57 protein-coding genes and 1 pseudogene (1 of these 58 only partly in view) are annotated in these 55,599 nt (G+C 60.4%); 29 read left to right on the top strand and 29 right to left on the bottom strand.

What is annotated here, in order from left to right; all coding sequences use genetic code 11:
- The 7 genes from N7333_RS03530 to N7333_RS03500 all read right to left on the bottom strand — a co-directional run.
- Positions 1-1,304 carry the 5' portion of a UvrD-helicase domain-containing protein gene (locus tag N7333_RS03530; protein ID WP_033725463.1) on the bottom strand. Its footprint begins 124 nt before the window's first position, so only the first 1,304 of its 1,428 coding nucleotides appear in the window; it begins with the start codon at positions 1,302-1,304; its stop codon lies beyond the left edge, outside the window.
- Positions 1,294-3,021 carry an ATP-binding protein gene (locus N7333_RS03525; RefSeq protein WP_279858487.1) on the bottom strand — a complete coding sequence of 576 codons (1,728 nt, stop codon included), beginning with the start codon at positions 3,019-3,021 and terminating at the stop codon, positions 1,294-1,296. Before N7333_RS03525 ends, N7333_RS03530 begins: the two co-directional genes overlap by 11 nt.
- Positions 3,022-3,207: 186 nt before the next feature.
- The gene (locus N7333_RS03520) at positions 3,208-5,577 is read right to left on the bottom strand and encodes a heavy metal translocating P-type ATPase (protein ID WP_279858486.1); all 2,370 of its coding nucleotides are present in this window, start codon (positions 5,575-5,577) and stop codon (positions 3,208-3,210) included.
- Between the two features lie 5 nt (positions 5,578-5,582).
- Positions 5,583-5,831 (bottom strand): DUF2933 domain-containing protein, encoded by a 249-nt coding sequence (locus tag N7333_RS03515; protein ID WP_009686142.1) that lies wholly within the window; start codon positions 5,829-5,831, stop codon positions 5,583-5,585.
- 79 nt (positions 5,832-5,910) lie between these two features.
- Positions 5,911-6,444, bottom strand: coding sequence for a cupredoxin family protein (locus tag N7333_RS03510; protein ID WP_092375364.1), 534 nt, complete (start codon positions 6,442-6,444; stop codon positions 5,911-5,913).
- A gap of 147 nt (positions 6,445-6,591) precedes the next feature.
- Positions 6,592-7,149 carry a plastocyanin/azurin family copper-binding protein gene (locus N7333_RS03505; RefSeq protein ID WP_003139550.1) on the bottom strand — a complete coding sequence of 186 codons (558 nt, stop codon included), beginning with the start codon at positions 7,147-7,149 and terminating at the stop codon, positions 6,592-6,594.
- 166 nt (positions 7,150-7,315) lie between these two features.
- Positions 7,316-7,675, bottom strand: a complete 360-nt coding sequence (locus N7333_RS03500) for a co-regulatory protein PtrA N-terminal domain-containing protein (protein WP_003246763.1) — start codon at positions 7,673-7,675, stop codon at positions 7,316-7,318.
- A gap of 206 nt (positions 7,676-7,881) precedes the next feature.
- Here N7333_RS03500 and N7333_RS03495 point away from each other — a divergent pair, with 206 nt between their 5' ends.
- Positions 7,882-8,559, top strand: a complete 678-nt coding sequence (locus N7333_RS03495; protein ID WP_004374688.1) for a heavy metal response regulator transcription factor — start codon at positions 7,882-7,884, stop codon at positions 8,557-8,559.
- A gap of 2 nt (positions 8,560-8,561) precedes the next feature.
- The gene (locus N7333_RS03490; protein WP_012018612.1) at positions 8,562-9,938 is read left to right on the top strand and encodes a heavy metal sensor histidine kinase; all 1,377 of its coding nucleotides are present in this window, start codon (positions 8,562-8,564) and stop codon (positions 9,936-9,938) included.
- A 35-nt stretch (positions 9,939-9,973) separates the two neighbouring features.
- Here the strand turns inward: N7333_RS03490 and N7333_RS03485 are convergent, their stop codons facing one another.
- Positions 9,974-10,594, bottom strand: a complete 621-nt coding sequence (locus tag N7333_RS03485) for a DUF6088 family protein (protein WP_279858485.1) — start codon at positions 10,592-10,594, stop codon at positions 9,974-9,976.
- A gap of 16 nt (positions 10,595-10,610) precedes the next feature.
- Between N7333_RS03485 and N7333_RS03480 the strand changes: the two are divergent.
- Positions 10,611-10,841, top strand: a pseudogene (locus N7333_RS03480) (AbrB/MazE/SpoVT family DNA-binding domain-containing protein).
- 141 nt (positions 10,842-10,982) lie between these two features.
- Here N7333_RS03480 and N7333_RS03475 read toward each other — a convergent pair.
- The 4 genes from N7333_RS03475 to N7333_RS03460 all read right to left on the bottom strand — a co-directional run bounded on the left by N7333_RS03475 (position 10,983) and on the right by N7333_RS03460 (position 13,773).
- Positions 10,983-11,207, bottom strand: a complete 225-nt coding sequence (locus tag N7333_RS03475) for a BPSL0761 family protein (RefSeq protein ID WP_306303623.1) — start codon at positions 11,205-11,207, stop codon at positions 10,983-10,985.
- A gap of 136 nt (positions 11,208-11,343) precedes the next feature.
- Positions 11,344-11,733: an antitoxin Xre/MbcA/ParS toxin-binding domain-containing protein gene (locus tag N7333_RS03470; protein ID WP_279858484.1), complete on the bottom strand. Its 390-nt coding sequence runs from the start codon at positions 11,731-11,733 to the stop codon at positions 11,344-11,346.
- A 612-nt stretch (positions 11,734-12,345) separates the two neighbouring features.
- Entirely contained in the window at positions 12,346-13,023 is a 678-nt protein-coding gene (locus tag N7333_RS03465) for a hypothetical protein (protein WP_033985546.1), read from the bottom strand.
- Between the two features lie 12 nt (positions 13,024-13,035).
- On the bottom strand, positions 13,036-13,773 hold the full coding sequence (locus tag N7333_RS03460; RefSeq protein ID WP_279858483.1) for a HupE/UreJ family protein: 738 nt from the start codon (positions 13,771-13,773) through the stop codon (positions 13,036-13,038).
- Positions 13,774-14,268: 495 nt separating this feature from the next.
- On the opposite strand from N7333_RS03460, the gene N7333_RS03455 reads away from it, so the two are divergent.
- The 5 genes from N7333_RS03455 to N7333_RS03435 all read left to right on the top strand — a co-directional run bounded on the left by N7333_RS03455 (position 14,269) and on the right by N7333_RS03435 (position 17,068).
- Positions 14,269-14,562, top strand: a complete 294-nt coding sequence (locus tag N7333_RS03455; protein WP_279858482.1) for a metal-sensing transcriptional repressor — start codon at positions 14,269-14,271, stop codon at positions 14,560-14,562.
- An 8-nt stretch (positions 14,563-14,570) separates the two neighbouring features.
- Positions 14,571-15,692: a nickel/cobalt efflux protein RcnA gene (locus N7333_RS03450; RefSeq protein ID WP_033985550.1), complete on the top strand. Its 1,122-nt coding sequence runs from the start codon at positions 14,571-14,573 to the stop codon at positions 15,690-15,692.
- Complete coding sequence (locus tag N7333_RS03445) at positions 15,693-16,133, top strand: DedA family protein (RefSeq protein WP_279858481.1); 441 nt, start codon at positions 15,693-15,695, stop codon at positions 16,131-16,133.
- Positions 16,133-16,834, top strand: coding sequence for a conjugal transfer protein TraX (locus N7333_RS03440; RefSeq protein WP_279858480.1), 702 nt, complete (start codon positions 16,133-16,135; stop codon positions 16,832-16,834). The genes N7333_RS03445 and N7333_RS03440 overlap by 1 nt, the downstream gene beginning before the upstream one ends.
- Before the next feature lie 99 nt (positions 16,835-16,933).
- Complete coding sequence (locus tag N7333_RS03435) at positions 16,934-17,068, top strand: YHYH domain-containing protein (protein ID WP_021489078.1); 135 nt, start codon at positions 16,934-16,936, stop codon at positions 17,066-17,068.
- 47 nt (positions 17,069-17,115) lie between these two features.
- Here the strand turns inward: N7333_RS03435 and N7333_RS03430 are convergent, their stop codons facing one another.
- From N7333_RS03430 to N7333_RS03415, 4 genes are all read right to left on the bottom strand, one after another.
- The gene (locus N7333_RS03430; protein ID WP_033985556.1) at positions 17,116-17,439 is read right to left on the bottom strand and encodes a rhodanese-like domain-containing protein; all 324 of its coding nucleotides are present in this window, start codon (positions 17,437-17,439) and stop codon (positions 17,116-17,118) included.
- Positions 17,440-17,448: 9 nt separating this feature from the next.
- Positions 17,449-18,810 carry a chromate efflux transporter gene (chrA, locus tag N7333_RS03425; RefSeq protein ID WP_033985559.1) on the bottom strand — a complete coding sequence of 454 codons (1,362 nt, stop codon included), beginning with the start codon at positions 18,808-18,810 and terminating at the stop codon, positions 17,449-17,451.
- A complete protein-coding gene (locus N7333_RS03420) occupies positions 18,803-19,747 on the bottom strand; it encodes a chromate resistance protein ChrB domain-containing protein (RefSeq protein ID WP_279858479.1) in 945 nt (314 codons plus the stop codon). Before N7333_RS03420 ends, chrA begins: the two co-directional genes overlap by 8 nt.
- A 277-nt stretch (positions 19,748-20,024) precedes the next feature.
- A complete protein-coding gene (locus tag N7333_RS03415; RefSeq protein WP_003246779.1) occupies positions 20,025-20,984 on the bottom strand; it encodes a site-specific integrase in 960 nt (319 codons plus the stop codon).
- Between the two features lie 182 nt (positions 20,985-21,166).
- On the opposite strand from N7333_RS03415, the gene N7333_RS03410 reads away from it, so the two are divergent.
- Both N7333_RS03410 and N7333_RS03405 read left to right on the top strand, forming a co-directional pair.
- Positions 21,167-22,204 (top strand): DNA-binding protein, encoded by a 1,038-nt coding sequence (locus N7333_RS03410; protein WP_013715602.1) that lies wholly within the window; start codon positions 21,167-21,169, stop codon positions 22,202-22,204.
- Between the two features lie 441 nt (positions 22,205-22,645).
- The gene (locus N7333_RS03405) at positions 22,646-23,749 is read left to right on the top strand and encodes a hypothetical protein (protein WP_052716982.1); all 1,104 of its coding nucleotides are present in this window, start codon (positions 22,646-22,648) and stop codon (positions 23,747-23,749) included.
- On the opposite strand, the gene N7333_RS03400 is transcribed toward N7333_RS03405, so the two are convergent.
- Genes N7333_RS03400 through N7333_RS03385 form a run of 4 tightly spaced genes read right to left on the bottom strand, consistent with a single transcriptional unit; the run spans position 23,735 to position 28,704 of the window.
- On the bottom strand, positions 23,735-25,192 hold the full coding sequence (locus N7333_RS03400; protein WP_279858478.1) for a TniQ family protein: 1,458 nt from the start codon (positions 25,190-25,192) through the stop codon (positions 23,735-23,737). The two genes, N7333_RS03405 and N7333_RS03400, sit on opposite strands and share 15 nt — an antisense overlap.
- 2 nt (positions 25,193-25,194) lie before the next feature.
- On the bottom strand, positions 25,195-26,181 hold the full coding sequence (locus N7333_RS03395; RefSeq protein ID WP_041769449.1) for an ATP-binding protein: 987 nt from the start codon (positions 26,179-26,181) through the stop codon (positions 25,195-25,197).
- An 11-nt stretch (positions 26,182-26,192) separates the two neighbouring features.
- A complete protein-coding gene (locus N7333_RS03390; protein WP_279858477.1) occupies positions 26,193-28,079 on the bottom strand; it encodes an integrase in 1,887 nt (628 codons plus the stop codon).
- Positions 28,072-28,704, bottom strand: a complete 633-nt coding sequence (locus N7333_RS03385) for a hypothetical protein (protein WP_045736087.1) — start codon at positions 28,702-28,704, stop codon at positions 28,072-28,074. The genes N7333_RS03390 and N7333_RS03385 overlap by 8 nt, the downstream gene beginning before the upstream one ends.
- Before the next feature lie 416 nt (positions 28,705-29,120).
- On the opposite strand from N7333_RS03385, the gene N7333_RS03380 reads away from it, so the two are divergent.
- Both N7333_RS03380 and N7333_RS03375 read left to right on the top strand, forming a co-directional pair.
- Positions 29,121-30,293, top strand: coding sequence for a hypothetical protein (locus N7333_RS03380; RefSeq protein ID WP_003246783.1), 1,173 nt, complete (start codon positions 29,121-29,123; stop codon positions 30,291-30,293).
- A 10-nt stretch (positions 30,294-30,303) separates the two neighbouring features.
- The gene (locus N7333_RS03375; RefSeq protein ID WP_129482680.1) at positions 30,304-31,023 is read left to right on the top strand and encodes a ferritin-like domain-containing protein; all 720 of its coding nucleotides are present in this window, start codon (positions 30,304-30,306) and stop codon (positions 31,021-31,023) included.
- Positions 31,024-31,113: 90 nt separating this feature from the next.
- Here the strand turns inward: N7333_RS03375 and N7333_RS03370 are convergent, their stop codons facing one another.
- The 3 genes from N7333_RS03370 to N7333_RS03360 form a co-directional block, all read right to left on the bottom strand.
- Positions 31,114-31,374 (bottom strand): DUF2061 domain-containing protein, encoded by a 261-nt coding sequence (locus N7333_RS03370; protein WP_003246788.1) that lies wholly within the window; start codon positions 31,372-31,374, stop codon positions 31,114-31,116.
- 39 nt (positions 31,375-31,413) lie between these two features.
- The gene (locus N7333_RS03365) at positions 31,414-31,923 is read right to left on the bottom strand and encodes a DUF892 family protein (protein WP_003246790.1); all 510 of its coding nucleotides are present in this window, start codon (positions 31,921-31,923) and stop codon (positions 31,414-31,416) included.
- Between the two features lie 166 nt (positions 31,924-32,089).
- Positions 32,090-32,350 carry a general stress protein gene (locus N7333_RS03360; RefSeq protein ID WP_279858504.1) on the bottom strand — a complete coding sequence of 87 codons (261 nt, stop codon included), beginning with the start codon at positions 32,348-32,350 and terminating at the stop codon, positions 32,090-32,092.
- 239 nt (positions 32,351-32,589) lie between these two features.
- Here N7333_RS03360 and N7333_RS03355 point away from each other — a divergent pair, with 239 nt between their 5' ends.
- Positions 32,590-34,071 carry an FAD-dependent oxidoreductase gene (locus tag N7333_RS03355; RefSeq protein WP_129482678.1) on the top strand — a complete coding sequence of 494 codons (1,482 nt, stop codon included), beginning with the start codon at positions 32,590-32,592 and terminating at the stop codon, positions 34,069-34,071.
- A gap of 5 nt (positions 34,072-34,076) precedes the next feature.
- Here N7333_RS03355 and N7333_RS03350 read toward each other — a convergent pair whose 3' ends face one another.
- From N7333_RS03350 to N7333_RS03340, 3 genes are all read right to left on the bottom strand, one after another.
- Positions 34,077-34,547, bottom strand: a complete 471-nt coding sequence (locus N7333_RS03350; RefSeq protein WP_129482677.1) for a PA2169 family four-helix-bundle protein — start codon at positions 34,545-34,547, stop codon at positions 34,077-34,079.
- 86 nt (positions 34,548-34,633) lie between these two features.
- Positions 34,634-35,098, bottom strand: a complete 465-nt coding sequence (locus N7333_RS03345; RefSeq protein ID WP_003246800.1) for a PA2169 family four-helix-bundle protein — start codon at positions 35,096-35,098, stop codon at positions 34,634-34,636.
- Between the two features lie 129 nt (positions 35,099-35,227).
- Positions 35,228-35,779: an ATP-dependent Clp protease proteolytic subunit gene (locus N7333_RS03340; protein ID WP_003246801.1), complete on the bottom strand. Its 552-nt coding sequence runs from the start codon at positions 35,777-35,779 to the stop codon at positions 35,228-35,230.
- A gap of 378 nt (positions 35,780-36,157) precedes the next feature.
- Between N7333_RS03340 and N7333_RS03335 the strand changes: the two genes are divergently transcribed.
- Positions 36,158-36,571 carry a CopD family protein gene (locus N7333_RS03335; RefSeq protein ID WP_003246802.1) on the top strand — a complete coding sequence of 138 codons (414 nt, stop codon included), beginning with the start codon at positions 36,158-36,160 and terminating at the stop codon, positions 36,569-36,571.
- 79 nt (positions 36,572-36,650) lie between these two features.
- Here the strand turns inward: N7333_RS03335 and N7333_RS03330 are convergent, their stop codons facing one another.
- Positions 36,651-37,109 (bottom strand): DUF2231 domain-containing protein, encoded by a 459-nt coding sequence (locus N7333_RS03330; protein ID WP_003246803.1) that lies wholly within the window; start codon positions 37,107-37,109, stop codon positions 36,651-36,653.
- 144 nt (positions 37,110-37,253) lie between these two features.
- Between N7333_RS03330 and coxB the strand changes: the two genes are divergently transcribed.
- From coxB to N7333_RS03285, 9 genes are all read left to right on the top strand, one after another.
- Positions 37,254-38,141 (top strand): cytochrome c oxidase subunit II, encoded by an 888-nt coding sequence (gene coxB / locus N7333_RS03325; protein WP_003246804.1) that lies wholly within the window; start codon positions 37,254-37,256, stop codon positions 38,139-38,141.
- Positions 38,138-40,669 carry a cytochrome c oxidase subunit I gene (gene ctaD, locus N7333_RS03320; protein ID WP_012018623.1) on the top strand — a complete coding sequence of 844 codons (2,532 nt, stop codon included), beginning with the start codon at positions 38,138-38,140 and terminating at the stop codon, positions 40,667-40,669. Before coxB ends, ctaD begins: the two co-directional genes overlap by 4 nt.
- Entirely contained in the window at positions 40,669-41,022 is a 354-nt protein-coding gene (locus N7333_RS03315) for a hypothetical protein (RefSeq protein ID WP_012018624.1), read from the top strand. The genes ctaD and N7333_RS03315 overlap by 1 nt, the downstream gene beginning before the upstream one ends.
- Positions 41,013-41,828: a cytochrome c oxidase assembly protein gene (locus N7333_RS03310; RefSeq protein WP_003246807.1), complete on the top strand. Its 816-nt coding sequence runs from the start codon at positions 41,013-41,015 to the stop codon at positions 41,826-41,828. The genes N7333_RS03315 and N7333_RS03310 overlap by 10 nt, the downstream gene beginning before the upstream one ends.
- A gap of 342 nt (positions 41,829-42,170) precedes the next feature.
- Positions 42,171-42,488, top strand: coding sequence for a hypothetical protein (locus N7333_RS03305; protein WP_080589511.1), 318 nt, complete (start codon positions 42,171-42,173; stop codon positions 42,486-42,488).
- A 13-nt stretch (positions 42,489-42,501) separates the two neighbouring features.
- The gene (locus tag N7333_RS03300) at positions 42,502-42,954 is read left to right on the top strand and encodes a hypothetical protein (protein WP_012018625.1); all 453 of its coding nucleotides are present in this window, start codon (positions 42,502-42,504) and stop codon (positions 42,952-42,954) included.
- Between the two features lie 133 nt (positions 42,955-43,087).
- Positions 43,088-43,312 carry a PLD nuclease N-terminal domain-containing protein gene (locus tag N7333_RS03295; protein ID WP_003246809.1) on the top strand — a complete coding sequence of 75 codons (225 nt, stop codon included), beginning with the start codon at positions 43,088-43,090 and terminating at the stop codon, positions 43,310-43,312.
- Between the two features lie 104 nt (positions 43,313-43,416).
- Positions 43,417-43,743, top strand: coding sequence for a four-helix bundle copper-binding protein (locus N7333_RS03290; protein ID WP_012018626.1), 327 nt, complete (start codon positions 43,417-43,419; stop codon positions 43,741-43,743).
- A 3-nt stretch (positions 43,744-43,746) separates the two neighbouring features.
- Entirely contained in the window at positions 43,747-43,917 is a 171-nt protein-coding gene (locus N7333_RS03285; protein WP_157045651.1) for a hypothetical protein, read from the top strand.
- Between the two features lie 34 nt (positions 43,918-43,951).
- Here the strand turns inward: N7333_RS03285 and katE are convergent, their stop codons facing one another.
- Complete coding sequence (gene katE / locus N7333_RS03280; protein ID WP_012018627.1) at positions 43,952-46,093, bottom strand: catalase HPII; 2,142 nt, start codon at positions 46,091-46,093, stop codon at positions 43,952-43,954.
- 274 nt (positions 46,094-46,367) lie between these two features.
- Here katE and N7333_RS03275 point away from each other — a divergent pair, with 274 nt between their 5' ends.
- Together N7333_RS03275 and N7333_RS03270 are read left to right on the top strand one after the other, a co-directional pair.
- Positions 46,368-46,892 (top strand): DUF4142 domain-containing protein, encoded by a 525-nt coding sequence (locus N7333_RS03275; RefSeq protein WP_012018628.1) that lies wholly within the window; start codon positions 46,368-46,370, stop codon positions 46,890-46,892.
- 35 nt (positions 46,893-46,927) lie between these two features.
- On the top strand, positions 46,928-48,058 hold the full coding sequence (locus tag N7333_RS03270; RefSeq protein WP_012018629.1) for a mechanosensitive ion channel domain-containing protein: 1,131 nt from the start codon (positions 46,928-46,930) through the stop codon (positions 48,056-48,058).
- A gap of 9 nt (positions 48,059-48,067) precedes the next feature.
- Here the strand turns inward: N7333_RS03270 and N7333_RS03265 are convergent, their stop codons facing one another.
- Positions 48,068-48,550, bottom strand: coding sequence for a CinA family protein (locus tag N7333_RS03265; protein WP_003246814.1), 483 nt, complete (start codon positions 48,548-48,550; stop codon positions 48,068-48,070).
- 251 nt (positions 48,551-48,801) lie between these two features.
- Here N7333_RS03265 and glgA point away from each other — a divergent pair, with 251 nt between their 5' ends.
- The 4 genes from glgA to treY all read left to right on the top strand — a co-directional run.
- Positions 48,802-50,328 (top strand): glycogen synthase GlgA, encoded by a 1,527-nt coding sequence (gene glgA, locus N7333_RS03260; protein ID WP_279858467.1) that lies wholly within the window; start codon positions 48,802-48,804, stop codon positions 50,326-50,328.
- Positions 50,328-52,082 carry a malto-oligosyltrehalose trehalohydrolase gene (gene treZ / locus N7333_RS03255; protein ID WP_279858465.1) on the top strand — a complete coding sequence of 585 codons (1,755 nt, stop codon included), beginning with the start codon at positions 50,328-50,330 and terminating at the stop codon, positions 52,080-52,082. The genes glgA and treZ overlap by 1 nt, the downstream gene beginning before the upstream one ends.
- Complete coding sequence (gene malQ, locus N7333_RS03250) at positions 52,079-54,133, top strand: 4-alpha-glucanotransferase (RefSeq protein WP_279858463.1); 2,055 nt, start codon at positions 52,079-52,081, stop codon at positions 54,131-54,133. Before treZ ends, malQ begins: the two co-directional genes overlap by 4 nt.
- On the top strand, positions 54,126-55,599 hold a 1,474-nt coding region (treY, locus tag N7333_RS03245), incomplete at its 3' end, for a malto-oligosyltrehalose synthase (protein ID WP_279858461.1). The genes malQ and treY, both read left to right, overlap by 8 nt.

Raw genomic sequence — 55,599 nt, 5'->3', positions numbered from 1 at the left:
ACATCCGCCTCCAGCCCCTTGAGAAGTAATGTGCTGCCTACAGAGCGTCTTGCGATCGGTCGGGCAAGGTGTCTATTGCGCTCTCGCGCTTGAATGGCTGCACTCAGAAAGTCGGCAGCACCTCCCACCACCGCTTGCATTGCAGACCGGCAGCAGTACAGAACCTCCGGTCGGTATACACGTGCCCCGTGCTGCTCAGCGAGCGTATCGATCACACGGAGCGCTTGCCCCAATGTTGGCGCTGCTACGAAATCGATCGCCGCAGCCTCGGCCGCGGTCGGAGGCGTTCGGGCCCTTCCTGCACGCAGCGACTCCACGCGCGTTCGCAGGTTTGCTGCACCTACCCCCGTCATTACGCTGGAAGCAAACTCCACAAGTTGTGCCAGAGCATTGGCACCCTGCAAGTCAAAGTTCCTGGCGAAGTTGACGAGATCTCTCAGGTCGACGGCTTCTACGGCCATGGCACCGGGTGTCTGGCTCGTGAGCTGATGGCGACCTTGCACGTTGATGGAGTCCCCGATGATGAGGACGCTACCCTGAGCGTTGGGAGCTTCGGTTCTCGCGGCCACCAGTCGCTGCTGAACTTCGGTTCCGGCGTTTAGCTGCACCCAACGCACTTCTGCTGGAGCCGTGCGCAGATCCACCGGCTGACCAGCTTGAAGTTGTTGCCTTATGGCGAGCAGCCACTGCCCGAGGTTCTCAGCTCCAGCCAGCCGCCAGCGCCACGGTATCCTCAACTCTCCCGCTGCGGGAAACAGGGGTTGCACCTCATTCGCCCAATGCACCAGTCGATTGCCACGGAAGCTGAATATGGCTTGCATCGGGTCACCGAGCACGCAGGTCGGAAGCACCTGGGCCAAACCAGACACGATGGCGTGCTGGACGACGTTGCAGTCTTGGTACTCGTCGACAAGCAACCGTGCATAGGTGGCGCGAAGGGGCTGAGCGAGGTGACCGGCCTGCAACAACTGCATGGCGGCCTCCCGAATTGCCGGGTAGTCAGTATTGGGTTGATGCAGCTGTAGGATCTGCGGGTTATGGCCGCTTCGCGCTGGGAACTTAGCGATCAGGCGCATCGAGAATCCGTCAATGGTGGAGACTCGATATGCGGAGTTAGGAACACCGGCTCGTCTCAGGCGCGCCCGTAAGGCCGCAACGCCGGCGTTCGTATGTGTCAAGACGAGGATGGGTTTGCTCTGCGTATGCGCGATGAGCGTCTCGGCAATCAATTGCGTTTTTCCACAACCTGCGGGGGCCGTTATGGAGCCACGCTCGATAGCGAAAAGATCAATCTCAGGGGGCACTTGTAAACGTCCAGAGCTGATTCGTGACTGCCATGAAGCCCGGTTCGGCGTTCTGTAAAGACGGACCGACGATGTCCCTTGCAACCTCCTGATAGGTTGTCAGCGACTTGAACCAGCCGCTGTTGCGGATACGGGATGCGGTTCCCAGCAGCTCTCGTCTCTCAGGTGAGTACCCATCCACGAGTCGCTTGGCTCGGATATCGTTCAGCGTCACGCGGCCTTGGGACTTCGTCTGAATGTGTGCGTTCATCAGCTCTGCACCCACTATTGTTTCGGCTTTCGCCAGAAGTGCATCGAGTGCTTGCTCACTGAGATGGCGGAAGATCTCGTCCTCCAACGTGAGGCCTGGTCGCCATGTAAGAATTTGCCCGCCGGCGGCCAAGAATGCTTCAGCGAGCCCCGCGGTCGAAGGCTTGTCGGCATCTACAAAAACCATCACGCGGTAACCCAAGTTCAGAAGTGCTGTTCCCCGGATAAGACTGTTATCGGGGCTTCCCCCGCCGGCGTCCACATACGCGCCGCCATGGGCCAGGAATGAGGTAGCGCCAAGACTGACCCACCATTGGTCAAGGCCACGCGCGAAGCCAACCTCGCTGGCCCCCTCGCAAACGATGATGGATTTGGCGAGGAATGCTTCGGGGTCCTTCCGAAGGGTACTTTGTACCTCGTTGGCTTCCCCAGCTGGCATAACACTGTGGCGCTGAGGTGCTGACCGAACAACGAATAACTGGCTGCCGGACAGCTCGCGCAGCGCGACCGGCGAGTGCGTCGTCATGAACACTTGCAACGGAGCGGCAGCGTCCTTTGCACCCAGCGAGTCCAGGAATCGCATGAGCCGATGAGGTTCAAGCCCGTATTCCACCTCATCAACCAGGGCAATTGGCGCGGTGCTGGCCGCAGCCCTTTGAAGCCCCGCCACTAGCAAGCGTGACGAGCCCGTGCCAAGGGAGCGCAGCGGAATACCTGTTTCACTGTGCAGCGCGATCGCCCCCTCGCCAATCGACACAGAATGTGCGTCAAGGAGCGCCTGAGGCATAGCCCCGACCGAAACGCCAAGATGCTGTGCTGTGCGTTGCACGACCTCAAGCGTCTGGGTCAGATGTTCGGCTGCTTGATTGCCAAAGTTCGCTCTTGCTTGCCTAGCGGCGCGCGCCAGTTCAGCACCAAGCTCGGCGCGCTCATCGGTAAGTCGATTGAGCACTGAGCCACGACTCCACGACAGGTTCGAGCTCGCAAAGCTGCCGATACGGGCGGGCGCTAGTGCCGCTCGTTCTTTCCAGGGAAGAGTGCGTTCAAGTTGCTGCTGCTCCGCGCGCTCGGAGAAAAGTGTCCAAACAGGCTCCAAATCGGCACCAACTTGCAGACGCAAGGTGATGACGGTCTCCAGCCCCGCTCGCGGTTCGTCTTCGACTTCCCCCGTACCGGGATGGAATCCACGCAAGAACTCGCCGTAGACATCGATATCCATCAGCGATAACGGCAGATCGCCAAGCGCCACGCTGATGGTGATGGGTACATCGACGTTTAATGCGAAGAAGTCCATGTCGCCGAACGTGCCGCCTCGGCGGGCGCCGACGCAAAGGTCAATCGCGTCCAGGATGCTGGACTTCCCACTGTCACCCGGACCAATGAGGCAGTTAATTCCGGGGGCCGGCACCCAGTCGAGCGCCTGGATAGACCGGAAGTTGCTAATTTGCAGTCGGCGAATGCGGGCCACGGAGAATCCTCATGGGGTAACGACTGTCAGTCTCCTACTCGCAGCGGGAACGATCCATAGAACGTCCCCTCGTCATCAGGTGATGCGACTGATAGGTCAAGTTGCAAGCTACCGTACGGTATTTTCCGGTCAGATGCGCATTTAAAAAATCGCCCTGCAGGTAGGCACATCGTCTTGTCTAGCAGACTAGCCAACGTCCGTTGCTTTCAACCTAAGCGCATTGAAAACCACCGAGGCTGAACTGACGCTCATTGCCAGAGCAGCGATCAAGGGCGACAGAAGATGTCCTGTCAGCGGATACAGCAGCCCGGCCGCTAGCGGGATTCCCATCGCGTTGTAGAGGAACGCAAAGGCGAGGTTCTGCCTCATGTTTTTCACGGTTGCCACTGACAGGGTGCGCGCTCGCAGGATGCCCATCAGATCTCCCTTGACCAGCGTCACTTGGGCGCTGTTCATCGCCACATCGGTACCGGTGCCCATGGCGATACCTACGTCAGACCTGGCCAGGGCGGGCGCATCGTTGATGCCGTCACCCGCCATGGCGACACGACGGCCATAGCCCTGCAAATCGGCGACCAGTTTCTCCTTATCCTGCGGTTTGACCTCACCATGCACTTCCTCGATTCCGAGCTGCTTCGCCACGGCTCTTGCTGTGGTGAGGCCATCGCCAGTGGCCATGATGACCTTCACGCCAGCGTTCTGGAGTTGAGCAACAGCCTGTTGGGAGGTCGGTTTGATTGGATCGGAAACGGCCAGGAGACCCGCCAGGCGACCATCGACGGCCAGATAGATGATGCTGATGCCCTCCAGGCGCAGTTGCTCTGCACGGTTACGCAGCGGAGTAATATCGACGCCCGCCTCCTCCATCAACGCTGTGTTCCCAAGCTGCAGTTGATGGCCATCGACCTGTCCGCGTACACCAATACCTGAGCCAGATTCGAAGGTCTCCGGTTTCACCAGGGCAAGACCCTGTTCACGCGCATGATCGACAATGGCATGCGCCAGCGGATGCTCGCTGCCCTGGTCGAGGCTTGCGGCCAAGCGCAGAACCTCGACCGAGTCGAACGGCCCGGTTCCCTCTGCACTATGAAAGGCCGGCCGCCCCTGCGTCAGTGTCCCGGTCTTGTCGACGATCAAGGTGTCGATTTTGCAGAGGTTCTCGATAGCGCTGGCATCGCGGAACAACACACCGCTGCTGGCGGCCTTGCCGGTCGCGACCATGACCGACATCGGCGTTGCCAAGCCCAGGGCGCATGGGCAGGCAATGATCAGTACGGCCACAGCGTTGATCAGGCCAAATACCCAACCTGATTCCGGCCCGAACACCCCCCAGCCAAAAAATGTCAGGATCGCGATCAGGATCACCCCCACCACGAAATACCCTGCCACGGCATCGGCCATACGCTGCATGGGCGCCTTGGAACGCTGGGCCTTAGCCACCATCTGGACGATCTGCGACAACATGGTTTCGGCGCCCACCTTCTGCGCTTCCATCACCAGGCTGCCGTGGGTGTTCAGGGTGGCACCGATGAGGGTATCCCCTGCCCGCTTGGTGACGGGCACCGGCTCGCCGGTGAGCATCGACTCGTCGACAGCGCTCTCGCCCTCCAGCACGGTGCCATCCACCGGGACTTTTTCGCCCGGCCGGACACGCAAGTGGTCACCCTGATGGACGTGGGTCAGCGGAATATCTTCTTCCTGGCCGTCAGGCCTGATGCGCCGGGCAGTCTTGGGGGCCAATCCCAGCAGTGACTTAATGGCGGCAGAGGTCTGCGAGCGGGCTTTGAGTTCGAGCATCTGGCCCAACAGCGTGAGCGAGATGATCACCGCGGCGGCCTCGAAGTAGACGCCGATGCGTCCATCCTGAGCGAAGGCCGCCGGGAACCACTGCGGCACCAGGGTGGCTGCCACGCTGTAGAGGTAGGCGGCTGCAGTTCCTAATCCGATCAGGGTCCACATATTAGGGCTGCGTTGCCGGATGGAGTCTATTCCGCGAGTGAAAAATACCCAGCCACCCCAAAGCGTCACGGGCGTTGCCAGAACCAGCTCAACCCAGTTCTGGGATGTTCCATGGAACAGCTGCAAGGAATGACCAGCCATCGCCAGCACGGTCACGATGACGGTCAATGGCAGGGTCCACCAGAACCGTCGCGAAAAGTCTTTCAGCTCCGGATTTTCTTCGTCCTCCAGCTCTGGAATGACGGGTTCGAGCGTCATCCCACAGATCGGGCAGTTGCCAGGGCTCGGTTGGCGAATCTCGGGATGCATCGGGCAGGTGTATTCAGCCCCCAGTCCTGCCTGAGTTGAGTACTCTGGCGGAGCGGCATGCTGGTGGTGCCCGGCATGCGATTGATGGCTCATGTACTGATGAGGGGCTGCCTGGAACTTCTCCTGGCATTTTGTACTGCAGAACCGATAGGCCCTTCCCTCAAAGTTCTCCTGGTAAGGACTATCAGATTTGACCTCCATGCCACACACCGGATCGCGTGGGCTCTCTGGATGGCCGTGCGAGTGATGTGCATGGCCCTGGTCATGATGGCAGGAGGTCTTTTGCATTCGAGTTACTTCCTATCCTCGTCCTTGGAAACTGCGGCTCCGCTGGAGTGGGAGTGCCCGCCATGATTGTGGCCAAACAGATGCATCAGCGGGCATAGCAGCAGGATGAGGTATGGCAAAGCCTGCGAAAGATGACCGTAATGCTCGCGCGCGACATAGAAGATGCCGATTACGGCCAGCATGATCAGTGCGATGCCAATCTTGCTCTTCCAAAAAGGTGGTTCCGTAGTGCCAGTGTGGTGCGTGTGATCCATGACAATAGCCTCGGTTCAATGACCATAGAATCAGCATAGGTTGCTCTGGCCAGGCAGAGTTGACGCGTATCAATGGAGTTCAGCGTACGGTCACCTTACCGACCATTCCCGACTGATAATGTCCTGGAATATTGCAGGCGAACTCCAGATCAGTAGCGTCGGAGAAGGTCCAGATCAGCTCTTCGCGTGCACCTGGCTCGACCAGAACGCTGTTGGGATCGTCGTGCTCCATGCCGACCATCTTCATGCCGCCCATGGCGTGGTCCATTTTGCTCATGTCATGCGCTGCAGTCGGGGACAGCGTGCCGTTCTGAAACATCGCGGCCATCTCTTTCTGGTGCGCGGCATGGGATGCCGCTTTGCCAAGATTGAATTCGTGTAGCAGTGCACCGTCATTTTTCAGGACGAAGCGAACTGTCTCGCCTGCTTTGATCTCCATTGCTTTGGGTTCGAAGAAGATGTCCCCCATCCGGACTTCGATGGTGCGATCTACTGCCTGACCGTCTCCCGGTTGCCCAATACTGTCTTTCTTGTGGCCCGGGCTGGCCAGCGCATTGGCAGCACTGAGCAGCAAGCCAAGGGTGGTGATTATGAAAGCGGGTCTGAGTTTCATGGTGTGCCTCTGAGGTGTTGAGGAGGGATGAGTCCCGATGCTAATGAGGTGCAGCTGGCGGTACGCTGACGTGAAAACTACATCGCATTAAGGTTCGTCAGATCGGTGCTACCCAGCTCGCGGCCAACGGGTAGCACCGATGCCGGACTAACGCAGAGCAAACTCACCGACCATCCCCGCCTGGTAATGCCCAGGCAATGTACAGGCGAAGCTCAAACTGCCCGCCTTAGGGAAGGTCCACACGAACTCTTTGGTTGTGCCGGGCTCGACGAGAACCGCGTTCGGGTCGTCATGCTTGGCTTTGATGACTTCCGGATAGCCTGGAGGGTTGGAGTCTCCCATGCCATAACGCTCATGCCAGACAATGCGCTCGGCCATGCCGGTCGGGGTCAGTGTGCCGTCCTTGAACAAGGACGCCATCTTGCGCTGGTGCTCCAGCTGGGACGCTGCCTGCCCGATGTTGAACTCGTGCATCAACGCGCCCTCGTTCTTCAGAACGAAGCGCACGGTTTCACCTGGCTTCACATCGATCGTTTTCTGGCTGTAGTTGATGTCGTCCATCTTTACCAAGATGGTACGAGTCGCTGGCGTCGCCTGGGCCTGCTGCCCAATGCCATTGCTACTGCCGCCGACCTCGGCAAATGCCGGAAAGGTGGTGCTGATGAACAGAGTGCTGATCAGCAGTTTAAGGGGTAAGCGTTTCATGGTGAGACCTCGAGATGGGTGCTGGAAATCTCATGCTATTCCCCGCTTGCTGCCAGGCCGCTGACCCCAAAACTACAATTGCGTCAGCTGGGAAAAAGCACGGCGCCATAAAGGCGCCGCTAGGCCAAAGGAGCAATCACGGAAGGCCTGGAAGATGGGAAAATCCTTATCGATGGCACTCTTTGTCGGCCATCATTAGCTTGTGCTCGCGGATCATTTGAGCCAGCACGTCGTCTACCAGCTTGTCATGCTTTTCCATCCAGGCCAGATGCTCTTCGGCAGACATGTTTGGCGCGGGATGTTCGTTGTGCAGCTGGCTCATGATGTCTTCGAGCATGTTCATATGCTCCTTCATGTGCACATGCCGCTCGCCGACCGGGGCCTTCTCCGCCTGGATCAGCACGGCTTCTGCTTTGTCGCGCATCTGCTGGATGCGCTCGAATACACGGTCGCTGCCCCCTTCGGCCCAAGCCATGGAAGACAGCAGTAGCGAACCAACCAGAAGCAAAGGTTTCAGCGATTTCATGGGCAGTCTCCATCAGTGCAAACTATGGCCGGCACCTCTGCTTTTGGTCTGTCGAGGGCCGAGAGCACAACCTAGTACTCATGCTTGCACCCTAGACAAGCCACCCTGTCAGTGAGCTGAAGTCAGAATTACATTTTCGTAAGCTTCTGGTTGGGGCCGCGGTTTGCCTGCAAACTCAGGCCACCCGACTTTTGGAGTCTGCACACATGAAACTACTGGTAGCTGAAGACGAACCCAAAACCGGTACGTACCTCCAGCAAGGTCTCACCGAGGCTGGGTTCAATGTCGACCGGGTTATGACCGGTACAGATGCCCTTCAGCATGCACTTAGCGAAGCCTATGACCTGCTAATTCTGGATGTAATGATGCCTGGGCTGGACGGTTGGGAAGTGCTGCGCATGTTGCGCGCAGCAGGAAAAGACGTCCCCGTACTGTTCTTGACGGCACGCGATGGTGTGGAAGACCGCGTAAAAGGGTTGGAGCTGGGTGCGGACGACTACCTGATCAAGCCATTTGCTTTCTCAGAGCTTCTGGCCAGGGTCAGAACGCTGCTGCGTAGAGGCAATGGCTCACCCACGCAAACAACGATGAAAATTGCCGATTTGGAAGTCGATCTGATGAAGCGTCGCGCCATCCGCGGCGGTAAACGAATTGACCTGACCGCGAAGGAGTTTTCACTGCTGGAACTGCTACTGCGCCGGCGCGGCGAGGTGCTCCCGAAGTCGCTGATTGCCTCTCAGGTTTGGGACATGAATTTCGACAGCGACACCAATGTCATTGAGGTTGCGGTACGCCGGCTACGCGCAAAAATCGATGACGATTTCGATCTCAAGCTGATTCATACCGCCCGCGGCATGGGATACATGATGGATGCTCCGGAGTGAATATGAAGCACCTTTCGCTGACCGCACGCATGAGCCTGATGTTCATGTCCGCGGTAATTGCAGTCCTGACGGTAGCAGGGCTGAGTTTCAATATGCTCAGCCAGCACCACTTCAAGATGCTGGATCGGCAGGCCCTGGTGGAGAAACTCGAATCCGCCAAACATATCCTCAACAATGCTCGCGGTGAAGCGAGCCTTTCGGAAGAATTACCGCAGTTGCGAGCTTTGCTGGGAGCCCATCAGGATCTGGCCGCCACTATCCTGGCCAGTGACGGTTCTGTACTGTTTTCCGACCCCAGAGCAGTCGAAGTACCTGAGCGTTTCAGACGTGCAAATGAGCAGAGCATGTGGGAGTGGCAGAACGGCCAACACATGTACCGTGGCATGACGGAGCAAATCTCGGTGGCCGATCAGGCTGAGCCGCTCACTGCGTTGCTGATTCTTGACGTCACCAATCACACACACTTTTTCGACACGCTGCAACGATGGTTTTGGATTGGATTGGTCATCAGCGCCCTGTTCAGTGCCGCACTCGGCTGGGTGGTTGCTCGCAGCGGCCTTAGGCCTCTGCGGCAAGTCACTCATGTGGCCTCCGGGATGTCCGCTCGCTCGTTACAGGAGCGAATCCCTCTCGAACCAGTGCCGCGGGAACTTCAGCAACTGGTTCTCTCCTTCAATGCGATGTTGGCTCGGCTAGAGGATGCCTTCGTTAGGCTCTCCAATTTTTCGGCCGACATTGCCCACGAGCTACGAACTCCAGTCAGCAATCTGATGACCCACACCGAGGTCGTGCTGAGTAAAAAACGCGATATCAATGCCTATGAGGAGAATCTGTACTCCAACCTGGAGGACTTGAAGCGCATGTCTCGGATGATTGATGACATGCTGTTCTTGGCCAAGGCTGATAATGGCCTGATCATCCCCGAGCAGGCCAGGATCGAACTGGCTGACGTAGTCTTCAAGCTGTTTGACTACTACCACCTTCTGGCCGAAGAGCGCGGCATTGAGCTATCGCTCACAGGCAAAGGCCAAGTGCTGGGAGATCGGCTGATGCTTGATCGCGCGCTATCCAACTTGCTGTCCAATGCGCTGCGCTACACGCCGGCGGGACAGACAATTTCGGTTCTGATCCGCGAGACAGAGGACTCCACTACCTTCAGTATCGAGAACCCAGGGGACACAATCAGCTCAGAGCATCTAGAGAAGCTCTTCGACCGCTTTTACCGGGTTGACCCCGCTCGGCGGGAGGGCAGCCCGAGCAACGCCGGGCTCGGGCTTGCAATCACCCGATCCATCATTGAGGCTCACAAAGGCCGCATCTGGTGCACCTCAGCGGCTAGCCTCACGGGCTTTCACATCGAATTGCCCCATCCCAGATAATGCCGGTCTGGCGGTAAGTAGGCTACAGCTAACCGCTAGCCCAACTTGACAGGGTGGGTGCAGGTGCAACTCGACTGAGCGCAGATTGCATTCGCCATCCAGATAGGTAACGAGCGGTGAGCTGACACAAGAGCACCCCATTCGCTCTCGGGTAGCAGCTCATGAAGTTTGGAAACTGCATCCCCCGCGCTTGCCTCGCCAAGCCAAACCAATGCTCGGATGGCGTCCCCCGCTCCAGTAGCGCCAAGAGCCATTAACCATTGAGGCGCATGCCGAATCGATACGGTGGACTTGCCAACCTGAAGCTCCCTAGAACGTCCGGTGGTTAGAAAGACATACCGAATAGGAACCTGCGTTGTCAGCCCCCATTTGTTTGCGGCGCTAGCCCCAGTGGCGACTATCAACTCACCCCGCACGTTTGCCAATGAGCGGACGACCGTCTCAGGTGCCGGTGCGCGCACGCCGAACCGAGTTTCGACTGCTGCAACATAAAAGCCCCGAGCAACGCGAAACAGCATTCCACCCTCGACCAGTCGAGAGAACCCTCGCTGCACAGCATGTCGATTCCCCTGCTGCAGGAATCTGCCTGGTGTCAGAATTTCACCCTCTGGAAGCTGTTGAATGATGTCCAGGATTTTCTCGGGAAGAGTCTTCATTGGCCGGCCAGAGCAGATGAAATCGATGCAGTTGGTCATCGAAGACTGGGATGGCGACGGAGCTATTTCACATTCCCGACGAGGTGCTCCAAGAGCTCGGTGTCGACGTCGGGGACAGCCTTTTCCTCATTGAGGTGTCGGTACCGCCCGCTGTTTTGTGCTCAGTAAGTCGCCACAGATCCCAGATCGGGTAGATGAGCTTGTGAGCACCTGGGAAGCCTCCGTTCCAAAGCCCCCAGTAAAATGAATTGGTTTTGCAATCCCCTGCAGCTACTCTATGTCTGCAGCCCAAGAGCTTCCTCTCCCGGGCGCTGTACCGGTGATGAAACTTGGTTCGAGGCGGCCTCTAAGGCCGCCTTTATCATTTCTGCCCCGCCGAGCGATATGCCTAGCCTGTAATTGAGGAGCTGAAGACTGGTCCCAAAGCCCCCAGTGGCAAGGTCTCCGACTGCTCTTCTATTCGCCCTGCCAGAAACACATCGTCCTGTGTAGGGAAGTGCCGCAAAAGGAACTTGGCATCTCGCCGCACCTTTTCAGGCAGGCTGCTATCTCGGGACAGTTCAACGAGAAAGTCTCGAGTCATTATCACCGCGCGAGAGCGCTCGTTCGGCATTGTCATTTCTGTCTCCATTGGAACCACGACTCCTCTGGCAGCATACGCCTGGGTTCGTGATTGCCCATACTGACGCAGCCAGACGCAGAGCCAAAGCCCCAAGATATCTTTTCCGGAAGCAAGAGCAGCGGCTCAGTCAGACCGGCAGTCCGTACTCAATGGCAAGCATCACCTGGCGTACAGCTCGACCGCCGACTTCGGTGCTCAGCAGGGAAACGGGTTGCACATTTCCTAGCGCAATATTTGGCGACGTGAGCCAGCGAGTCGCTGCGGCTTGATCTGATTCCAAGACACTCATCAGCACGTCGACAAGATTCGCCAGTCGACAAAACGCATCGCCTTCTGCTGAAGTCATGAGGGAAGCCTCTGGAGCGATGCCGATCCAGCCTGCCACGACGCAGGCATCAATACCCGACTCCTCCGCCAAGCGCGAGGTTAGCTCAACCGGGAGTCCTGTTATGGTCGCCTGGTGCAGGCTCTTATGGCTGTGGGGCAGCCCAAGTCGCTCGATAAGACTTTTCATCATGCCAATCTCTGGTTGTGATGTTGGCACCTACCCCGACATTGGTACTGGTCGAGTATTCACATGAAAGCTGCCAGTCATTTGCACAGCCGCCAGCATTCAGTTGCACGCATAACCAACAGGCTTTCGTATCGTCCGGTCCTAGGTCTTGCACGCTTGGCCTCTGTTGACTGCTACCCTACCGCCGTAAGCGGACAGCGCAAATCAGACGTCCAGAACGAATTCTATAATCGCTCTATAATTGACTATAAAAACCTATAAACCCCATCCTAGAGCAGCCTAAGCAACCCAGGATGCTTCATCGCGAAGCCGATAAATTCCTTGCACTGGCGCATGGCCCCAACCAATACAATCGTAGCTATCCGGGCTAGAAGAAGCGAGGTGAATGGTTGTTTTCTGCCAGAGGGTCCTACCACGCAAGCCTTCAAAGACATCAGGATGCAGCGTTTGCATGACCAATGCTGCCGCAACGCGCCTGCAAACTCACATATGGCCGGCCAGCAGCGTCCTGTAACGCACTCCTGCGGGAGATTGAGGCCGTCCACCCCCTCTGTTTCACGACATCCGCCGGCGCAGGGCCTAGTGGCAGCCCCATCGGGGCTGCCTGGTAAGGGGTCAGATGACCCGCTTGATGCTGATGTAGTCGCCCTGAGTTCGCAGGGTGACGGTCACCGGTTTGCTAGTGCGATTACGCCAGAACCAACCGTGCTTGCCATCGAATGCGGCCTCCAGAACACCTGTATCTTCTGGCGTTGAGCGTCCCTTCCCGTAGCCGTGATAGAAGTCGCGCGGCGCGTTGTAAGGATCGCCGTGGGTATCGTAGTTAACGACGCCGCCATTGGCAGTCCAGCTGTAGTTCACCTTGGCACCTTGCTTCATTTCCAGCTTCACTTCGGCGCCCTGGTTCGGGCTCAAGGTGATGCTCATTTCATGCTGCAGGGCAGCCTGCTCAGGCGCAGCCGGTTGCTCCGGAGCGGGAATGACCTCGGCAGGAGTGGCCGGGGTAGTGGCAGGGGCTGCAGGTGCTGCGGCGATATTTTCAGCTGGCAGCGGAGTTGGCGTCTGAGCTGCGGCCTCATCGGCGCGGGCCTCTTCAGCCAGCTGGATCTTCACCTCACCCATCTGTGTGAGACCCAGTGCTCGGCCCACGCCAGTGGGATCGATCGCATACTCCGAAGGCATCACCACGGTAACCAGAAGCACGCAGGCAATGATTGCCGCGATGATCGTGGAGCGCAGTAGCTGTGCTGTCGAGGGGAGTTCGTTGAGGGTCGGAAGCTTGGTATTGAACATAAAAAGAATTCCTTACTGAGAGACGATCAGGCCGGTGATCTGGTAGCCCATGAGCAAGAAGCCGGCGCTCATCATGGCAACGTTGGCGGTGTAGGCATGGCGCCAGAAGCTGGCAGTACGTCGCCAGTAGCCCATCAGAATGAGAATGCCGCCAAGGGCCAGTAGCTGGCCGATCTCGACACCTACGTTGAAGGCAATCAGGTTGGCGATCAGGCCATCAGGAGAAATCTCGAACTCCTGGATCTTGGTGGCCAGACCGAAACCATGAAGCAGGCCGAAGATCAGCGTTGCTGCGCGGCTATCGGGCTGGTACCCAAACCAGCGCTGGAAGGCGCCGAGGTTATCCAGGGCCTTGTACACGACCGAAAAGCCGATGATCGCGTCGATCACATACGAGCTGATGCTGATGTTGCTAAGCACTCCAAAGAGCAGAGTGATCGAATGGCCAACTGCGAACAGCGTGACGTACAGCCCTACGTCCTTCAGACGGTAGAGAAAGAAGATCACGCCGAACAGGAACAGCAGATGGTCGTAGCCGGTGATCATGTGTTTGGCACCCATGTAGATGAAGGGCACCAACATCACGCCGGTACTTTCCTGGATGAAGCCCTTGTCTCCTTCGGGAACTCCGTGGGCCAGCGCCTCAGGCATGACTGCCATCAGTAGAGCGAGGGTAAGCAAGGGCAGAAAGAGTGATCGACGCAGGCGTGCGATCAGCGCCGTTGCCCTGCTTAGGGGAAGCGAATTCATAACGATTTCCTAGGCTGTAGTGGTCTGGGGCCGCGAGGCGGCCGGTTTCAGAGCACGAACCTAGAGCGTGGTGGCCGTTCGATCAGGTAGATCGGCACTTCAGGGACAATTGCCCGCAACGAGCTGGGAGGGGTTTCCCGCTCGGGGCGTGACAGTAGTGTCAACGCCGACCCGAGATAGGGGATCTCATGGCTATGGTCAGCTGCATGTTTGTGGCTCGGGAATGCCGGCGCGTCCACGTCATGGGAATGACCATGGGACACAGCGCCAGAGTAATCCCCCGGTATCAGCGGTGCTTTGATGGCGGCCAGCGAATGCCCTACCCAGGCCAATAGCAAGGCCAGTATCAATGCGATAACGGGTTTCTTCGAGGCACTACGGCGAGCCATTTTCCTATGTCTTGCAGCTTGCAAAGGACCAACAGGGTCGTTTGACCGTATCCCCCCGGGGGGGATAGGATGCGAGCGTAAATCATCGAGGCATAGGACTCAAGGCATGAGCGATCACGAACACAGCCATGGCCACCGACACCAAAGCCACAGCGATGTCATGAAGCGCCTGAAACGCGCCGAGGGCCATCTGCGCAGCATCATCACCATGATCGAGGATGGCCGTGAGTGCGTGGATATCGCGCAGCAGCTGCATGCCGTGGAGAAGGCCGTATGCCAGGCCAAGCGCACTCTGATTCAAGATCACATCGATCACTGCCTGGAGCACACGATGGACGCCCTCGCTATTGGCGAGCGCACCTCCCTTGAAGACTTCAAGCAGATCACGAAGTACCTGTAGGTATCACCATGTCGAGCTTTGCCGAATTGCTGCAGCAGGGTGCGTCTCACGCCTGGCTGTACTTCCCCAGCGCCATCCTCCTAGGGGCATTGCATGGCCTGGAGCCAGGCCACTCGAAGACCATGATGGCGGCCTTCATCGTAGCCATCCGCGGCACCGTGAAGCAGGCGGTATTGCTGGGGCTGGCGGCAACCATTTCGCACACCGCGGTGGTCTGGCTGGTGGCCATGGGCGGCATGTATCTGGGCCAGAACCTGAATGCTGAAACGACTGAACCCTATTTCCAGCTCGCGTCCGCCGCGATCATCATCACCATCGCGCTCTGGATGCTGTGGCGAACCTGGCGTGGCGAACAGATGTGGCGTTTCGAAGAAGGTGATCATGCGCATGATCACCACCATGACGAGCTTCGCCGAATCGATACCGGACACGGGCGAATCGAACTCTCGATCTTCGAGGAAGGGGTTCCCCCGCGCTGGCGTCTGCGCACTCTGACTGGTCACTCTTGGCCAGCAGAAGACGTGAATCTGTCGACGACGCGTCCTGATGGGACAGCTCAGCTGTTCCGCTTTGTGCATCGCGGCGAATACCTGGAATCGGTCGCGGAAATTCCAGAGCCTCATCAGTTCACCGCGCGTCTGAGCCTTGGCCACGCGGGCCATTCGCACGACTATGACCTCGATTTCCATGAGCACGACCACGGCCACGACCATTCCGATCTGCAGGGCCTGGAGCTGTCGCTGGAGGGATACCAGGATGCCCATGAGCGAGCCCACGCCAACGACATCCGCAACCGCTTCAATAACCGCAACGTCACTACAGGCCAGATCATCCTGTTCGGCCTTACCGGAGGACTGATCCCCTGTCCTGCCGCGATTACGGTGCTGTTGCTATGCCTGCAGGTGAAGGAAGTCGCACTCGGGGCTGTTCTGGTGCTGTGCTTTAGTGTCGGCCTGGCGTTGACGCTGGTATCCGTCGGCGTAGCTGCTGCGGTGGGCGCTCGCCAGGCCTCCAACCGGTGGCCATGGCTGGGAGCGGTCGCGCGTCGCGCGCCCTACCTCTCGAGCATGCTCATTATTGGGGTCGGTATCTACGTCGGTGTTCATGGCTGGATCGGTCTGACCGCCTAAATGCGGGAGCTATCAGGCTACCTGGGCCTACTCCTCGCGGCCTTCAGTGCCGCGACTTTGATCCCTGCACAGTCCGAGGCAGTGCTCACCGGCCTGCTGATAAGTGGCAACTACTCGGTGGTCATGCTGTTGGTGGTGGCTACGGCAGGAAACGTTCTGGGTTCCGCGCTCAACTGGCTGCTCGGTCTCTACATTGAGCGCTATCGGCACAGACGCTGGTTCCCGGTCAGTGACGACAAGCTGGCCCGCGCGCAGCGGGCCTACCACCGCTACGGCCGTTGGTCACTGCTGCTGAGCTGGGTAACGATCATTGGCGACCCGCTGACCCTGATTGCCGGTGTCATGCGCGAACCCTTCTGGAGCTTCTTTCTGATCGTGCTGCTGGCCAAGGCGGCTCGATACCTGGTGCTCACCGTGGTGACCCTCGGGATCATGGGGTAATGCGCTCGACCAGCCTGGATCTCGTCAAATGGCTCGCCATGCTGACAATGGTCATAGACCACCTGCGCTATCTCTGGCCCGAAGCAACAGCATGGCTTTTCGTGGTTGGACGCTTCGCCTTTCCGCTGTTCTGCCTTGGCATCGCCGCCAATGTGTCGCGTTCCCACCCAGGAGATCTGTACAGCGAAAATAACTTTCGCTACTTGAGTTGGATTCTGGCCTTCAGCCTCATATCCGAGATGCCGTATCGGGCGCTGTCCGAGATGAGCAATACGCTGAATGTGATGCCGACACTGATGTTGGGGCTCATAGTTGCTTGGAGCGTCCATCACAGCGATCGTACAGGCTTGGTGCTGGGGCTATTCACGCTGACCGTTTCGATAGTGCTGCATGATCGGCTGATGTACGGCGCGTTTGGCGTCCTGCTGCCGGCGACCATGGTGCTGGCAGTGCAGCGCCCCTGGATTAGCTGGCTCATACCTGCAGTCTTCAGCGTGTTGGCCAATAGCCGTGACGGCTGGATCGGAGCTGGTCCCTTTGGCACCTGGTGGGCCATGGCCACGACCTTTGCGGCTCCGCTGGTTGGCCTGTGGCTATTGCGGCAGAAAATCACCCAACACATATGGCCAGTGGGGCGCTGGGGTTACTACTTCTACCCCGGCCATCTAGCGGTGCTGGCGTTGCTTCGTGTGGCTCTCTGACCGATCGATCAAAATTCCCTTGCTCAATGCAGGCCTTTTGCCATAATCCGGAGCGTGACCTAGATCACATATAAGAGCCAATCGAAACGGAGTTTGAACATGAAGAAGCTTTCTGCCGCCCTGATCGCCACCGTGATTGCCCTGTCCTCCGCCGCTGCCATTGCCCATAGCGGCGGTACCGACTCGAAGGGCTGCCATACCAACCACTCCACAGGGGCGTACCACTGCCATTGATTAAGGCAGCGCTGGTCGCCTCTCGCGAGGCGGCCAGAACCAGATGGCTAGACCAAATCGCACACCGGCTGCTTGGCTTCACGCCACCCTGCAAAGCCGTCGACGAGATACCGCGCATCCAGTCCCATCGCCCAGAGAGTAGCGGCACACCCTTGGCTGATTTCATGCCCATGCGCGCAGTAAAGAATCACGGGGCGATCCCGTGGCACCTGATCCTTCCAGGAAAAAAGCAGTTCGGGGTCCTGCCATTTCGCGTTGGCGATCTGTGCCCCGTCGGCGTTGCGCACGATGGCTCGGCGCACATCGAGCAGCTCAAAGCTGCGACCTGCAGCCTGCCACTCAGCGAGCTCGCGAATCGATATGCGCTCCATAACCCCTCCCTAACGCAGCAGGTGGATAGCCAATCCCACAAGAGCACATCCCACCAACACTTGGATGACTCCACGCTTGAAGCGGAACAGCGCCACCGCGGCACCGACAGCGATCAACGCCGAGGGCCAGTCGAAGCTGCCTGCAAAGCCCTCAGGCCACAGCACGTGATAACCGAAGAACAGCGCGAGGTTGAGGATGACGCCTACCACCGCGGCAGTAATGCCGGTCAACGGAGCGGTGAACTTCAGCTCGTTGTGCGTGGACTCCACCAGCGGCCCGCCGGCGAGGATGAACAGGAACGAGGGCAGGAAGGTAAACCAGGTTACGAGGCTGGCCGCCACGGCACCGGCAAGGAATGCCTGCTCTGGCCCGAAGACCTGGTGCACATAGGCGCCAACGAACCCCACGAACGCCACCACCATGATCAGCGGCCCCGGGGTGGTCTCGCCCAATGCCAGGCCATCGATCATCTGGGTGGGTGTCAGCCAGCCGTAATGGCCTACCGCGCCCTGATAGACATACGGCAGTACTGCATAAGCGCCGCCGAAGGTGAGTAGAGCGGCCTTGGTAAAGAACCACCCCATCTGGGTCAGGGTGCCCTCCCAACCATACAGGACGGTCAGCAGCCCCATAGGCAAGGCCCACAGCACGGCGCCTACTCCAACCAGCAGAGCTAGGTGCGACCAGCGGAAGCGCGCATGCGCCGGCGGTGGCGTGTCGTCGTCGATCAACGCCGGCCCATAGGACTGTTTGGATGCCCCATGCCCACCACCGACGCTGAACTTGTCAGGTGCATACCGCCCGCCCAGATAGCCGATAAGAGCGGCCCCCAGAACGATCAAGGGGAAAGGGATATTGAGCGCAAAGATCGCCACAAAGGAGGCTGCAGCGATAGCCCAAAGCCAGTTGTTCTTCAGCGCGCGTGAACCGATACGGTGGGCAGCCTGCACAACGATGGCGGTGACGGCGGGCTTGATGCCGTAGAACAATCCCGCCACCACAGGCACTTCGCCGAAAGCGATGTAGACCCAGGACAGGGCAATCAGGATGAACAGTGAGGGCAGCACGAACAGTGCGCCGGCGATCACCCCACCCCAGGTGCGATGCATGAGCCAGCCAATATAGGTAGCCAACTGCTGAGCCTCCGGGCCTGGCAGGAGCATGCAGTAGTTCAATGCATGCAGAAAGCGGCGCTCCGAGATCCAGCGCCGCCTCTCCACCAGTTCCTGGTGCATGATCGAGATCTGCCCAGCCGGGCCACCGAAGCTGATGAAACCGAGTTTCAGCCAGAACAGAAATGCCTCGAATAGGCCAACTTTCTCTACCCTGCCCTGGTCTTGCTCAGTCGCTTGCATAGCTGTCTCACTCATCACTCTGTCCTTCCTTGCTGAATGCAGCCAGCAACCCATCGAAGATGGCGCAGGCCGCAGCCAATAACTGATCGTCGTTCTCGATGCTGGCTCGCAGTCCAGCCAGTACGCGCTCTACACCTGTCGCTTCTGTGGGTTGCGCGCCCCCCACATCCAGGTAATGAACCAGTGCCCCTAAGCGCTGCAGCCCTGGAGCCTCCAGCCCGAAGCTAGCCATAAGGGTCTCGAAGGTGACCTTGTTGCCGACATGGCTGAACCGGGCACCATCAAAATCGAACCCAAGTGCTTCCGCAGGACATGCATCAGGAGAGGGAAGCCAGAGGATGCTGGCACCTGGATCGATGAAGCGGCGGATCAGCCAGGCGCTGGCCAGGCGGTCTACCCAGGGGCGCTGGCGAGTCGCCCAGGTTCGCCCTTCGTAGTCCCGCGGATCGAGCTGCTCGATGGCTTGCTCATGGCTGGTGGGCTCATCCTTGGAAAGCGCCCGGTTGATGGCCACTTCGAGATCACGCAGCAGCGCGTCTGTCTGTTGCAAAGGTTCGCCCGGAAAGAAGTCGATCGACTGGATCTGAGCGAACGACTTGCGCAACTTGCGGGCCTGGCGAGCAGTCGCCAGTGCATTCTCAGGAGTCAGCTGGGCCAGTTGGGGCTCAACCTCCGAGCGCAACCTGGCGTAGTCGTCGCCACGATCAAAGAGAGGTATGAAGCGCTCACCCTGGGGATCAGTGACCGGCAGGAGCGACGCCGAGCCACCGCTATCCAGCACGTCACGCTCGACGGACTCCAGTACCTCACGACTAGCCGAGCCATCTGGCAGGAGATAAACCCCATCGCGTAGCACCGCAGCCCCAGCGCTTTTCAACGTGCGCCAAGCGCGCATTCGCTCGGCGGCATTTGCCGTAGGCAGTGCCATCACGAGACATAGCCAATTAAGCAATGTAGTTATCTCACCAAATATGTTCGATCTCTACATTACTCTGCGGTTGCTCTGTTTGGAACTGCGATATGGGCTCTGCAGCGTCAGTGACTGCTTATCTCCAGGTACCGGCAAAGCGAACTGTCGGTGTGGTGCGAATGACTGTCGGAGGGATGCGAATCGGTGTCGGTGGCGTGCGAATGGCTGTCGGAGGATGCGAATAGGTGTCGACGTGTGCGAAAGGCTGTCGATTTTGAAAAACCGCGTTGTGTCGGTTTTGCGTGCGAATCAGTGTTGGTTAGGCATGCGAATTAGTGTCGGAACCAATGCGAATACTCACACTCAGCTGCCCAGGGAACACTCCTGTGCTCTCCACATAGCGCAATGCGGATTGGCCATCGCTCCAGCCTACGTACTGCATCAGCGCTTTGAGATCCCAGCCGCTGCGGGTGGCCCAGGTGGCAAACCCGCGGCGCAGCGAGTGACTACTGTACAGCTCCGCAGGCAGCCCTGCCGCCTGCAGTACGGCGCGCATGAGTGGGACAACGCTATTTGGGTGCAAACCCTGCTCACCTAAATGCCCCCAGCGATCAATTCCACGGAATACCGGCCCACGCGCGATGCCCGCCACGCTGATCCAGTCGACGTAGGCTTGTACTGGGCACAGCCTGGCCAACGCCGGCGCGCTGAAGGTCTGGCCTTGGTTGTCGCGGTCGCCTTTGCTCCACGGCAGAAACAGTTGCATCCCCTCCCCGGCCCGCACCTGGATGTGCTCGACTTGCAGGCGGCACAACTCATCACTGCGGAACGCCCGCCAGAAGCCGATCAGGATCAACGCGCGGTCACGCCAACAGCGCAGCAACCGCGGCCAGTCGTCCTCCGCTCGTGCTCTACCCTCGGCCTGCTCCAACCACAGCACGCACTGCTCGAGCTGGCGCAGCTGCAAGGGTTCGGCCTGCTTCTCCTGACGCGGATGCAGCGTACGGATGCCTTTGAGAACCTGACGGACCAGTGGGGTCTTGGTTGGATCCGGAAAACCCTGGCTGACATGCCACTGCGCCAGGGCTGCCAGGCGCAGCTTGAGCGTGTTGCTGGACAGCGTGGCGGCGTGGTCGACCAGGTAGCGCACGATGGCATCGCTGGTCGCCGGCAAGAAGCCGCCCCAAGTCACCTCGAAGTGCTCAAGCGCCTGCTGGTAGCTGCGCCGCGTGTTGGCGCGGGTGCCGGCCTGCAGGTACCGCTCAATCTCCTGGCTCATCTGAGCGCATCCCCTTGGTGTACCGGTGAGCGACTGCCAAACGACGAAAATGGCGCTTCACCTTGGATAATTCGTGATTACCCAATTCTAGAATAGAAGCAGAACAAAAATAAAATTCTTGATAAAGTGCCATGTATCTACATAGTACATACCACAGAACGAAATTGTCAGGAGGCCCACTTATGGCCCGCGGTGGCGTCAACAAAGCTGTCGTGCAGAAAGCCAGGAATGACCTCCTAGCTCGCGGCATTTACCCCAGCATCGATGCGGTTCGCATCGAACTGGGTAACACCGGCTCCAAGAGCACGATCCACCGCTATCTGAAGGAGCTCGAGGCCGAGAGCGAGCCGACCTTGTCGGGGGATTCGCTGAGTGGACCGCTGACAAATTTGATGGGACAGTTGCTGGACCAACTGAAACAAGAGGCGCAGCAGTCCGTGGTCGAAGCCCACGAAACGCTGAGGCGCGAACGCTCGGCGGTACAGCAGCAGTCGGCCGTATTCGAGGCCCGAATGCGAGACCTCGAATCACAGAGTTCGAGCCTGGCGCAGCAGCTACAAGCAGCTCAGGAGCTGGCTCTTCGAGAACAGCAACAGCGGCAAGTTATCGAAATCGACAACGCTCGAATGGTTCAATCCCTTCGGGATCTGGAGGTGCGCGTCAAAGAGCGCGATGAGCGCATTCAGTCGCTTGAGGACATGCATCAGCACGCTCGTGACGGCATGGAGCATTACCGCCAAGCCAGCAAGGAACAGCGAGAACAGGAGCAGCGCCGCCACGACGCTCAGATCAGCCAGCTTCAGGCCGAGGTACGCCAGCTGCAACAAACGCTGATGATCAAGCAGGACGAGTTGACTCAGCTGAACCGTGACAATGCACGACTGGTCACCGAGGCGCGGCAGCATCAGAAGGATCAGCATGCACTGGAGCAGCTCCTCTCGCAGAGGGATCAGGCTTTGGTGAGCACTCAGAGCGCTCTAACCAGTATGGGGCGTACGAATGAAACGCTGGAGCAGCGATGTCAGGCCCTGCAGGGAGAGGTGGCTCAACTCGATGAGGCCCGCACGGTGCAAACAGAGCAAGTACAGACCCTGGAGCAACAGCTAGCCAAAGCTACTGCCCAATTGAAGGCGCTTGGACATTTGCCACCGCCAGTCCAAGAGCCGGCGTTTAAAAGAGTTAGTACAGGCGACTGCCCTAATCAGTCCTCGGCTAAGTGACAACTATTGGCCCGTAACAGGACATGAATGCCAACGAAAGACAAATTGCGAGAGATGCTCGCGGGCCAGGCAAGGGAATTTCAGCACGCCGGCGGTGAGGTAGTTCTTTATGCCTGGCAGCGTCCACCTTTGGCGAGAGAGATGGCGAATCGGCGTCTGAGCAAGGGGAACCGCACCATCCACCATGAGTTGAATGGGATCTATGGCCATCGCCGAATCAAAGCCGAGTTGGCAGCCATGGGGCATGCGTGTGGTGCCGCTGAGGCTGAGGGTGTTCTGTGACCGTAAGACAGCAATAATGGACGCGCATACCGGTCTGGGCCGTGGGCCAGGTGCAGCCGAGGATCGCACCTACAATCGACGCAGTCAGAGCTAAACTCAGATACGAGCATGCGTGCGCTGCGAGGTCATGCCGCTTTCACAACAGCGAGCGATCCAATAATGAGCCAGCCAGCCGAAGATATACCAAGGGCAAGTGATGCGGAACATTTCGCTTTGGACTTTCCTTACCGAAAGTCGGTGAAAATCCGACGCGACCTGAAGCACTTTGATCTTTGGTTGCAAGCAACCTACGAAATCACGATCGATAGGCCAATCCCTTTAGCCTTTATCTACAAAGACTTCTTTCTCAGCCACGTCGCGCTTTATCCATGCCCGGCGATGCCAGGGCGTTTACTATCAGCGAACCTGGAGAATAAATTGCTTGGGTCAGGGTTACTAAATGCTGATGAGCTTAGTTGTCAGCAAGTAGCCTCGATGGTTTTATCCGTCATCCGGTGGCAACACCATCGATACAAAGCAATAGATGCTCACAAACTACTGCACGAGTTGCTCCCTTTTTACCGACAGTTCCGATGGGTGACGCGCAACAAAGTGTTCACTTATAAATCGGCACAAGAGTCTGCAAGAGTTCTAAACGTCTTCCGGCGCCATTTGGCGCAAAGCCCTCAAGCCGAGCGCGACCTTGCCTTAATCTTACTGACCTGGGGATATGACTTTAGCCCATCCGAGCTTGTCCAGTTGAGCTTTGATAGCATTCAAATAAATCGCAGACCTCTAGAGTGGATGTATCACCGCGCCAACGGCAAAGTGAAGCTGGATCATATGACAGCTGTAAGCACCTTTACCCTCCTTTGCGAAAATGCTGACTTGATGGATTTACAATCCCACTGGCTTATGAATCGCAGGGATGGGGCGCACTGGCGTGCCCTAACCGAAAATGAGGTTGAGATAATCCTGGAGCGCCATTATCGATATGCGGGCGGTTTATATGGATTTGAGCATTACTACGTCCCCGAAGGGCCATCAACACCCGACCTCTTGCCCCAAGAGGAAGCGGCATTTACCAAGGCGTTAAAAAGGTTCACCAAGGACCTGTTTGCTGGTCAGAATTCGACTGAAGAGGAGGATGAAGATGATGACTGGGATGCAGCCGTCCGAAAAATATCACTACAGCGAAGCTCAGCGGACGAAGGACCACCGGTGAATGACGAGCAAGTTGATTGGGATACGGTCATCAAGAATAAAAGTTCAAGCGTTGATTAGACGGAAAACCTTTTGCAAACTCTGGCCATGAAGAGACCTTGCCTCGGCAGATGGTAATCCTGAGTGACTTTCATTACGATCCGTATTCCATGAATGAGCCGATATAAATGTCATGCTCGGTGGACGACCACTCTGTTCACTGAAAACTACAGCCCAACATACGGGGTGCAAAATTCGTCGATATGGAACATCGGTGCAGTCCGGCGCATCTACGCCTTGGGTCAACAACTGTCTCTGCTCCATCTGCCGTTTGAGTAGAGTGACAACTTCACAGCCCAGCATTTGTCGAAGCAACCAGCGCTCGGCTTCAGGACTTGTCTGCCGGAACAGGCTATGCCTTTTCTTCTCCGCTATCCATGCAGCCATTTTCACCCTGCTGCTATGCGCCGAACGCAGTAATTCACATGGCACTTTAGCCTGGCGCCAATAGCATAACCAATCAATGTAAGCGAGCACAGTATAATAGTTAGCAGGCAGTAAAACCCCCTGAACGTCACGCCACAATAGCTCTAAAGATTTGTCAGTTAAACGAATTTCAGCCAAATGGTTTTTCTTGATATTTCTGAAAATCGACTTCGAAATACTAACCAACTCATTGATTAGGATTTCACTCTCCACCCCTACTTCCTCTTGATTTGCCCTAGAGAAGCGCGAGAATGTAGGGTACTGGCGCAGCGCAGATTGGAATGAATGATCACAGGCCATTACTTGCAGATTAGAAAATAGGTCTGCCTCCACTCGCGTAAACTGCTGAACGGAATGCGACAGCTGCAATACATTATCGCAATGAAGATCTGCTGGGCCGACGATATCGAACACAAGGTGCTTGTTCTCGCCACCCAGCATCCTATGGAACTGCCGCAAGCGCTGCATACCATGAGCGCTGATGAACCGTAACGATTGAGGATCACGCCCACATCCAAGCTGGCGACCGCAGCGCCAACAGCCATAGGGATGCTTGAATAAGGCAGCATTAAACTTGTAACTCACAAGTGCAGCGCAGTGCGGGCAATGATTAAGCAAGTCAACAGAGTGTACTGGGCATGCCTCAATGAGCTGATATTGAAATATCGTGTAATGCCGGCCTTGCGACAAACAAATGGGGCAATATCGAAGCTCAGAAGCCACATGTCTTTCAGGGTCAATAAAAGTTGGCGAAAGAAATAAAGACTTGGCCTGCGTCAGGCTCAGGCCAAATAAGCCTTGTAGGCCAGTCACTCCCAAAGACTCAACATAAGCTAAATGCCTGCAATGTCTATTGCCGGATATTTGAGGGTTACAATGTTGTTTGATGATTTCAATCAGAGCCCCGCCAGCAACAACGTTGAACAATCCAAACCTGGAAAGAATTGAATAAACTGACTCGTATGGAATATATCGCGGCCTTATCCCGCTGTATCTCTGTTTAGAACGCAACAGCTCGTCACGCAGAGTAATGATCATGTCTAGGCTAACGTATTTGCTATTTTAGAGTTGCGGGTGGCAACCGCGAACCAGGACTCTTCAATGAGCGACATACAGACCGCCGGAGAAAGCGAGAAACTCGCGCTATCACTCTCGCAGTATTCAGTCAGGAGGATTTCAATGGTTTTCGTAAAATACTTCATCGGAATCTCCATGTCAGCCTTGATCCCTAGCCCCTTGTAGGACTCTTTGAATGCATCCCAGAGCATATCTCCATAATCTTGCAGTCGAAGTCCGGCGGCAAACGCTTCAGGGAAGAAGAAGCGCGTATAGGGCCAATTACTTCCTTCCGGAAAGACGGCGCTATCATAATAGCCAAGGCACTCTACGAAATCCTCTTTGTCACGAATTCCCCGAAATGAGTGTTCATACAGAAGGAACCGATTAACTATGGCCTCCCCCTCTTCACCAGCTTTTAGCAAAGTTTCTTTATGGCCTAGCAACTGACTCTGCCCCACCAAGATAGGCAACAACGTAACACTTTTCTCCATTAGGGCATTGTATAGATCTTTGATCCAGTCATAGTGAATCGGCAGCAATCTTGATGCTTCATCAATGAATAAAATAAAAACCCTACGGGGATCATTAAACGCTGCATCAATAATAAAATTCTTTAATCTGGATTTTTTGATGCTAATGCTGCAATGATCTTCCCATTTGGCATGCCCAACGACCTCCAGCAAAGAGGTATAGAAGCCGCCCTTACTGGGCGACAGATCGCGCTCAGCGAAGAATATAGCCACTGGAATACTTGGAAAATCAATACTTAAACATTGCCTGCAGTACAGCATTGCTCGCGTTTTACCGTAGCGGACGCGCCCATAAATAACCAACCCTGAGTCGAGTCGCTTAATGGCTTTCAGTACCATCGCATAGGTTTCACCGATGGAATAAGTAGGAATTAAATAAGTCTTACTACTTACTGGATGTTCTTCAATTCGGATTGGCCGTATATCTTTGATATCCATACTCCATCCTCTCAGAGCGTGAAGACCTTGGTCAACTTGACACGCTGATGATTAAGTCTCTCTGGCGTATCACCGTCACGGCCCTTAACTGAAGATGGATCTTCACTAACACGCCCCGTTTCCTTGTATAAGGTGGTGGCGACTCTTCGCGAAGTGTCACCAGTAGCCAATTTTAAACGCCGAAAAGCCTCAATTGGTGTTTCATTACGTGCAAATTGAAATTGCCCCTGCTTCGTAGCCTTCCATAACTCGCTTCGAACTTTGAGACTGTGCGGTTGTAAGTACCAAGGGTGGGGGGCTCTTAGAACTCCCACAAAGGTGCCGTCTTCATCTAATAGCCGAAGAAATGAAACGTCTTCACGTGAATACTCTACAAACATGTGCCTGCCAACGGAGTCACTTCTAAGGACGTCAGGGTTTTTATACTTTAGATATGCAAAGTTAACGTAAGCACCACCGTATTTTGATGAGGTTCGAACGACCACCGATTCCCGAGCCATTGAAAATAAGGTCGGATCCCTGAGAGCGTCAGGCAATGTGTTGGGTGGAAGAGAGTTCTGAGCGCCACAAAGACAGAACACCCCCAGTGGTGAATGACCTTGCAACGACGAGTGGGGCCGACCATTGTAGTCAGAGATCAAAATATCAATGGTACTTTTTAGCTCTTCTAGTGTAAGCAGTAGCTTCAGCGGGTTCTTCGACTTGGGAGATAAGCGTTCAATTATTTTATCTCGACTATCACTGCCGGTCGTGCCAATAATCCTATGCGAATAATGCTGCACAACAAACAAAAAGAATCGCTCAATAATGGCTCGATCATTAGGTGTATGAGGGCGGCCAAACTCAGCAACACACCCTACTCGATCATGAAGAACTCGGACAACATTCGTGGCCTTATGGGCCCAAGCATTATCAAGCTTGAGAGTTGACCAAGTTTCCCAAGCGTAGCCGTGCTCACTTGGGAACCCTCCTGCGGTCGAATAATGAACATTTGGCGTGATCAGGGGCTGCTTTTGATGAGGTGTTAAGCTGTTGAATATAGCTTTTAAAAGATCAATCTGGTCGTACGTATGGCCTAAAGCAATGGAGTATCCCAGTACACAGCGCGAAAAGACATCAATGAGTAGTATTAGCCAAACTCTTAAGATTTCGTATCTGATTGGCTGTCCGAAACTGTCTAATTCTTCAATGACCAATCGGATGTCGAGCATGTGGCCGTCAGTCTCTACCTGCTGCAGAATATCGGTAGGAGGCACATTGTAATTTATGTCAGAGGCATTCCTTTCTTTTTCATCTAGCGCCTTCAACTCTTTGCTCTTCGACCTTAGATGTTCTCTCAAGGCTGAGCGGGCGAGTGTCTTTCGGTTGAATGGATATTGATCATTACTGATCGACAATGATGTGCAATGCACTAAGAATGCATTATGTATAACGTCGAAGCTAACGCCACCTTGGCTCCTTGGCTTATAATTTCGAGCGATTTTTTCCAGCCAGGACTTTATTTCAGGATGATCAGCTATTAGTTTGCTAAATGCCCCGGCATCTCCTTGAGTCACTCCATCATTCGAATAGCCTAGATCTTTCTCACGATTATATTTTTTCTCGCCAATGCGCCTATATGGTATGGCTCCTTTGAAGCCAATAACCACTCCATCCGTATCCAATGCAAGACATCTATTAATGGATCTGTACAGTGTTGCTCGCGAAAGACCATACGCATCTTCTATCTCGCGCAGGGTGGCTCCATTCTTTAGATAAGCTCTAATTGCTTTAATTCTGTTATCTGTTGCCTCTCTTATATCCTCGGCAATAAGATCAACATCTATACACCTCCACGCATCACATGAATTCCCAGCAGCAAGGAACTCACGGCGAGAAAAGCGAGTGGAGTCATTCATGTCTCACCCGGATGACATCTAGCTGAGTTAATCCACTGATTCTTTTGCATCGAACATCAAATAGCCCTACCCTGCCCCGCCTGACAAGCTCAAACAGCAGCGCCGCTGCGCCTTCGCCATATCTAGCCTGCAAGTCATTAACTGAGTTGCTTATTGCTCCCTTGCTTCGATCAATCGAATGAAATGCAAATTCAAGATTCTTCTCAGTGAAGATCTCTCTATATTTGTTAATATACGACAACATGCAAAGCAAATTTTCTGCGTACGTCTGCTCTTCACTCAGGCATTTAGCCCCTAAGAATTCAGCTTTGATATCGCAGCTATCGCAATACTCGATTATCTCAGCTTCAGTATTTTCGGTGACTTCACGCCTGGAAAAGATAAAATGTAAAACGCCATGCATTTCGTACTGAATTGCAACTGATACTTTTTTGCTCTCCAAATTTAAAGTAGCCTGATTTACAAGCACTTCTGTGGCAAAGGGATTAAACTCTAGCCCAGCCCAGCGCCAGAAGCTCGGTCGACAGTAAAGCCTTACCTGGGTATTCTGCTTAGGGCTGTATGCCAGAAACTCAGGCGCGCCCGCCGGCCTACCCCTTGCTTCCAATGTAATAAAGGCTGCCATTTGTATGGCCTCTCAGCTTGTGCACTATAATTCCCTGGCAAATTAGCAGCTTACAAAAGTTTCATATTTGCAGAGCGAGCGTTAAAGTTTCAAATTCTCAAGAATTATGGTGGGAAATTCTGCGCAACTCAGAATCTTTGGAGATAAGAAGCAGATTGGTAATAATTAATTGAATTGAAAATCGCCAAAGGCTATTCAGTCAAAGTCGCTTTTAGCGACTGGGGGAAAAGTTTCAAATTAATTTGTTTTCACTATTACGGAGTCGCAAGGTTTTCTAAGGACCTCTCTTCTGCCATTTCCCCTCAGCAGCGATTCGAAGCTGCCTGCCACTCATCGTAATACTGCAACCTTGTGATCCGGCGCCCACTCCAGACTCAGAGGCTTTCTTGCCTTGAGACCAATCTGGAGGAACACAGATGGAAACCCTGACTAGCCTGTTCGATACCAAGGGCTGCCCCTTGGACAAACAAAAATTCACCTGGCGCGAAATGGCTGGCAAGCCCATCAGCAAACTGGATGACGATGCCTTCACCCGCGTGCGCATCATCCTCATGAACGGCATCGAGACCGATGCCCTGCGTCTGAAGAACATCGGCGCGCGCTTCAATGGGCATCTGCGTCAGGCGCTGGCCGAGGTGCGGCGCACCGAGCAGCATCAGGCCACGATGGTCAACTGGCTGCTGTCTGCCGATCACTCGCCGCTGGAAACCACGGTGGCTTACGAACAGGTGGCGATCGAGGTGACCGCCGCGGTGGCGCAGAACGAACCCGATCCCTATCAGGCGCAGACCTATCGCTTCGGCCTGCTGGAGGATTTCGATCATCTGTATCGCTATTCGGCCATGCTCGATCGGCTCGAGGGCAAGGATGCCAACAACATTCTGCAGGGCTACACCGACATCATCCCAAGCCGACCGACCACCGTGCATCACCGTGCGCCCGAGGACGATCTGCGCGACTCCTATCAGCGCGAAAGCGCGGCCCTGATCACCAAGATTCACGCGGCGATGATCACCGCCGCCGAATACCAGACCCACGACTATTACATGACCATCGGCCCGACCTTCGCCGATCCCCTCGCCCGCCAGCTTTACGCGGAGATCGCCTCGGTCGAGGAACAGCACGTGACCCAGTACGGTTCGCTGCAGGACCCCGACGAGAGCTTCCTGGAGAAGTGGCTGATCCACGAGGCGATGGAGGTCTATGCCTACAACAGCTGCATGGAGCAGGAAGAAAACCCGCGCATCAAGGCGATCTGGGAGCGCTTCCTCGACTACGAGCAAGGCCACCTGCACCTGGTCTGCGAGCTGTTCAAGAAGTACGAACGCCGCGACCCGGCGGAAATCCTCGGCGGCTCGGTGCCCAAGCTGATCGAGTTCAAGAGCCAGCGCGAGTTCGTGCGCAAGACCCTGGCCGAGGAAATTGACCTGCGCACCAAGGGCCACGATTACGTCGACAAGAAGCACGAAGGTCACGCCAGCCGCGACTACCGCAACCACCTGAACTCCGAGGGTGTGCCTGCCGAGGCGGCTTCCGCCGGCTATCAATGGGCGCCGGGTACCGAGCTCAGCCTGAAGAACGCATCCTGAGGATTTCGCCATGCAGAACGCTACCAAGATGGGACTCAACTACACCGGCGTACAAATGTCTCCGATCGACAGCGAAGCCATGCTCAAGGCCAGCCAGGAAGTGCCGCCAGATGTGCCCGGCGACGAACGCAAGCTGGCTGTGGTGCGCAGCGAGGAAGTGGCGCGGGCCGATGCCGTCGGTTCGGTGCCGCTCCCCGGCTCGGTCAAGGGCATGATGAAGACGGCGCTGAACAAGCTCACCGGCGTCAGCCCGGAAATGCTGATCGACAAGCTGGGCGAGCGCCTGGCCTTCGAACGCACCGGGGTGCGCCTATACGAGGCACTGCTGGCCAAGGTCTCGGTGATCGAGGTGGTCGACGAAGCGCAGCTGACCACCCTGCAGCGCTTTCGCGCCGAAGAGGCCGAGCACTTCGCCCTGGTCGTGGCGGCGATGGAAAAGCTCGGCGCCGATCCCTCGGCGATGACGCCCTGCGCGGATGTCGTCGGTGTCACCGGCATGGGCGTGTTGCAGACCATCAGTGACCCGCGGACCAACCTGGCGCAGTCGCTCAACGCGCTGCTGACCGCCGAGCTCACCGATAACGCTGGCTGGGAGCTGCTGATCGAACTCGCCGACACCTGTGGCCAGCCCGAAATCGCCGAGAGCTTCTACAAGGCGCTGAATCAGGAGCAGGTGCACCTGGAGACGGTGCGCAACTGGCTGAAGGAGGAAGTCGTGCGGCAGGTATAAGCGCACAGTTAAGTAGCACGAACGAGCGGGGAAGGTGCCATGGGCCCTTCCCCGCTTTTCGTTCAGCGCCCTCTTCTGCTGCTTATGGCACTAGCTTTCGCCGCGGCGCAGCATGCGCCGCAAGGTGCCGAGGATATGGCTGTGACCGTGGCCGGCAGCGTCGCCGCCATCGGCGGCGGCCTTCTTGTCCAGACGGTTCCACAGCTTTTCGTGGAAGTAGTAAGCCACCGTATTGCAGGCAGGCTCCAGCACGGCGATCAGGCCGCCGGTGAGAAAATCGCCGGTCAGCGCATAGGCAATGCCGAAGGCGATGGAAAAGTGCAGGATGGCGAAGGTAAGAGTCTTTGGCATCAAAGGCCCCGGCACCGCGCGAGGCGGTGCCGGGCTCCGTTAGCGTTTGGCGTCCAGGTCAGGCGCCGCGGAGCGCTCGAGGAAGGCGACGGTGATCTGCGGCAGGTGATCGCGCAGCCAGTCGGCCATGGCCACCTCCTGCTTGAGGATCTGTTCGCAGGCGGTCTGGGTCTGGGCGTCGCCGGCGCGTTTGGCCGCGGCGATGAGCACGGTGTACGAAGCGATTTCCATGTTCTCGAACACGTAGCCGCTCATTGCACCCTTGACCACCTCGTCGCTGACCGTCATGCCGGCAACGGCCTGGCCGAAGGCCATTACCTTGGCGGAGAGGTCCTTGAAGGTTGAAGGGCTGCTGCCCAGGCGTTGCAGACAGGACTCCAGCAGCTCGCGCTGGCCACGGGTCTCGTCGATGTGCTGGACGATGCGCGCCTTGAGGTCCGGGTAATGTTCCAGGCGCTCGGCCTGGGCGGTAAGCATCTTCTCGGCCTGTTGCTCCATGGCATGGGCGTCGCGCAGCCAGTCCAGCAGATTGTCGGTAGGGGTAGACATGTCGTTTAGCTCCTGTCGGTCGAATTGCAGATGGCCTTGCAGGGGGCAGGCGCCCTCCTCTCACCGCTCCCGCTGGCGCAAGCACAGGGGGGCGGAAATCGCGGCTATCTGTTGGAAAAGAGAATCTGAAACAAGGCGCCATCCGTGGCGCTCGCGCTAGCTGACGCTAGCGGTTGTTGCCGCCACCTCCGTGGCTGCGCTCACCGCCCTTGCGTCCTGCTTCGGAGGCACGCTGACGGTCGTTGGAAAAGTTGCCACCGCTGGCCTGTCCGCCTTTGCGGCCGGCCTCGGAGGCGCGTTCAGGATCGTTCCTGAAATTGCCGCCACTGTTCTGACCTCCCTGACTGCCGATCTCCTGATAGAACTCCTTGTCATGGCTGGCGGACGTACTTTCACCTCCTTTGCGGCCAGCTTGTTCGACGGTCATCTTGCCTTTCTGCGTGGTCATGGAAACCTCCACTTCTTCGCGTTCAAAGGGACGGGGCCTGGCGATTGCGTTGGCCCTCACTAGAGAGGAGTGGCGCCTGCAGGGCGCGGTTCAGGTTATTTTCAGCGCCCGGGATGAACGGCATCGGCAGCGATTTGGCCCCTGGAAAAAGGTTGAACCGGGCTTGCGCGAGGGACTTCTACACAGAAAGACCCAGGCTGAAACGAGGAGAAGCCATCATGCCCGCGCTATCCGCCACGCCCGACTGTTGCTGGACCGTCTCGGCACCGAAAGGCGATTTCCCCACCCTCTCCGGGCATTGCGAATGCGAGGTCGTGGTGGTCGGTGCCGGTATCGCCGGCTTGAGTGCAGCCCTGGCACTGAGCGAGGCAGGCAAGTCGGTGATGGTGCTGGAAGCGCGCGAAGTGGGTCGTCAGGTCACGGGATTGTCCACCGCCAAGATCACCACGCAGCACGCGCTGATCTACCGCGAGCTGCTAGATGATTGCGGCGAAACGCTGGCCAGGGCCTACGCGGATGCCAACCGCCAGGCGATGCAGCGCATTGCCGAGTGGATCGAGCGCTACGCCATCGACTGCGACTACCAACAGCGTTCGGCCTACGCCTACGCCATCTCCGAAGCGCAGAAGGCCGCGGTGGTGAAGGAAGCCGAAGCCGCCCGTTCCCTCGGGCTGGAGGCACGGGTGCTGCACCAGGCGCCGCTGCCCTTTGCAACCAGCTGTGCGCTGGAATTTCCCCAGCAGGCGCAGTTCAACCCGGCCAGTTACCTGGTGGGCCTGGCGCAGGCGGTACAGGCCAGAGGTGGCCGCGTGTTCGAGCGGACCCGCGCCATGAGCTTCGAGCACGACGAGCGCTGGCAGGTCGGTTTCGAAGGCGGCGTGGTCAGCGCCGATCAGCTGGTCCTGGCCACGCACATGCCGGTGCAGACACCGGTGGACTACATCAGCCCGACCCAGCCCCGCTGCCACGTGGCCATTGCCTTTCGCCCGCGCGAGGGCGAGTCCGTGGATGGCATGTTCATCGCCGTGGAAGAGCCGACCCGCTCGATCCGCATGGGTCAGGATGCCGAGGGGCCGTTGCTGATCGTGCTGGGGCCGCGGTTCAACACCGGCCAGGACGGCAATGTCGCGCAGCGCTTCGACGAGTTGGAACACTGGGCTCGCCAGCATCTGCCGGTGGCCGAGCCCGTCTGGCGCTGGTGCAACGAGGATTACGACACGCCCGATCGCATGGCCTACGTCGGCGAGCCCGACCCGGACCAGTCCCCCGGCCTGTTCGTGGCCACCGGCTTCAGTGCCTGGGGCATTACCAACGGCACGGCTGCCGGGCTCGGTCTGGCCGAGCAGATCGTCAGTGGCCGCTGGCCCTGGGGCGCGCTGTTCGACCCGAGACGTTCGGCGGGCGAGGACCTCAATCAGAGCAGCGACAGCCACACCTACATCGACTCGGTGGAGGATCTCGGCCCTGGCGAAGGTGGCGTGCTGCGGCGCGGCGAGGACAAGCTGGCAGTCTGGCGCGATGATGCTGGAGCGGTGCATGCGCTGTCGGCCGAATGCACGCACATGGGTTGTCCGGTGACCTGGAACAATGCCGACAGAACCTGGGACTGCCCCTGCCATGGTTTGATCTTCGAGGCCGATGGTGCGGTCAGGCACGGCCCGGCGCGCGAGCCGCTGGCCAAGCGCAGGCTGCGGCGCTGAGGCGCTTAGCCGGAACTGGAGGAGTCGCGCTGAACGGGATTCTCCAGCAGCGCGCGGATCTGCGTATCGCGCTCCAGGGCGCGCTCGTGGGGTTCGCTGAGCTGTTTGCGGAACTCGGGCGATAGCGGCTCGTCGAACAGCGCTTCGAAGCAGCGTCGAACCTGCTGCTCGACCTCCAGCGCGGCATGCAATCGGGCATCGTCATGCACGGGGGCAACCAGCGCCTTGAGGCTGTACCAGCCTTCGCGCAGCACGCCTTGCAGGCTGGGATGATCGCTGGGCCGGCCACCGTAGGTGGCGATCTGCGCCTGTGTCAGGTCGATCACCAGCGCGTGTTCGGCAGCCCAGGTGTCGAACAGCTGCTGCAGATCCGCCGCCTCGGCGTCAGCGGCGAAACGTCGATAGGCCAGCTGCCCGTCCTCGCAGGCGAGCAACAGGTGGTTGAGTTGGGTGATGGTCTTGTCCAGTGTCGGCATGTGCTGAAAGCCCTTCGCGTTCACCGTGTGAAAGGAGAAAACCGGATGCGCGGAGCGAACCGCGCATCCGGTCGCGAGCGGCAGGGTCAGCTCTTGGCGCGCTCTGCGTCACGCAACGCCCTGACCTCGTTGTGATTGCGCAGCACACCCTCGTACTGGCGCTGCACCATGGCGCGGATATCCGTCGGCAGGTTCTTGCTCAAGGCTTCGCTGTAACGCTCCTTGGCGACATCCTCGCCGCGCTCCGCCTCGTTGAGGATCGCCTCCTCGTCCTTGCCGGTCACCAGCGACTTGAGATCGACCCAGCGGCGATGCAGGTCAGCGCTGATGCTGGTGCTGTCCTCCGGCTCACCGCCGAACTCCAGCACCACACGTTGCAGCTCGGCGGCGGCTTCGCCGCATTGCCGCGCGCGCTGGGTGAACAGCTGCTTGATGTCCGGGCGCTTGATGTCTTCGGCGCAGACCTTGAAGCCGGCCTCGCCGTCCTTGCAGGTTTCGATCAGTTTGTTGAGGGTGCGGACAAGCTCTTTGCGATCGTCTGTGAGCTCCATTTTTTCGCCTCCGGGCCGATACGACGGCCAATGCTTGGTTGGATGTCCCGTGATGGGGCCACATGAAATCCGACGCACAGCCGAGCGGGATCGTTCAGCCAATCTTCCAAGCGGTCGCCAGGCACGGCTTCAGGTATGCACACACCAGTTGACGGATTCCGCCGGCATGCCCAGGCAATCCACGGAGTGGATGATGCCGGCCGCCAGCGCCTCCTCGACGTTGAGAATCCGCGGCGCGGCGGTCAGGCAGTCGAGCACGTCCAGCGGGGCCTGCGCGCCTTGCGTGCACTCGTCGACGATGGCGGCGTAGAGCTGCAGGTCGTAGTCCAGGCTCATGGCGTATTCGGACATGCGCGTGTGGTCCACCGCGCCGTTGACCGTCCAGTGAAAGGGATGGAACAGGAACTTGCTGTGCTGGCAGGCGGTGCGCGTCTGCCCGGCGAGGAAGATGATGTTGCCCATCGATTCCACCGTGCCGAGGTTGTGGGTCTTCACCGGCACCGGCAGCGAGATCAGGAAGTTGTAGAGGGAGAAGCCGTAGCTGCACTCCCCGCCCATGGTGGCGATCTTGATCACCAGCTCGTCTGCGCCCTGATGGATCGCCTGGCTGCATTTGTCGATGAACTGCCCGCACGTGTAGGAGTTGATCGGCGCGGTGAAATGCACGACGTGAGTTCTCATGTTGCTCTCCTCTGTCGTTGAGGCGCCGTCACGCGCCTCCCTCTCTTGCAGTGAGTGAGAACTGCCCCACAGGGTTCACCTTTCTACGGGCACCTGAGCCCGCTCTGGCGAAAAAAGGCTGAACGGCTGCCTCGAGCGGAACTCTGTTCCTTTCAAGGGAACCACGGACAACGAACACCCCGAACCTGCGAAATACGGTTCCCCCGGGGCCGCCGCACCGTCTCCCTCCTTCTCCTTGCGGCGGTTCCCTTCTTTTCCTGCGAGGCATGCGAGCCACGGCAAAAGGCCGAACTCGCGCCCGGTCAGGCAGTCACAAAACCGTGACCCGTCCCGCTCGGGTCACGCCTCGGCAACGAACGGACGCAACGGAGAGCATCGATGCCACTGCTCAAACTGCTGCATTTGACAGCGCTGATCTGCTGGTGCGGCGCGCTGATGTACCTGCCGGCAATGATCGCCGCCGGGACCCGCAGCAGCGACGACCTGTTCTATCGCGACCATGCCCACCTGACGCGCATGGTCTTCACCCTCGTCGCCACGCCCGCCGCGCTGCTGGCCATCGGCTCGGGTACCGCACTGTTCCTGCGCGATGCCCTGTTCGATCCCTGGCTGATCGTCAAGCTCACCACCGTTGCCGGCATGGTCATCTGCCATGCGCTGTGTGGCGTGCTGGTCCTGCGCATCGAACGCGTCCCCGAGCCATCGCTGCGCCGTGACTGCCTGCTGATCGGCCTGCTGATCGCCAGCCTGATCAGCGCCACGCTCTGGCTGGTGCTGGCCAAGCCCTTCTGACCGCGGAGTTCCTACCGACATGCACCGTTTGCCTCGCAACCACCAGCACGCACCAGTCGGTCAGGGGACGAGGCGCTACTCAGCGGGTATCGACGCCGACGCCGTGCTCGTACACCAGGCGCCCGCCCAGGTAGGCGGCCAGGGCGATCAGGGCGGCGGTCAGCAGCGACAGGTACAGCCCCCAGCGCTCCATGCCCTGCTCCGGTCCGGCGTAGCGCAGCAGCCAGTTCAGCGAGGCCAGCGACAGCATCATCACGGCGATGATGGCGTGGCACCAGGCGGTGATCTTCAGGCGGATGCTGGTCACCGTCAGCAGGTCGACCAGCCCGGCCAGACTGGCCACCCAGCCGCCGAAGGCGCCGACGCCGGCGAGCCAGAGACTGGCGCGCGCCCAGAACGGGTCGGCCAGCAGCAGGTAGGCGATGTCGCTGGCCACCAGACCGAGCAACGCCGCCACCGGGAAGTGGATCATCATCGGGTGCAACGGATGCCCGGCGATGGCGGCGCGGCTGACAATGACTTCTCTGATTTCGGCCATCCAGGCCTCCTTGCGCAAGGGTTGGGAAGGAAACGGCGACGCCTGCTGCAGCGTCCCTGTCTGAAATGGACCGCGCTGACGCTGGCAGTTCCATTGCTCGTTGCCTGCCAGGGCCCGCAATCGGCACTCGACCCCGCCGGGCCGATGGCACGCGAGGTGGCGCTGCTGTGGTGGGCGATGTGCGCGTTCGCCACCCTGGTGCTGGTGGTGGTGACCGCGCTGTGGCTGCACGCCATGCGCCGCCAGCCGCGCGAAGTGGACGCCGCTCGCGCACGGCAGCTGACGCTGCGCTGGCTGGTGGGGGGCGGCCTGCTGCTGCCGACGCTGAGCATCATCGTGCTGCTGGCGTTCGGCATTCCCATCGGTCATCGCATGCTGCCCTTGCCGCTGGACGAGCCGCCGCTGCGCATCGAGGTGGTCGGGCACCAGTGGTGGTGGGAGGTGCGCTACCCGGAAAGCGGCGTGGTCACCGCCAACCAGCTGCACCTGCCGACGGGGCGTCCGGTGGACCTGGACGTGAGCAGCGCCGACGTTATCCATTCCTTCTGGGTGCCGCGCCTGGGCGGCAAGATCGACATGATCCCCGGCCGCGACAACCGCATCCGCCTGCAGGCCGATCAGCCCGGCGTGTTTCGCGGGCAGTGCTCGGAATTCTGCGGCACCCAGCACAGCCACATGATTCTCGACGTGCAGGCCCACAGCGAGGACGACTTCCAGGCCTGGCTGCAGGCCCGTAGTGAGCCGCAGATCAGCCCCCTGCCCGGCCCGGCCGGCGAAGCCTTCCAGGCGCGCTGTGGCCAGTGCCACCGCGTCGCCGGCGTCAGCGATGGCGAGCGGGCGCCCGACCTGAGCGACATCGGCTCACGCAAAAGCCTGGGTGCCGGCGTGCTGAGCAACGAGCCGGGCGCATTGCTGCGCTGGCTGCACGAACACCAGCGGCTCAAGCCTGGCAACGCCATGCCGCTGCACGACGATCTCGACCCCGACCACCTCAGCGCCATCGCCGACTGGCTGGAGACCCTGGCACCGTGAGCAAACAGAGTAGTGACAACAACGTCGATACGAACGACCTGCACGACCAGTTCGACGACGTGTGGGGCAACCCGCGCGGCTGGAAGTCCCTGACCATCGTCAACCACACCACGGTCGGCATCCGCTTCATGCTCACCGGGCTGGGCTTCTTCCTGTTCGGCGGGCTGCTGGCGATGCTGGTGCGCACACAACTGGCGCTGCCGGGTTACGACTTCCTCGAGCCGGACATGTACAACCAGATCTTCACCATGCACGGCACGGTGATGATGTTCCTGTTCGCCGTGCCGATGATGGAAGGCCTGGCGGTCTACCTGATTCCGAAGATGCTCGGCGCGCGCGACCTGGTGTTCCCGCGCCTGTCGGCGCTGGGCTACTGGTGCTACCTGTTCGGTGGGCTGATCCTGTGTGCCAGCCTGCTGCTGGGCATCGCGCCCAAGGCCGGCTGGTTCATGTACACGCCGCTGTCCAGCGCGGTACACACACCGGGGCCGAACTCGGACTTCTGGCTGATCGGCATCACCTTCGTGGAAATCTCCGCGGTCTCGGCCGGGGTGGAACTGGTGGTATCGATCCTGCGCACCCGCGCCGAAGGCATGGCACTGCACAAGATGCCGATCTACGCCTGGTACATCCTGGTGATGGCAATGATGATCGTGGTCGGCTTTCCGCCACTGATCCTCGGCAGCATCCTGCTGGAACTGGAGCGCGCCGCCGGCCTGCCGTTCTTCGAGGTGGCCCGCGGTGGCGACCCGATCCTCTGGCAGCATCTGTTCTGGCTGTTCGGCCACCCCGAGGTGTACATCATCTTCCTGCCCGCCGCCGGTATCGTCTCGACCCTGCTGCCAGTGTTCTGCCAGCGTCCGCTGGCGGGCTATCGCTGGGTGGTCCTGGCCATTCTCACCACCGGCTTCATCAGCTTCGGCCTGTGGGTGCACCACATGTTCACCGTGGGCATCCCGCAACTGGCGCAGGCGTTCTTCTCCGCGGCGAGCATGCTGGTGGCGATACCCACCGGCGTTCAGGTGTTCGCCTGGATCGCCACGCTGTGGCTGGGGCGCCCGGTGTACCACGTGCCGATGCTGTGGCTGGTGGGCTTTCTGGTGATCTTCGTCTGTGGCGGCCTGACCGGGGTGATGCTGGCTCTGGTGCCCTTCGACTGGCAGGTGCACGACACCCATTTCGTGGTGGCGCACATGCACTACGTGCTGGTGGGCGGCATGTTCTTCCCGCTGCTGGCCGGCATCTATTACTGGCTGCCGCATTTTTCCGGGCGCATGCCCTCCATGCGCCTGGGCAAATGGGGCTTCTGGCTGGTGTTCATCGGCTTCAACGTTACCTTCCTGATCATGCACTGGACCGGGCTGATGGGCATGCCGCGGCGCATCTACACCTACCAGACCGGCCTGGGCTGGGACCTGCCCAATCTGATCTCCTCGGTGGGCAGCTTCATCATGGCCATCGGTATCGCCACCGTGCTGCTGGACATCGTCCTGCATTTTCGTTTCGGCCAGCCGGCGGGCAACAACCCGTGGAAGGCCGATACCCTGGAATGGAGTACCCACCTGCCGCCGAGCCCCTACAACTTCGTCAGCCTGCCGCCGGTGCGCACCCGCCACCCGCTGTGGGAGGAGCCCGATCTGGGCGAGCGCATCGACCGTGGCGATTTCGCGCTGACGGTGATCGACCACGGCCGTAGGGAAACCTGGGGCGTCGAGCCGCTGACCGGCAAGGTGCGCGAGATTGTCCATCTGCCCGGCAACAGCTGGCTGCCCTTCATCGCCGCCGCGTTCATCGCCTTCACCTGCCTGGGTCTGCTGAGCAAGCACTACTGGGTTGCGCTCGCTGCCAGCCTCGTCGCGGTGCTGGCCCTGCTGCGCTGGAGCTGGGAGAACGGCGCGCATCCCCTGGCGGCACCGGACGCGCGGGTACAGCCGGGCGAGCCGCCGCTGCATTCACGCACCTGCGATGGTCCCGGGCTGTGGGGCATGGGCGTCACCTTGCTGGCCAACGGTGCGCTGTACCTGTCGCTGCTGTTTGGCTGGTTCTACCTGTGGACGGTATCGCCGAACTGGCAGGTGCCGGACGCGCCGGTGCTCGACCAGCGCGTGCTGCTGGCCAGCGCCCTGGCGCTGACTGCCGCGGTGCTCTGGCAACGGCCGGTGCTGCGTAGGCTGCGCCGTGGCGAGGGCGAGCCTTCCGCCCTGCTCACCTGCTTCGCCGGTGTTGCCACGCTGGGGCTGCTGCATGCGGCGCTGCTGCTGTGGGCGATACTCGGCGGCGATCTCGCGCCGCGTGCCACGGCGCATGACGCCGTGGTTCTGGTGATGCTCGGTTACAGCCTGCTGCATGGCGTGCTGGCCGCCGTGCTCAGCGGTCTGCAGGCCCTGCGCGTGCATTACGGCTATGTCTGCGCCAAGACGCCCTACGAGCCGCTGGTGGTCGAGCAGCTGTGGCAATACAACCTGGCGGTGCTGTGGATCAGCTACTTCTGCCTCGTCCTGTTTCCGCCCACCTTTGGAGGCCTGTGATGCAGCCCCTGGCCTCGCCCTACAACCCCATCCACATTCCGCTCGGGCTGGTGCTCTGGAGCCTGTGGTTCGTCGCCGTTTACGGTGGTCTCTCAGTGGGCTGCGCGCTGGCGCCGCCGGCTCCCGAGCAAGGCCAGTGGACCTGGCTCAACGCCCTGCTCGCCCTGTTCAGCCTGCTGACGTTCATGGCTCTGCTGTGGCTGGCCAGGCGCTTTCAGCTCGCCGCCAGACGCGCCGATGAACAGCCGGCCGGCCGTTTCGTCGCGCGCCTGGCCGCGTCCGTACACCTGGTGGGTGCGCTGGGCACCCTGTTCGTCGCCCTGCCAATCCTGAGCCTGCCGCCATGCCTGTGATGCTCTGTGCCCTGATCCTGCTATTGCCCGCCAGCGCTGCTGCCCATGGGCCATTCGACAGTCACCTGCATCTCGACGAGCGCCTGCCCCTGATGCTGAGTGCGGTGCTCCTGGGTAGCGCCTGGCTGCTTTATATAATCGGCTGCCGCAAGGTACGGCCGCATGGCCGGGAGGCCTTGTGGATGCACCTGGCGATGGTCATAACCGTATTCGCCGTGTTCGGCCCGATCGACGATTGGGCGGAAACCAGCACCAGCCTGCACATGGTTCAGCACATGCTGTTCATGATCGTCATTGCACCTTTGTGGGCGCTGGCGCGGCCGCTGCCGCAATGGCGAGCGGTACTGGGCGGCTGGTTGCGCCCGCTGTCCGACGCGCTGCTGCGTGGCGGTCGCTACCCGGTGGCACTGGCCATGCTGCACGGCGCGATGATCTGGATCTGGCACACGCCCAGTCTGTACATGCTGGCGCTGGAGAACACCTGGTGGCATGCCATCGAGCACGCCTGCTTTCTGTTCAGCGCCTGGCTGTTCTGGTGGTCCTGCCTGCGGGCCAGTCCCCGGCAGGTGCCCCACGCGCTCATGGCCATTCTGCTGACGCTGATGCACACGGGCCTGCTGGGCGCACTGCTGACCTTCGGCAATACCCCCTTCTATGGCGAATCGCGTGATCTGGCCGACCAGCAACTGGCCGGCCTGCTCATGTGGGTACCCGGCAGCCTGGTTTACCTGGCCGGTGCCGGCTGGATCAGCTGGCGCTGGCTGACGCGCATCTGGCGCCGCCAGGCCGACGCGCGACCGCTGTGAACGCGAGCGAAACGCGTACGTTCGGCCTCGGCGCCCAACGCTGCGAAGCGCGATGACGTCGCCGAGGCCGATGCCCTCGCAGCCGTTAAGTTCAAGTTGTTTTTCTGTCGCGAGACTCGCGAATTTATCTTGGCGTGCTTAACACGCTGTAAGCGAACGATATTGCCGAAACGGCGAGTTTTGCCTGCAAGTCTTGGTCTAGACCTCTTCCCAGTTAATACAGCGATACGCGTTATATCGTCGTGATATCACTTTGTCCTTTTTTTTTACCAATCGTCCCGATCTCTGGCATTCTAAAATGACATCGCTATTTTTCAGGAGTGTTTTGAAAAGGAGGTGTATATGAAACACGACCTGGAAGGTATTAGATCAGCACTATCGGATTATGATATCGATACGATGTCACGACCGGACGGAAGTGTAGTGCTGACCGTCAAGCACAGGAACAGACATTTGACACGCGTTGTTGATGCGAACTGTTCCACAGAAGAAGTCATTCGTCTGATTAAATTCGACATGACCCTGGATGAGGATGGGCATTCGATAAACGAAGCGGTGAAGTATTGTTGCTCGAGTACTTTGCCAACTTACTCGCGCGAGCCGATCTTTCGCACGCGCAACTCCCGTTTGTGGGCTCTACGGAAGCTCAAAACCTCATAAGGAAGTGATATCGATGCCTAGACGTCATGCCTTTAGACCTTGTCAGGGCAACCTGATGGAGCAGGTCGAGCACCACACTCCCAAAGCGCGGATGTCTTGCGAATGGCCCTACATTGCAGGTTCTACCTGCCTGGTGGTGCTGTTGATCTGGCAGCCTCTCCAGCCGGCTGCACTGGTGGTACTTCCTCAGCACAGCCTTCAGGCACCGAGCTACGCGGCTCAGAGCCTGCAGGACATCGATTCGAGCTGCTACGAGGTGCGTAGCGAAGCGATGAGCGAACGAGGCTGTAGCCAGGGCAACTGCGGCAGAGACAAGGTGAGCCCGCTGCACCATGGCGAGGAATTCGAGTTGAGCCGTTCGATCCTCACCTGCGCGAACCTTAGTGGCACTGCCATCCCGCGGAGCGAAACGGACAAACCGCAGAACATGATGATCGAAGTCATCAGGTCCAATCACTCCTTCTGAATTCCCTCCTCTCGCTTCTGGCCAGCCCCACGGTGGTCTGGTCGGTGAAGCGCTCTGCCCTCCCGCCTCGAATCATTGATCCAATGATCGGGGCGGGTGTCGATATTAAGGACTACTTCACGGAGGTCCGGACATGTCGGATTCGATGCTTTATTTCTCCATCGCGCTGGCTGCAATTCTCGCACTGGTGCAACTCTGGGCAATTATCAGCGTATTTCGCAGCGACAAGACGGTCGGTACCAAGACACTTTGGGCATTGCTGATCTGGTTCTTGCCCATTATTGGCTTAATTTGCTGGGGAATTGCCGGCCCGCGAGGACATGGTGCAGGACCAAGTTCACCGGAGCACAGCAAGTAAATTATTTCGTACACGCTGGAAGTTTTCTGAAACAGCAACAAATGCATTGCTGAAAATTATATGACTTATATCTGTACGCAACCTGTGCAGAGAGGATGCATGTAATGGAGAGGTATAAGTATCTCGATAGCATCACCGCTTATAACAGTTGCGCCAGCGCTTGCGAACATTGCGCAAGCGTTTGTCTGACCGAGAAAAAGGCCGAATGTTTTCGCTGCATTCAGTTATGCCGTGACTGCGCGGATTTGTGCCGACTGACAGCTACCCTGATGTTGCGTGACAGCGACTACGCGGCGGTGGCGAGTCAGCTGTGCCGAGTCGCCTGCCTGGCCTGTGCCGAGGAGTGCGCCCTGCATGCCAGCGCGCATTGCCAGGAGTGCGCGCGTAGCTGTCAGGTGTGCGCGGAAGAACCCTCACTGGAGCAGGTATGAACCATGGCCGAACACGAGAAAGGCAAACCCGAGCAGGACCGACAGGCGCCGGCGGATGCAGGCCTGTGGGACGATCCAGGTAACGAAGATCCGGGCTCGCTGCTCGACGGCCGGGTGCCGCTGCGGCCCTCCCGTGACCCGAAGGGGACGCAGCAGCCGGACGATGCCGAGTAGCAGGCAAACGCTGCCACTCGGCGCTGCGCCGGGTTCAGGCGGGAATGGTCTTGGCGCGCATTTCCCGATCCCAGATGCGGTGCTGCTTCAGCGCGGTTTCGAAGCGCATGTACAGCGGGTCGAAACTGTCGCCGCAGAGCATCCCGGCGTCCTCCTCCAGCCCCAGCATCGCCGCCAGCTGAGCGGCATCGCCGCTGAGCGCGACGGGCTTGAGATGCTTGTAGGCCTCCAGCAGGTAGTGCTTGGCAACGCCGTCGTCCTGCAGCGTCTTGAGCACGTACTCGCCCCCCGGCACGAACACGGCGTCGACGGTGATCGAAGGTTCCGAGGCAAAACTGCCATCGGGCTGCATGGGCTGGCCGTCGGAGTCCTTCAGCGCGGCGGCCGAAGGCGCCAGCAGCTTGGCCACGGCGCCGGCGCCTTCCAGCATCTTCTTCAGGCTGCCGACCTCGTCGGCCTTGCAGCCGGGCGTGAGCAGCACCGCGACGCGGCGCCCGCGAATGTCGCCAGGCAGAAGATTCATCTGGCTGAGCGCAGGGGAAACCTCCGCTTTGCCCTCCATGCTCGGGGTCGAGGTGCTGTCCAGGTCGATACCCAGGTTCTCCGCGACGCGCAGCGCCAGCAGCGGGTCGATGTGCGCGAGGATTTCCTTGACCTGCCGCTCGCGGATGTACAGACGCTCGACTTTCGACAGCTCGAAGCTGTAGGCATCGACGATGTGCTGTTGCTCGGTCGCGCTCATGCTGCGCCAGAACAGGGTGGCCTGGGAAAAGTGGTCGGCGAAACTGGGCGAGCGCACCCGTATCTTGGTGCCGTGCACAGGCTCGGGATAGGAACTGTAACCGCCGCCGGTCGGCGCTGGCGGCGTCTCGCGCGGCCAGTTGCCGTCGATGGAGTTGGGCTCGTACGCCGCCCTGCCGCGATTGATCTGCTGGCGATGCGGCGCATCACGCTGGTTGTTGTGGAAGGGGCACAGCGGCCGGTTGATGGGGATTTCGTTGAAGTTGGGGCCACCCAGACGCAGCAGCTGGGTGTCGGTGTAGGAGAACAGACGGCCCTGCAGCAGCGGGTCGTTGCTGAAATCGATGCCGGGCACCACGTGCCCGACGTGGAACGCCGCCTGTTCGGTTTCGGCGAAGAAGTTGTCCGGGTTGCGATTGAGCACCATGCGCCCGACCACGCGGATCGGCACCAGCTCCTCGGGCACCAGCTTGGTCGGGTCGAGCAGGTCGAAGCCGAAGCCCTGCGCGTCCTCCTCGTTCATCACCTGCAGGCCCAGCTCCCATTCCGGGTAGAGGCCCCGCTCGATGTCCTCCCAGAGGCCGCGGCGGTGGAAGTCCGGGTCCTTGCCGGCGAGCTTCTGCGCCTCGTCCCAGACCAGCGAGCAGACGCCGGCCTTGGGGCGCCAGTGAAACTTCACCAGCTTGCTCTGCCCCTGCGCATTGACCAGCCGGAAGCTGTGCACGCCAAAACCCTGCATCGAGCGGTAGGCGATGGGAATGGCGCGGTCGGACATGGTCCAGAGCACCATGTGCGCCGACTCCGGGGTCAGCGAGACGAAGTCCCAAAAGGTGTCGTGGGCCGAGGCGCCGGTGGGTATCTCGTTGTGCGGCTCGGGTTTGACCGCATGGACGAAGTCGGGGAACTTGATCGCGTCCTGAATGAAGAACACCGGCATGTTGTTGCCCACCAGGTCGAAGTTGCCTTCCTCGGTGTAGAACTTCACGGCGAAGCCGCGCACGTCGCGCACGGTGTCGGCCGAGCCCCTGGGGCCCTGCACGGTGGAAAAGCGCACGAATACCGGAGTGCGCTTGCCCACCTCGCCGAGAAAGGCGGCGCAGGTCAGGTCGCTGGCCGCATCCGTCACCTCGAAGTAGCCGTGCGCCGCCGCGCCGCGGGCATGCACCACACGCTCGGGAATGCGCTCGTGATCGAAGTGGGTGATCTTCTCGCGCATGATGAAATCTTCCATCAGCGTCGGTCCGCGCTCACCCGCGCGCAGGCTGTTCTGGTTGTCGGCGATACGCGTGCCGGTATTGGTGGTCAGCGCCTCCCCCGTCGCGTCCTCACGGAAGGCTTCGAGTTGATCGAGCTTGGCATTGCCATTACCCCGGTCGAGGGTATCGGTACCGGCCATCTGGCTGCCGTTCTCGGCGGCTTTCGATTGCTTCTTCATGGGCTACTCCTGGCTTGGATCGGAGCGGTGCGTCGCCGCGCACTGCAGATTTCCGGGGCGCGACGGCCAGCTTCAGAGGCCTGACAAGGGCGGTCACGAATCGATCCCGGTGTTTTTTATGAGGCAGCCCGCAGGGGTTCGGTTCGAGTTGAATTTTCAGGCGCACGCCACGGCATTGCGCCGCTGGGGCCGCCGGTACGGGGAAATTCTTCCTGAACTTCATCGCTTCCCGGCCCTTCTACCCCAGTGCACGCCCATTACCGGAGGAAGCAACATGAACCCATTGAAACCGCTTGCCATGCTGGCTGTAGCCGCATTCGCCCTGTGCGCCGTCACGGCCATTCAGGCTGCCAACGAGACTGATTCGATCAGCACCGAAGACTTCGTCGAGGAGGCGTCGGCCAAGGGGGTCGCCGAGATCGAGACGGCCAAACTGGCGCTGGAGAAGTCCGGCAACGAGAAGGTCAAAGGCTTCGCGCAGATGATGATCGACGATCACCGTCGGGCCAATCAGGAGCTGGCCGAGCTGGCCAAGCGCAAGGACCTGGACGTGTCCGACGATGCCGAGCTGATCAATCAGGCCAAGGCCATGGTGCTCAAGCTGCGCGGCGAAGGCAGCTTCGACAAGGCCTACATGAACAACCAGGTGGTGGCCCACCGCCAGACCATTGAGCTGTTCCGCCGCGGCGTGAACGTGAAGGACGAGGAAATCGCCGCCTTCGCCCGGGAAACCCTGCCCAAGCTGGAGCAGCACCTGCAGCGTGCCGAACAGATCAACGGCGAACTGCCGGAGAACTGATCCAGGCACGCGCATCCCGGAGAGCATGACTGCAGATGCCCACGGAAACCGCATTGAACGGTGACTGGCTCGCCTTCGTGCCCTGGCCAGAGTTGAGAACCCTGCTCGTCGCCGTGATCGCGGCGGCTCTGGCCAGCCTGTTCTTCGGCACCCTGTTGCGCCTGCTGGCGCGTTTCAGCGGTGCCCTGCCCTTTGCCCATGTGCTGCTGCAAAGCACGCGTGACCCGCTGCGCTGGTTGCTGCCGCTGCTGGCCATGCAACTGGTGCTCAACGCCGCCCCGGACAATATGGCGCTGATCGGCGAGGCCAGACGCCTGGCGGCGCTGGTCACCATCGGCGTATTTACCTGGCTCGGCCTGCGCGCAGTCGGGGCGGTTCAGCGCATCGTCGTGCTGTACAACCCGGTGGACACGGCCGACAACCTGCAGGCGCGGCGCATCCAGACGCAGACCCGCGTGCTGGTGCGCATCCTCAGCGTGTTCGTGGTGATCTTCGGCTTCTCCACCATGCTCATGACCTTCCCCGCGGCGCGCCAGTTCGGCACCAGTCTGCTGGCGTCGGCCGGCCTCGCCGGTCTGGCCGTGGGCTTTGCCGCCAAGCCGGTGCTGGGCAACCTGATCGCCGGTCTGCAGATCGCCCTGACCCAGCCGATCCGCCTGGACGACGTGGTGATCGTCGAAAACGAATGGGGGCGCATCGAAGAGATCACCGGCACCTACGTGGTGGTGCGCATCTGGGACGATCGCCGGCTGGTGGTGCCCCTGCAGTGGTTCATCGAGAACCCCTTTCAGAACTGGACGCGGCAGACCAGCTCGATCACCGGTTCGGTGTTCTTCTGGGTGGATTACGCCACTCCGCTCGAGCCGCTGCGCCAGGAGCTGACGCGCCTGTGTCAGGAGGCGCGACACCTGTGGGACGAGCGCGTCAACGTGCTGCAGGTGGTGGACACCAGCGACCGCGCCATCCAGCTGCGGGTGCTGGTCAGCTCGCCGGACTCCTCGCGCAACTGGGACCTGCGCTGCTACATCCGCGAGAACCTGATCACCTTCATCAGCAACCGCTATCCCGATCACCTGCCGCGACTGCGCGCCAACCTGCACGGCAGTGAAGACGCGGCGCCGCGCAACACCCCCACTGCCGATGCGCAGCGCCAGCCGCCGGTGTAACCGGCGCTCTCAGACCGCGCGCAGGCGCTCGTAGTAATAGGGCAGCTGCAGCAGCGCGTAGCTGGCGGCGGCGCGGCGCACCTCGTTGCGATCGCCGCTGAACTGCACCGTCTCGCTGACGATGCCCTGGTGCTGATCGAGGCGGATCGCGCAGGCGATGCACTGCACGCCGTCCATCTCGTCGTCGGCCTCGGCCAGCCCGGTGTTGGCCAGGGCGATATCCGCGCCGCTGCGGGTCAGCGCGCCAAGGGCCATTTCCTGCGCGACCTCCTCACTGGTGAGGCCGAAGCGCTCGATGGTCTCGGCGCTGACGCCCAGGCACTGCTGCTTGGCCTCGGGTGAATAGACGATGAAACCGCAGTCGAGCACCTGGCCGCTGCCGGGAATATCGGCCACCAGCGAGGCGATCAGCCCTGCCGTGCAGGATTCCGCCGTACTCAGGCGCAGTTTGTACTTGTTCAGAAAGTTGACGATCTGCTCGACGCTGTCCATCTGCCACAACCTCCGGGCTCGTTGGCTACCGCTCTGTGGAAGCTGTCGGAGCGGGCAAAGTTCAACCTTTTCCGCTGCGCTTGTCAGACAAAAAAAGGTCGAACCTTTGCCGCTTTCGCCCCGTCAGCAAAAGAGTATGGGGGCGATGGATAGCCAAGGCTTCGAGCCACACGTTGCGACTCCGCTCTCCTACCCGCCCGTGGCGTTTTGCCCGGGATGCCCTCAGGTGTACTCGAACATTGGAGATAGACATGGGAACCGCTGCAGCTATCAACCCAAACGCCAAGCTTCCGGCGGACATTCAGCCTCCCTTGCACATGGGCAGCCACCACCCGCAGCGCAAGCGGGTGCTCTTCGTCACTTCCGAATTCAGCGACCTGATCAAATGCGGTGGTCTCGGCGACGTGTCCGCCGCACTGCCGCGGGCGCTGGCACCGCAACACGACATCCGCCTGCTGATCCCCGGCTATCGCCAGGTGGTGGAAAGCGGTTGGCCGATCCGCATCGTCGGCCATGTCCGCGGGCTGGCGGCGTTGCCGCCGTGCCGCATCGGACGCATGGATCTGGCCGATGGCCTGATCGTCTACGTGCTGCTCAACCCCGTGCTCTACGAACGCGACGGCACGCCCTACGGCGATGCGCAGAGCCAGGACTGGCCCGACAACCACATCCGTTTCGCTCGCCTGGGGCTGGCCGCGGCGGAAATCGCCACCGGCGACGCCGGCATCCAGTGGCGTCCGGACCTGGTGCACGCCAACGACTGGCCGGCCTCCATGGCGCCGGCCTACATGGCCTGGCGTGGCGCCACGGCACCGGCCTTGCTGACCATTCACAACCTGGCCTACCAGGGCCTGTGCGACATGGCCTGCAGCAGCGAGCTGGCGATCCCCGAGGAGGCCTGCGGCATCGACGGCTTGGAGTTCCATGGCCGCCTGTCGTTTCTCAAGGCCGGTATCTCGTATGCCCATCACGTCACCACGGTGAGCCGCACCTATGCCCAGGAGATCACCACCCCCGCGTTCGGCTGCGGGCTCGAGGGCATGCTGCAGGCCAAGGTGGCCGCAGGGCAGCTCAGCGGCATCGTCAACGGCATCGACGAAAGCTGGAATCCGGAAACCGACCCGCACCTGCTGCAGGGCTTCGCCCCGCGCCAGTGGGAAGGCAAGCGCGCCAACGCCGCCTATGTCGAGCAATGGCTGGGGCTGGAGGCCGAGGGGCCGCTGTTCGCGGTGATCTCCCGCCTGGTGCAGCAGAAAGGCATCGACCTGACCCTGGAGGTGGCCGAGCACATCGTCGCCCAGGGCGGCCGCATCGGTGCCATCGGTCGCGGCGAACCGGCTCTGGAGGCGGCCATGGCGCAACTGGCGCAGCGCTATCCGGGACGCATCGGCGTGCACATCGGCTTCAACGAGACCGATGCGCGGCGTCTGTACGCGGCCAGCGACTTCCTGCTCATGCCGTCGCGTTTCGAGCCCTGCGGGCTGAGCCAGATCTACGCCCAGCGCTTCGCCTCGCTGCCGATTGCCCGGCGCACCGGCGGGCTGGCCGACACCATCGAGGATGGCGTCAGCGGCTTTCTCTTCGATGAACCGGATGCCGCCAGCTATCGAGCCGCCATCGACCGGGCCCTGCAGGTGTATCGCCACCGCGAGCTGTTCGACGCCATGCGCTGCCACGCCATGCACGCGCCGCTGTACTGGCGGCAATCGGTACGCCCCTACGACCGCCTGTATCAGCGCCTGCTGGCACGAAGCAGCGCCAGGAGGGAGCAGCGCTGATGTACAGCCATGGCGCCCGGCCGATGGCCGACGGACGTACACGTTTCGCACTCTGGGCTCCCAGTTGCCGGCGCGTGGACCTGCAACTGCTGGACGGCAGTCAGCACCGGCTGACGCCCAAGGACGACGGCTGGTTCGTGTTGCTGCTCGATTGCCCCGCGGAAGCCAGTTACCGCTACCTGATCGACGAACAATGGACGGTGCCGGACCCCGCCTCGCGACGGCAGGTGGACGATGTGCACGGTTTCAGCCAGGTGGTGGACCCGCAGCGCTATGAATGGCGCCATTGCGAGTGGCACGGCCGGCCCTGGCACGAGGCGGTGATCTACGAGCTGCACGTCGGCCTGTTCGGGGGCTTCCAGCAGGTCGAGGAACATCTGCCGCACCTGGTCGACCTGGGCGTCACGGCGCTGCAGTTGATGCCGCTCGCCGCCTTTTCCGGCCGGCGCAACTGGGGTTACGACGGGGTGCTGCCCTTCGCGCCGGCGAGCTGCTACGGCACGCCGGATGAACTCAGACGCCTGGTCGATAGCGCCCACGCCTTCGGCCTGATGGTCTTCGTCGACGTGGTCTACAACCACTTCGGCCCGGACGGCAATTACCTGGGGCTGTACGCCCGCCAGTTCTTCCACGAGGAGCGTGCCACCCCCTGGGGCGCTGCCATCGATTTCGGCCGGCCGCAGGTACGCGATTTCTTCTGCGAGAACGCCCTGATGTGGCTGCTCGACTATCGCATCGACGGCCTGCGCCTGGACGCGGTGCACGCCATCGACGACGACGGCTTTCTCCGCGAGCTGGCCTCGCGCGTGCGCGCCGCGGTACCGGCGCAGCGCCACGTGCACCTGGTGCTGGAGAACGAGAACAACGCCGCGCATCTGCTGCGCGACGGTTTCGATGCGCAGTGGAACGACGACGGCCACAACACCCTGCACGTGCTGCTCACCGGCGAGGACGAGAGCTACTACGCCGACTACGCCCAGGCGCCGACGCGCAAGCTGGCCACCTGTCTGGAGCAGGGTTTCGTCTACCAGGGCCAGGCCAATCGCCACGGCCGCCCGCGTGGCGAACCCAGCGCCGACCTGCCGCCGCATGCCTTCGTGCTGTTTCTGCAGAACCACGACCAGGTCGGCAACCGCGCCTTCGGCGAACGCCTGGCGCTGCTGGCCGAGCCCGATGCGCTGAAGGCGGCCACCGTGCTGCTGCTGCTCTGCCCCATGGTGCCGCTGCTGTTCATGGGCGAGGAATGGGGCTGCACGAGGCCGTTCCTGTTCTTCACCGACTATCACGACGAGCTGGCCAATGCGGTGCGCGAGGGCCGGCGCAACGAGTTCGCCGAATTCTCCCGCTTCAGCGATGCCCATAGCCGCGAGACCATAGCCGATCCCAACGCGCTGGCCAGCTTCCTGCGTTCGCAGCCGGATCTGGCACCGGCGCTGGAGCCGCAGCAGCGCGACTGGCTGGCCTTCTACCGCGGTCTGCTGCAGGTGCGCCGCACGCGTCTGCAGCCGGGTCTGCAGGAGGCACGCAGCCTCGGCGCAGAGGTACTGGGCGACGCGGCCGTGCTGGCGCGCTGGCGGCTCGGCAACGGGCCGACACTGAGCATCGCGCTGAACCTGGGCACGGGGGCGGTGCATCTGCCGACCCCGAGCGCGCAGGCCGAGCGGCTGTACACCTACCGCATCGAGGATGCCGACCTACGTCAGGAGCAACTGCCGGCGCGCAGTGCCCTGGTCACCCTGGAGCCCGTGCAATGAGCGATACGCTATTGGCCGAACTGGCCGAGGCGGCCGGTCTGTACATCGACTGGACGGATGCCCACGGCCGGCCGCAAACCGTTACCCCGGAGGCGCAGCGCGCCCTGCTGGAAGCGCTGGGTTACCCGGCCCAGAGCCCCGAACAGATACGTTCGAGCCTGGCGATGCTGACGCAGCAGCAACACGTACCCTCGCCCGATGCCCTGTTGCTGCAGGATCAGGGCCAGCCCCTGCCCCTGGCGCTCTACCCGGCCGACAGCCCCTACCGGCTTATCGACGAACAGGGCCAGGTCTTCAGCGGCCGCCTCGACGCCGACGCCCGCCTGCCGGCGCAGCCGCAGCCCGGCTATTACCAGCTGGAGATCCGCGATACCCGTCACGCGCTGGCGGTCACCCCGGCGGCGTGCCTGTCGGTGTCGCAGCTGTGCGGCAAACCGCGCATCTGGGGGCTTACCGCACAGCTTTACGGGCTGCGCCGCCCAGGCGATGGCGGCGTCGGCGACACCCAGGCAGTGGCCGAGCTGCTGCGGCATGCCGCCAACCAGGGCGCCGATGCCCTGGCACTGAGCCCGGTACACGCGCTGTTCGCTGCCGACACCGAGCGTTTCGGCCCCTACTCGCCGTCCAGTCGTCTGTTCTTCAACCCCCTGCATGCGGCGCCTGCCGACCGCCTGGGCGAAGAACGGGTGCAGCGCGCCATTCAGGCGGCCGGTCTGCAGGAGGAAATGCAACGTCTGGAACACCTGGAGCTGATCGACTGGCCCGCCGTGGCCAAGGCGCGGCAGCGCCTGCTGTGGCAGCTGTATCAGGACTTTTGCCAGGCCCCGGGCGATCTGCTCGCCGATTTCGAGGCCTTCCGCGCAGCAGGCGGCGACGCCCTGCAGCAGCATTGCTGTTTCGAGGCCATTCATGCGCAGCGCCTGCGCGAAGGGGCCAGCGGCGACTGGCGCAGCTGGCCGCAGGAACTGCGCAGCCCGCTCCAGGGCGCCGTCACCCGCTTCGCCGCGGAACAGGCCGATACGCTGAGGTTTCACGCCTTCGCCCAGTGGCTGATCGCCCATGGCCTGGAATGCGCCCAGGCCACGGCCAGCGGTGCGGGCATGGGTATCGGCCTGATCGCCGATCTGGCCGTGGGCGCCGATTGCGCGGGCAGCCAGGCCTGGTCACGCCAGGACGAACTGCTGCCTTCGGTCACCGTCGGCGCGCCGCCGGACATCATCAATCGCCAGGGGCAGAACTGGGGCGTCGCCGCCTTCTCGCCGCAGGGGCTGCAACGGCACGGCTTTCGCGCCTACATCGAAATGCTGCAGGCCAATCTGGCGCACGCCGGCGGTATCCGCATCGACCACGTGATGGGGCTGCAGCGCCTGTGGGTGATCCCGCAGGGCGGCGAGGCGCAGCACGGCGCCTACCTGCGCTATCCGCTGGATGACCTGCTGCGCCTGTTGGCGTTGGAATCGCACCGCCATCGCGCCCTGGTCATAGGCGAGGACCTGGGCACCGTCCCCGACGGGCTGCGCGAGAAACTGGCGGCGCGCAACATACTCGGCACCCGCGTGCTGCTGTTCGAACAGCAGGACGGGCGCTTCATCCCGCCGGCACAGTGGTCGCGCAATGCCCTGGCGACCACCACCACGCACGATCTGCCGACCATCAAGGGCTGGTTCGCCGGCCACGACATCGAATGGCGGGTGCGCGCCGGGCACGCCGCTGAGCAGAGCCTGGAGCAGGACCATGCCGAGCGGGCCGGCGAACGGGTGGCGCTGCTGCAGGCGCTGGAACAGCGCGGCCCGCTCGGCGGCACCGATGATGACGCCTGCCTGCAGGCCTGCATCGACTACATCGGCAGCACGCCCTCGGCGCTCGCCCTGCTGCCGCTGGAAGACGCCTGCGCGCTGGAGCAGCAGCCCAACCTGCCCGGCCCCGGCGACCTGCACCCCAACTGGCGACGGCGCTACCCGCTGGCGGCCAACGAACTGCTGGAACAGCCGGCGACCCGCCGCCGTCTGGCCTGTCTGGATACGGCACGCCGGGAGGCAGGCGATGAGTGATCTGCGCGCGACCTTGCGCCTGCAACTGCACAAAGGCTTCACCCTGCACGACGCCACGGCCCTGGTGCCCTACATGGCGCAGCTGGGCATCAGCCACCTGTACGCCTCGCCGGTGCTCACCGCCCGGCCCGGCTCGATGCACGGCTACGACGTGATCGATCCGAGCCAGGTCAACCCCGAGCTCGGCGGCGAAGCCGCGCTGGTGCAGCTGGCCGATGCCCTGCATGCGCGCGGCATGGGACTGATCCTGGATATCGTGCCCAACCACATGGCGGTCGGCGGCGAAGGCAACCCCTGGTGGCTGGACGTGCTCGAATGGGGCCGCGCCAGCCCCTATGCCGCCTTCTTCGACATCCAGTGGCAATCCCATGACCCGCTGCTCAGCGGCCAGCTGCTGGTGCCCTTCCTGCGCAGCGATTACGGCGAAGCCCTGCGCGAGGGCACCCTGCAGCTGGCCTTCGATGCGCGCCGCGGGCGGTTCCACGCCCAGCATTTCGAGCATCGCCTGCCGCTGACCCCGGCGAGCTACGACGAGATTCTGCGCGGCGCGGAAGACCCTGCGCTGCGTGAGCTGGGCCGGCGCTTCGCGCGTCTCGGCGATGGCCCGCAAGCGCGCGGCCAGGCCGAGAGCCTGTGCGCCGAACTGAGCCGCCATGCCGAGCAGGCGCAGCAGCTGCTCGCACCCTTCCAGCAGGGCGACGAGGCCGGCCAGCAGCGCCTGCACCGGCTGCTCGAACGCCAGCATTACCGTGTCGCCAGCTGGCGCACCGCCGCCGACGACATCAACTGGCGGCGCTTCTTCGACATCAACGAGCTGGGCGCCCTGCGCGTGGAACGCGCCGATGTGTTCGAGCAGACCCATGCCAAGGTTTTCGAGCTGGTCGAGCGCGGCCTGGTCGATGGGCTGCGCATCGATCACATCGACGGCCTGGCCAACCCGCGTGCCTATTGCAGCCGCCTGCGCCGCCGCATCGCCCGGCTGCGTGGCGGTGCGACGCTGCCGCTGTTCGTGGAGAAAATCCTCGGCCACGGTGAGCAGCTGCCGGCGAGCTGGCCGGTGGCCGGCACCACCGGTTACGAGTTCATGAACCAGGTTTCCCTGCTGCAGCACGATCCCCATGGCGAGCCGGTGCTTGGCGCCCTGTGGGGCGAAATGAGCGGCCGCCCCACCGCCTTCGCCGAAGAGGTGCAGCAGGCGCGGCGCCTGGTGCTCGACAGCTCGCTGGCCGGTGATCTGGAGGAAGTCGCCCAGCGCCTGCTGCAGGTCGCCCGGCATGACATCGCCACCCGCGACCTGACCCTGGGCGCGATTCGTCGGGCCTTGCGCGAGCTGATCGTGCACTTTCCGGTGTATCGCACCTATGCCCAGGCCTGCGGGCGCTCGCCGCAGGATCGGCAGTTCTTCCAGCAGGCTCTGGAGGGTGCGAAACAGACCCTGGCCGAGGCGGACTGGCCACTGCTGCAGC

The sequence above is a fragment of the Pseudomonas sp. GD04158 genome, from assembly GCF_029834875.1.
Classification (GTDB): Bacteria; Pseudomonadota; Gammaproteobacteria; order Pseudomonadales; family Pseudomonadaceae; genus Aquipseudomonas; species Aquipseudomonas hydrolytica.
This window is presented reverse-complemented; position numbering and strand designations above follow the sequence as displayed.

Excerpts from the sequence above, each read along its gene's own strand:
- N7333_RS03520 (WP_279858486.1), bottom strand. The coding sequence starts at position 5,577 with ATGCAAAAGACCTCCTGCCATCATGACCAGGGCCATGCACATCACTCG.
- N7333_RS03515 (WP_009686142.1), bottom strand. The coding sequence starts at position 5,831 with ATGGATCACACGCACCACACTGGCACTACGGAACCACCTTTTTGGAAG.
- N7333_RS03510 (WP_092375364.1), bottom strand. The coding sequence starts at position 6,444 with ATGAAACTCAGACCCGCTTTCATAATCACCACCCTTGGCTTGCTGCTC.
- N7333_RS03505 (WP_003139550.1), bottom strand. The coding sequence starts at position 7,149 with ATGAAACGCTTACCCCTTAAACTGCTGATCAGCACTCTGTTCATCAGC.
- N7333_RS03500 (WP_003246763.1), bottom strand. The coding sequence starts at position 7,675 with ATGAAATCGCTGAAACCTTTGCTTCTGGTTGGTTCGCTACTGCTGTCT.
- N7333_RS03495 (WP_004374688.1), top strand. The coding sequence starts at position 7,882 with ATGAAACTACTGGTAGCTGAAGACGAACCCAAAACCGGTACGTACCTC.
- N7333_RS03490 (WP_012018612.1), top strand. The coding sequence starts at position 8,562 with ATGAAGCACCTTTCGCTGACCGCACGCATGAGCCTGATGTTCATGTCC.
- N7333_RS03485 (WP_279858485.1), bottom strand. The coding sequence starts at position 10,594 with ATGAAGACTCTTCCCGAGAAAATCCTGGACATCATTCAACAGCTTCCA.
- N7333_RS03475 (WP_306303623.1), bottom strand. The coding sequence starts at position 11,207 with ATGCCGAACGAGCGCTCTCGCGCGGTGATAATGACTCGAGACTTTCTC.
- N7333_RS03470 (WP_279858484.1), bottom strand. The coding sequence starts at position 11,733 with ATGATGAAAAGTCTTATCGAGCGACTTGGGCTGCCCCACAGCCATAAG.
- N7333_RS03465 (WP_033985546.1), bottom strand. The coding sequence starts at position 13,023 with ATGTTCAATACCAAGCTTCCGACCCTCAACGAACTCCCCTCGACAGCA.
- N7333_RS03460 (WP_279858483.1), bottom strand. The coding sequence starts at position 13,773 with ATGAATTCGCTTCCCCTAAGCAGGGCAACGGCGCTGATCGCACGCCTG.
- N7333_RS03455 (WP_279858482.1), top strand. The coding sequence starts at position 14,269 with ATGAGCGATCACGAACACAGCCATGGCCACCGACACCAAAGCCACAGC.
- N7333_RS03450 (WP_033985550.1), top strand. The coding sequence starts at position 14,571 with ATGTCGAGCTTTGCCGAATTGCTGCAGCAGGGTGCGTCTCACGCCTGG.
- N7333_RS03445 (WP_279858481.1), top strand. The coding sequence starts at position 15,693 with ATGCGGGAGCTATCAGGCTACCTGGGCCTACTCCTCGCGGCCTTCAGT.
- N7333_RS03440 (WP_279858480.1), top strand. The coding sequence starts at position 16,133 with ATGCGCTCGACCAGCCTGGATCTCGTCAAATGGCTCGCCATGCTGACA.
- N7333_RS03435 (WP_021489078.1), top strand. The coding sequence starts at position 16,934 with ATGAAGAAGCTTTCTGCCGCCCTGATCGCCACCGTGATTGCCCTGTCC.
- N7333_RS03430 (WP_033985556.1), bottom strand. The coding sequence starts at position 17,439 with ATGGAGCGCATATCGATTCGCGAGCTCGCTGAGTGGCAGGCTGCAGGT.
- chrA (WP_033985559.1), bottom strand. The coding sequence starts at position 18,810 with ATGAGTGAGACAGCTATGCAAGCGACTGAGCAAGACCAGGGCAGGGTA.
- N7333_RS03415 (WP_003246779.1), bottom strand. The coding sequence starts at position 20,984 with ATGAGCCAGGAGATTGAGCGGTACCTGCAGGCCGGCACCCGCGCCAAC.
- N7333_RS03410 (WP_013715602.1), top strand. The coding sequence starts at position 21,167 with ATGGCCCGCGGTGGCGTCAACAAAGCTGTCGTGCAGAAAGCCAGGAAT.
- N7333_RS03405 (WP_052716982.1), top strand. The coding sequence starts at position 22,646 with ATGAGCCAGCCAGCCGAAGATATACCAAGGGCAAGTGATGCGGAACAT.
- N7333_RS03400 (WP_279858478.1), bottom strand. The coding sequence starts at position 25,192 with ATGATCATTACTCTGCGTGACGAGCTGTTGCGTTCTAAACAGAGATAC.
- N7333_RS03395 (WP_041769449.1), bottom strand. The coding sequence starts at position 26,181 with ATGGATATCAAAGATATACGGCCAATCCGAATTGAAGAACATCCAGTA.
- N7333_RS03390 (WP_279858477.1), bottom strand. The coding sequence starts at position 28,079 with ATGAATGACTCCACTCGCTTTTCTCGCCGTGAGTTCCTTGCTGCTGGG.
- N7333_RS03385 (WP_045736087.1), bottom strand. The coding sequence starts at position 28,704 with ATGGCAGCCTTTATTACATTGGAAGCAAGGGGTAGGCCGGCGGGCGCG.
- N7333_RS03380 (WP_003246783.1), top strand. The coding sequence starts at position 29,121 with ATGGAAACCCTGACTAGCCTGTTCGATACCAAGGGCTGCCCCTTGGAC.
- N7333_RS03375 (WP_129482680.1), top strand. The coding sequence starts at position 30,304 with ATGCAGAACGCTACCAAGATGGGACTCAACTACACCGGCGTACAAATG.
- N7333_RS03370 (WP_003246788.1), bottom strand. The coding sequence starts at position 31,374 with ATGCCAAAGACTCTTACCTTCGCCATCCTGCACTTTTCCATCGCCTTC.
- N7333_RS03365 (WP_003246790.1), bottom strand. The coding sequence starts at position 31,923 with ATGTCTACCCCTACCGACAATCTGCTGGACTGGCTGCGCGACGCCCAT.
- N7333_RS03360 (WP_279858504.1), bottom strand. The coding sequence starts at position 32,350 with ATGACCGTCGAACAAGCTGGCCGCAAAGGAGGTGAAAGTACGTCCGCC.
- N7333_RS03355 (WP_129482678.1), top strand. The coding sequence starts at position 32,590 with ATGCCCGCGCTATCCGCCACGCCCGACTGTTGCTGGACCGTCTCGGCA.
- N7333_RS03350 (WP_129482677.1), bottom strand. The coding sequence starts at position 34,547 with ATGCCGACACTGGACAAGACCATCACCCAACTCAACCACCTGTTGCTC.
- N7333_RS03345 (WP_003246800.1), bottom strand. The coding sequence starts at position 35,098 with ATGGAGCTCACAGACGATCGCAAAGAGCTTGTCCGCACCCTCAACAAA.
- N7333_RS03340 (WP_003246801.1), bottom strand. The coding sequence starts at position 35,779 with ATGAGAACTCACGTCGTGCATTTCACCGCGCCGATCAACTCCTACACG.
- N7333_RS03335 (WP_003246802.1), top strand. The coding sequence starts at position 36,158 with ATGCCACTGCTCAAACTGCTGCATTTGACAGCGCTGATCTGCTGGTGC.
- N7333_RS03330 (WP_003246803.1), bottom strand. The coding sequence starts at position 37,109 with ATGGCCGAAATCAGAGAAGTCATTGTCAGCCGCGCCGCCATCGCCGGG.
- coxB (WP_003246804.1), top strand. The coding sequence starts at position 37,254 with ATGGCACGCGAGGTGGCGCTGCTGTGGTGGGCGATGTGCGCGTTCGCC.
- N7333_RS03315 (WP_012018624.1), top strand. The coding sequence starts at position 40,669 with ATGCAGCCCCTGGCCTCGCCCTACAACCCCATCCACATTCCGCTCGGG.
- N7333_RS03310 (WP_003246807.1), top strand. The coding sequence starts at position 41,013 with ATGCCTGTGATGCTCTGTGCCCTGATCCTGCTATTGCCCGCCAGCGCT.
- N7333_RS03305 (WP_080589511.1), top strand. The coding sequence starts at position 42,171 with ATGAAACACGACCTGGAAGGTATTAGATCAGCACTATCGGATTATGAT.
- N7333_RS03300 (WP_012018625.1), top strand. The coding sequence starts at position 42,502 with ATGCCTAGACGTCATGCCTTTAGACCTTGTCAGGGCAACCTGATGGAG.
- N7333_RS03295 (WP_003246809.1), top strand. The coding sequence starts at position 43,088 with ATGTCGGATTCGATGCTTTATTTCTCCATCGCGCTGGCTGCAATTCTC.
- N7333_RS03290 (WP_012018626.1), top strand. The coding sequence starts at position 43,417 with ATGGAGAGGTATAAGTATCTCGATAGCATCACCGCTTATAACAGTTGC.
- N7333_RS03285 (WP_157045651.1), top strand. The coding sequence starts at position 43,747 with ATGGCCGAACACGAGAAAGGCAAACCCGAGCAGGACCGACAGGCGCCG.
- katE (WP_012018627.1), bottom strand. The coding sequence starts at position 46,093 with ATGAAGAAGCAATCGAAAGCCGCCGAGAACGGCAGCCAGATGGCCGGT.
- N7333_RS03275 (WP_012018628.1), top strand. The coding sequence starts at position 46,368 with ATGAACCCATTGAAACCGCTTGCCATGCTGGCTGTAGCCGCATTCGCC.
- N7333_RS03270 (WP_012018629.1), top strand. The coding sequence starts at position 46,928 with ATGCCCACGGAAACCGCATTGAACGGTGACTGGCTCGCCTTCGTGCCC.
- N7333_RS03265 (WP_003246814.1), bottom strand. The coding sequence starts at position 48,550 with ATGGACAGCGTCGAGCAGATCGTCAACTTTCTGAACAAGTACAAACTG.
- glgA (WP_279858467.1), top strand. The coding sequence starts at position 48,802 with ATGGGAACCGCTGCAGCTATCAACCCAAACGCCAAGCTTCCGGCGGAC.
- treZ (WP_279858465.1), top strand. The coding sequence starts at position 50,328 with ATGTACAGCCATGGCGCCCGGCCGATGGCCGACGGACGTACACGTTTC.
- malQ (WP_279858463.1), top strand. The coding sequence starts at position 52,079 with ATGAGCGATACGCTATTGGCCGAACTGGCCGAGGCGGCCGGTCTGTAC.